Genomic DNA, 56,490 nt, shown 5'->3' on the forward strand with positions numbered 1-56,490 from the left:
CAGCATCGCGCGCTTGTCCAGCTTTGCGTATTCGCGCAGACGCGGCGGAACCAGAAAACGACCACTGCCGTCGAGCTCGAGGTCAACGGCATTACCAATCAATAAGCGCTGCAGACGACGGTTCTCTTCGCGGAGCGAAGGAAGCGCGCGCAACTTGGTTTCAATAATTTCCCACTCATCGAGCGGGTAGACACACAAACACGGATCAACGGCATCGATGGTCACGATCAACTGGCCGGAACTACGCGAAACGAGCTCGTCACGGTACCGGCTCGGCATGGCGAGACGGCCCTTTGCGTCGAGACTGATAGCGTTAGCTCCGCGAAACACGTCTGCGTTTCTCCAATTTTTATCGTTTTGAGCTCAAAAAACCCACTTCATGCCACTTTCCGCCACTTGCGCACACTATAGGAATGCGCCCACCACACCGTCAAGGCGCGGATTAAAGGAAAACCCTTACAGAACGGAGATTTAGGAGCATAAAAGGAGGCGCAACGAGAATCTGGCGGATGCTTTTATCCAATAACTTGATGCAGCACTGAAAGCTGCGCTCGAAAGTTAAAGTAATTTGTTAAGAGTAAGATTTTTTCGGTATTACAAAAGCGCTTCTGCTGTTGATTGAAGCAAGGTGGGAAATGGCTATTACTGCGGTTGCCGCTGCCGGATTTCCAGAGCAGGCCTGCTGATAATAAACAGCCCTGTCGCCTTTAATTCAAGCAGGGAAAAGAAAAAGGTGGAGAGTCGATCTGTAAGCCGGGTTCTGTCTTGAACAGTCATTCGTCTACGATGGCCATCACTGGACATCTTTAGCAACCTACCCGGTCCCAGCGCGGGCCACGCCTTGGGACCCTATTTGGTCTTGCTCCAAGTGGGGTTTACCTAGCCACGAACTGTTGCCAGACGTGCGGTGCGCTCTTACCGCACCTTTTCACCCTTACCGGCGCCGAAGCGCTTAGGCGGTTATTTTCTGTGGCACTTTCCGTAGGCTCACGCCTCCCAGGCATTACCTGGCACTTCGCCCTATGGAGCCCGGACTTTCCTCCCCCCCCTAATTTTCATAGAGGGCAGCGACTGTCCGATCGACTCTCCGCCGCGCAGGTTAACGGCAGAGCGCCCGAAGAACAAGCGCTAATAGCCCGCAAACCGGTCTGCGCGACGGGTTACGCGTCTTTTTGCTGATCCAGCGCGACTTGATACAGCACGTTTTTGCGCTCACCGGTGATTTGCGCCGCCAGAGCCGCGGCACGCTTGAGCGGCATCTCTTCGAGCAACAGATTGAGGATGCGCATCGCCTCGCTGCTGACGGCATCTTCGGATTCCGGCGCAGTCCAGCCAGCCACCACAACAACACATTCGCCACGCTGTTGATTGCTGTCCGCCTCGACGAATGCGCGCAACTCGGCCAGCGGCAGGCCCTTGAGCGTTTCAAAGGTCTTGGTGATTTCACGGGCGAGCAACGCCGGGCGATCAGCGCCAAACACGGCTTCCATATCCTGCAGACACTCAAGAATACGATGCGGCGCCTCGTAGAAAATCAGCGTGCGCGGCTCTTCCTTGATCGCCTCAAGACGCGCCTTGCGCCCCACCGCCTTGGCCGGCAGAAAGCCTTCAAAGATGAAACGATCGGACGGCAGACCGGCAGCCGACAGTGCCGCAATCAACGCGCAGGCACCCGGTACCGGCACCACATTGATCCCGGCGGCACGAGCCTGACGCACCAGGTGATAACCCGGATCGGAAATCAGCGGCGTACCGGCATCGGAAATCAGCGCCACGTTATCGCCAGCCAACAGACGGGTGATGAAGCGACTGCCTTCGTCACGCTCATTGTGTTCGTGACAGGCCGCCAGCGGTGTAGTGATGCCGAAGTGCTGCATCAGACGCTGGGAATGGCGCGTGTCTTCGGCAGCAATCAGCGCCACTTCGCGCAGGATTTTCAACGCCCGGGCGCTGATGTCATCCAGGTTGCCGATGGGCGTCGCCACCACATAAAGCGAGCCCATAGCGGAATTCAAAGCACCTGGAGCAGTCAAAGCGCACACCTCATGATCGGTAAAAACCGCCATTGTAGCGCGTCGAGCGACCGGCGATGCGGTCGCGGCAGACACGGTTTGTCGCACCATTGTGCGGTCGCGCAACATTTGTATCAGCTAAATTGACGGTTTCACGCCAGTAACATCGCGCCCCGGCCAGCGCTTGGGTACAATTCGACGCTAATTTGATCGAGTATCAGGAACACTTACATGATCGCTTGCCTGCGGCTGTTCACTGCCCTCTGCCTCGCTGCCTTGCTGGCGGCTTGCGCCAGCTCCCCTTCCTCCAGCCTTGGCGAACTTCCACGGACTCCGGATGCCAGCATCGAGCAACTGCTCGAACAGGCCGCCCAGGCCAAATCGCCGGACAAGGCTGCACTGCTGCGCCTGAGTGCGGCGGACATGGCTTACCGTCAAGGCAATGCCGGACAATCCGCGCAGATCCTGCAACAGGTGCCAATGGAGCAACTCCAGCCGGGCCAGCAGGCATTCGCCAGCACATTGGCCGCTGAACTGGCCATGACCCGCAATCAGCCAAAAGCCGCGCTGGCAGCCTTGAACCATCCAAGCCTGCAGCGCCTGAGCGAAATGTCGATTCCGCTGCAGGTTCGCGCCGGCACCGTTCATGCCCGTGCTCTTGAGGCCGATGGCCAGACACTGGCTGCCGCCCGCGAGCGCATCTTCATCGCACCGATGCTGGAAGGCGAAGCCGCCAGCAAGAACCACGAAGCGATCTGGACCCTGATTGCGTCGCTGCCGACCGATCAACTGCAACCGAACACGACCGACGATCTCGGCGGCTGGATGAGCCTGGCTCTGGCAGTGAAAACTGCCGGCACCCTCGAGCAACAGCAAGCCGCCATTGATGCCTGGCGCTCGCAGCACCCGAAACACCCGGCCGCGATCAACCTGCCGCTGCCACTGACCAAGCTCAAGGAACTGGCCAGCCAGCCGTTGAGCAAGATCGCCCTGCTGCTGCCGCAGGATGGCCAACTGGCCTCGGTCGGCAAGGCCCTGCGTGACGGCTTCATGGCCGCGCACTACCAGGCTCAGCAAGCGGGTCAGAAACCACCGGCCATCGTGTTCTACGACAGCTCGCACCTGACCAACATGGACGAGTTCTACCGCAAGGCCCAGGCCGACGGCGTGCAACTGGTTGTCGGGCCACTGGAAAAACCACTGGTCAAACAGCTGAGCACCCGCCCGCAACTGCCGATCACGACCCTCGCGCTGAACTACAGCGAAGGCGACCAGGGCCCGGCGCAACTGTTCCAGTTCGGCCTGGCTGCTGAAGACGAAGCCCGCGAAGTGTCCCGCCGCGCCCGTGCCGACGGTCTGCACCGCGCCGCGATCATGGTGCCGAAAGGCGAATGGGGCGACCGCGTCCTGCGTGCGTTCAGCCAGGACTGGCAAGCCAATGGCGGCAGCATCGTCGCCACCGAGCGCGTCGATCAGCCTGTGCAACTGGCCCAACAGATCGCCGACATGTTCCAGCTGCGCCAGAGCGAAGCCCGCGCCAAGAGCCTGCAGAATGCTGCCGGCACGAACGTCGCCGCCCAGCCTTCGCGTCGCCAGGACATCGAGTTCATCTTCCTCGCCGCGACCCCGCAACAGGCGCAGCAGATCAAGCCGACCCTGAACTTCCAGTACGCTGGCGACGTGCCGGTCTACGCGACCTCCCATGTGTTCAGCGCCAGCGGCGACGTGAACCAGTACAACGACATGAACGGTGTGCGCTTCTGCGAGACCCCATGGTTGCTGGATGCCAACGATCCGCTGCGCAAGCAGGTCACCGCACAGTGGCCACAAGCCTCCGGCAGCCTCGGCCGCCTGTATGCGATGGGTGTTGATGCCTACCGCCTGGCGCCACGCCTTGATCAACTCAAGGCGCTGCCGGACAGCCGCATCGACGGTCTGTCGGGTAGCCTGGGCATGACTCAGACACAACGCGTCGTGCGTCAACTGCCATGGGCTCAGTTCGTCAGCGGTCAGGTTCAGCGCCTGCCGGACACTCCGCGCTGATGCCCGACAGGTCAAACCTGCAAAGCGGCAAGGATGCCGAGCGCCAGGCGCTCGAGCATCTGCAACACCAGGGTCTGCGCCTGCTGGCGCAGAACTGGTTATGCAAACGCGGCGAGCTTGATCTGGTCATGCTTGATGGCGATACAGTAGTATTCGTCGAAGTACGTTACCGAAAGAACACTCAATGGGGTGGAGCGCTCGACAGTATCGACGGGCGCAAACGGCAGAAACTGATTTTCGCCGCACAGTATTTTCTTCAGCGCGAGTCGCGTTGGGCCAATTCCCCCTGCCGCTTCGACGTGGTGGCCATCGACAGCCACCAGGGTCAGCTGAACTGGTTGCAGAATGCGTTCGACAGTTGAGCGCCTGCGCCAACCTGGACATTTTCACTCAACACTTTTGCTCTTTGCTTTGCGGGCTGCACATTCACGTGCCGGACAGCCGCGCTAATTAAGGTCACACAGATGGACATGCAATCCCGAATTCGCCAGCTTTTTCAGGCCAGTATCGACACCAAGCAACAGGCGATGGACGTACTTGCACCGCACATCGAGCAAGCCAGCCAAGTGATGGTCAACGCCTTGCTCAACGAGGGGAAGATGCTCTCGTGCGGCAACGGCGGTTCGGCCGGCGACGCCCAGCACTTCTCCTCGGAACTGCTCAACCGCTTCGAGCGCGAGCGCCCGAGCCTGCCAGCAATCGCCCTGACCACCGACAGCTCGACCATCACCTCGATCGCCAACGACTACAGCTACAACGAAGTGTTCTCCAAGCAGATCCGCGCGCTCGGCCAGCCAGGCGATGTATTGCTGGCGATTTCGACCAGCGGTAACTCGGCGAACATTATTCAAGCGATCCAGGCCGCACATGATCGAGAAATGATTGTCGTAGCATTGACCGGCCGCGATGGCGGCGGCATGGCGTCGTTGCTGTTGCCCGAGGACGTCGAGATTCGCGTACCGGCCAACGTCACCGCACGTATTCAGGAAGTCCACTTGCTGGCGATCCATTGCCTTTGCGATCTGATCGACAGCCAACTGTTCGGGAGTGAAGAATGACCCCTAATCGCCTTGGCCTTCTGGCCTTGACCCTGTGCCTCGGAATTACTGGCTGCACCTCCGTGGTGAATGCCAGCCGCGAAGCACCGATCGAAGACGATCGCGGCACCCGCACCTTCGGCAGCAAGATCGACGACTCACTGATCGAAACCAAAGTCGGCGTCAATGTGTCCAAGGCCGATCCGAACATGGACAAAAAATCGCACATCGTCGTCACCAGCTTCAACGGCGTCGTGCTCTTGGCTGGCCAGACCGAGAACGCAGACCTCAAAGCCAAGGCCGAACAGGCTGCCGCCAACGTGCAACGAGTGAAGACGGTGCACAACGAGTTGCAATTGATTGCACCCTCAAGCTTCCTCGCCCGCCAGAATGACTCCTGGCTGACGACCAAGATCAAAACCCAGATGCTTGCCGACGCCAACATTCCCGGCTCGCGCATCAAAGTCGTGACCGAGAACGGTATCGTCTATCTGCTCGGCCTGCTGACCAAGCAGGAAGCGGCCCAGGCCACCAACCTGGTGCAGGGTGTTTCCGGCGTGCAGAAAATTGTGAAGCTGTTCGAATACATCGACTGATACGCAAAGCGCAGGCACAAAAAAGGCGATCCGGTTGGATCGCCTTTTTTATTACTTCACCACTTTCAGGCTTGGCCGACCGCTTGGGCGCGGCGGCTCGCTGTCCGGCGGCGGAATATCGTCATCCTGTTCGATCTCGTCTTCGTCATCCATCGGCGACTCCAGATCGAACACCATGCCCTGACCGTTCTCCCGGGCATAAATACCCAGGATCGCGGCAATCGGCACATACAGGCTGTGCGGAACGCCACCGAAGCGACCTTCGAAGGTCACGACGTCGTTGTCCATGTGCAGATGACGCACGGCACTCGGCGAAATGTTCAGGACAATCTGCCCGTCACTGGCAAAACCCTGCGGCACCTGCACTGCCGGGTATTCGGAATTGACCAGCATGTGCGGGGTGCAATCGTTATCCACAATCCACTCGTAGAGCGCGCGGACCAGATAAGGTCGACTGGAGTTCATAGCGGCTCCTTAAGCCTTAGCGCATGTCGCGTTCGACACCAGACAGACTCGCCTGGAAAGCCTCACGCGCAAACTGACGCTCCATATAATCAAGCAGCGGCTTGGCTGGCCGCGGCAGTTCTATACCCAGAATCGGCAAACGCCAGAGTATTGGCAATAGGCAGCAATCCACCAGACTTTGTTCCTCACTGAGGAAAAACGGCTTGTCGGCAAACAACGGCGACACGCCCGTCAGGCTTTCGCGCAATTCCTTGCGCGCCACGACACGCGCGGCTTCCTTGGTGCGTGAATCCAGAATCAGATCCACCAGACCACACCAGTCGCGCTGGATACGGTGTATCAACAGACGACTGTTGGCACGCGCCACCGGGTACACCGGCATCAATGGCGGATGCGGGTAACGCTCATCCAGATATTCCATCACCACGGTCGACTCCCACAACGCCAGGTCGCGATCGACCAGCGTCGGGAGACTCCCGTAAGGGTTCACCTCAATCAGTTTAGGCGGCTGACGACCAGCCTCCACATAAATGATTTCGGCGCTGACACCCTTCTCTGCAAGCACGATGCGCACTCGGTGGGAATAGTGGTCGGCGGGGTCGGAGTAACAGGCCAACCGATTGGTCACGCCCATGGCGATCCTCCTCGCTTGTTGAAATTGTCGGAGCCGGAAAAACGCGCGCGCCCAGAGGGCGCCTCCCGCAACACCTGACAGACCAGGCGTTGCGTTTTCAGAGGCGCCCTTGGGCGCGCGCGATTAACAGCAATTGCTTGAAGCGTTATCAGTGCACGTCTTTCCAGTATTCACGCTTGAGCAGGTAGGCGAACACAAAGAAGAACGCCAAGTACAGCAAGACGTAAGTACCGATGCGCTGATGTTGCAGCTTAACCGGGTTAGCCGAGTAAGCCAGGAAGGTTACCAGATTCTTGACCTTCTCATCGAACTGCTCTTCGTTCAGGGCTCCGGTTTTCGGCACGATGGTCAACTGATCGCACGCTTCATGAGTCAGAGGCGTACCGGTCAGCGGGTCATATTGCTTCTTGCCGTTTTCGACGATCTGCACCTGCTTGCAACCCACGACCTGACGACCTTGCAGGCCGACCAGCACGTTTGGCATGCCGACGTTCGGGAAGACCTTGTTGTTCACGCCCCATGGACGCGCAGGATCTTCGTAGAACGACTTGAGGTAACCGTAGAGCCAGTCAGTGCCACGAACACGAGCCACCAGAGTCAGGTCCGGCGGCGCGGCGCCGAACCAGGTCTTGGCGTCGGCCGGCTGCATGCCAATGGTCATGTGATCGCCAATCTTGGCGCCAGTGAACACCAGTTTCTGCAGCATCAGATCATGTGGTACGTCGAGGTCATCGGCAACACGCTCGTAACGCTGGAATTTGGCGCTGTGGCAACCCATGCAATAGTTGGCGAAGGTACGCGCACCATCCTGCAGGGCAGCCTTGTCGGAAACGTCGATGTCGACTTTTTCCAGCTCCGGACCACCGTGTTCGGCGGCGAAAGACAGCACTGGCAGCGCAGCAAAAATCAGAGCAAAAAATAACTTTTTCATCAGCCAGTCACCCTTTCCGGAACCGGTTTGGTCTTCTCGAGCCTGGTGTAGAACGGCATCAGAATGAAGTAGGCGAAGTACAGGAAGGTGCAGATCTGCGATACCAGCGTGCGCTCCGGCGTCGGCGCAAGAACACCCAGAATGCCGAGGATCACGAAGGAAATGCAGAACACCACCAGCCAGATTTTGCTCATCCAGCCTTTGTAGCGCATCGACTTGACCGGACTGCGGTCGAGCCATGGCAAGACAAACAGAAAGGCAATCGAGGCCCCCATGGCAATAACCCCCATGAGCTTGTCCGGTACCGCACGCAAGATCGCGTAGAACGGCGTGAAGTACCAGACCGGTGCAATGTGCTCTGGCGTCTTGAACGGGTTAGCCGGCTCGAAGTTTGGCTTTTCGAGGAAGTAACCGCCCATTTCCGGGAAGAAGAACACGATGAAGCAGAAGATGAACAGGAACACCACCACGCCGACAATGTCTTTCACGGTGTAGTACGGGTGGAAGGCGATGCCGTCCAGCGGGATACCGTTTTCGTCTTTGTGCTTCTTGATGTCCACGCCGTCCGGGTTGTTCGAACCGACTTCGTGCAACGCCAGGATGTGCAGCACCACCAGACCGAGAATCACGATCGGCAGGGCCACAACGTGCAGGGCGAAGAAGCGGTTCAGGGTGATTCCGGAAATCAGGTAGTCACCACGAATCCACTGGGTCAGGTCGTTGCCGATGACCGGAATCGCGCCGAACAGCGAGATGATCACCTGGGCGCCCCAGTAGGACATCTGGCCCCATGGCAGCAGATAACCCATGAAGGCCTCAGCCATCAGCGCCAGGTAGATCAGCATGCCAAACACCCAGACCAACTCACGCGGTTTCTGGTACGAACCGTAGAGCAGGCCACGGAACATGTGCAGATAGACCACGATAAAGAACATCGAAGCGCCGACGGCGTGCAACAGACGCAAGATCGAGCCGTAACTGACGTCACGCATAATGCCTTCAACGGAAGCGAACGCCTCTTCCGCCGACGGGGTGTAGCTCATGGTCAGCCAGACACCGGTGACGATCTGATTGACCAGAACGAGCAGTGCCAGCGAGCCGAAGAAGTAGAAGAAGTTGAAGTTTTTTGGAGCGTAATACTTGCTGAGATGGTCTTCCCACATCTTGGTGGCGGGGAAGCGCGCATCAACCCAATCCATGAACTTGCTCATCACGCTTTCTCCGTATCGACGCCAATGACAATCAGATCATCGGTCTCATAGGAATGCGGGGGTACTGGCAGGTTCAAAGGCGCAGGTTGCGACTTGTAGACGCGGCCAGCCAGATCGTAGTGGGAACCGTGGCAAGGGCAGAAATAGCCGCCTACCCAGTCTTTTCCCAGATCCGCGGGTGCCACTTCGGGACGGAAGGTCGGTGAGCAACCCAGGTGAGTGCAGATCCCGATCAGCAGCAGAATTTCCGGCTTGATCGAACGCACTTCAGGGTCGACATAGGTAGGTTGCGTGGAGTTTTTGGAGGTCGGATCGGAGAGCTGGCCCTCGATCTTCTTGAGATTCCCCAGGATTTCCGCAGTACGGCGAACAATGAATACCGGCTGGCCGCGCCATTCAGCAATCATCTGCTGTCCGGGCTCGATTTTGCTGACATTCACTTTCACCGGTGCACCGGCAGCTTTCGCCTTGGCACTGGGAAACCATGACCCCACGAACGGGACCGCAGCCCCCACCGCTCCTGCAGCACCCACCACGGATGTGGCTGCTACCAAGAAGCGACGCCGGCCTGCATTCACGCCGTCATTGCTCATTCAGTCCTCTCCCATCAGCTTTGTGGCCTGTTAAATCAGGCATCTACTAAATATGAATCTATGTACTTATAAAAATTTTGCCGAATGGTAATGAAAACCCCCAATTCTGACAAGGTAATTACCCGGAGGGGTGGCCCCCAAGCCTTGTAGTATAGGGGGTCTACGAATGTGGCAAGTTGTCACAGCGCAATTATTCGAGAAATCGCACGCATAAAAAAACGCCCGCTTCCGTGAGGAATCGGGCGTTCTTTTTGAACGTGGAAGCGAAATTAACGCTTCGAGTACTGCGGACGCTTACGCGCTTTACGCAGACCAACTTTCTTACGTTCAACTTCACGGGCATCGCGGGTAACGAAGCCAGCTTTGCGCAGAGCGCTACGCAGGGTTTCGTCGTAGTCCATCAGAGCGCGAGTGATGCCGTGGCGGATTGCGCCAGCTTGACCACTTACACCACCGCCGATCACGGTGACGTAGATGTCGAATTTCTCGACAGTCTCGGTCAGTTCCAGCGGCTGACGAACTACCATGCGGGCAGTTTCGCGGCCGAAGAACGAATCCAGCGAACGGTTGTTGATGGAGATGTTACCAGTACCCGGACGCAGGAAAACGCGTGCGGTTGCGGTCTTGCGACGGCCAGTGCCGTAATTTTGAGTCGCCGACATAATGAACTATTCCGTTAAATCTTCAGTTCTTGGGGCTGCTGAGCAGTATGAGGGTGTGCAGCGCCCGCATAGACTTTCAGCTTACGGTACATGTCGCGACCCAGTGGGTTCTTAGGCAGCATGCCTTTAACCGCGGTCTCGATCACGCGCTCAGGGGCTTTGGCGATCAGCTTTTCAAAGTTGATCGACTTGATGCCGCCCGGGAAACCGGAGTGGGAGTAGTACATTTTGTCAGTGGTTTTAGCACCGGTAACACGGATCTGCTCGGCGTTGATTACGACGATGTAGTCGCCGGTGTCAACGTGAGGAGTGTACTCAGGCTTGTGCTTGCCACGCAGACGGCTCGCGATTTCGGTGGCCAGACGACCCAGGGTCTGACCAGCAGCGTCGACGACAAACCAGTCGCGCTTTACTGTTTCCGGTTTAGCAGTAAAAGTTTTCATTCTTTATAGCCTCAGGGGCCGCCTGTAAATAAGACGGCGGATCTTACTGAATAGTGCGTACTTTGACAAGTCAAAGGCAGCCGGATACAGACGCTTTCGGGGGCTCGGGTCGGCGCGTCCGTTCAACGGCAAGATTCTTCGGCGGCGGCGCATCACTTCCACTGCAGAAAGAGGTCGGCAATTATGCAGATTGCGAAAAAAATTTCAACCTGCTTTTATGCTTGTTTTGCCCAAGGAGCACCCGATGGACTATCGCCAGCTAGGCCGTACCGACCTGAACGTGAGTGCAATCTGCCTCGGCACCATGACCTGGGGCGAGCAAAACACTGAGGCTGAAGCCTTCGCCCAGATCGAACGGGCCAAGGGCGCCGGGATCAATTTCATCGACACCGCCGAGATGTACCCGGTGCCGCCGAAAGCCGAAACCTATGCCACCACCGAGCGCTACATCGGCAATTACTTCAAGAGTCGCGGCGACCGCGCCGACTGGATCCTCGCCAGCAAAATCGCCGGCCCCGGCAACACCATCGACTACATCCGCGACAAGAACCTGCGCCACAACCGCCAGCACATCACCGAAGCCGTGGACGCCAGCCTCAAGCGCCTGCAGACCGACTACATCGACCTGTATCAATTGCACTGGCCGGAGCGCAGCACCAACTTTTTCGGACAGCTGGGCTACAAACACAAGATCGAAGCCAACCTCACCCCGCTCGAGGACACCCTTGAAGCGCTCGACGAGCAAGTGAAGGCCGGCAAGATCCGCCACATCGGCCTGTCCAACGAAACCCCGTGGGGCACCATGCGTTTCCTGGCTTTGGCCGAAGCCCGTGGCTGGCCGCGCGCGGTGTCGATCCAGAACCCGTACAACCTGCTCAACCGCAGCTTCGAAGTCGGTCTGGCGGAGATCGCCATTCGCGAACAGTGCGGCCTGCTCGCCTATTCGCCGCTGGCGTTCGGTTTCCTGTCGGGCAAGTACGAAGGTGGCGCCCGTCCGCCAAAAGGTCGCCTGAGCCTCTACAGCCGCTTCAGCCGCTATTTCAACCCGCAATCGGAAGCGGCGTGCAGCCGTTATGTGGCACTCGCCCGGGAACACGGCCTGGATCCGGCGCAAATGGCGTTGGCCTTCGTCAATCAGCAACCGTTCGTCACCAGCAACATCATCGGGGCGACGACGCTTGAGCAGCTGGACAGCAACATTGCCAGTTTCTATCTGAATCTTTCAGACGAAGTGCTTGAAGGGATTGAAGCGATTCACAAGGATCATCCGAACCCGGCGCCTTGATCCGGCGCTAAAAGCCGCGCTCCCACGCACAAGCGTGGGAGCGCCCAGGTCATAGCGACCGCGCAATGATCTCTTTCATGATTTCGTTGGTGCCGGCATAGATCCGCTGCACCCGCGCATCCGCCCACGCCCGGGCCACCGGGTACTCCCACATGAAACCGTAGCCGCCATGCAACTGCACGCACTCGTCGAGCACCTTGCATTGCAGGTCGGTGCCCCAGTACTTGGCCATCGCGGCGGTCGGCACGTCGAGCTTGCCTTGCAGGTGCAGCTCCAGGCAGCGATCAACGAACACCCTGCCGATCTGAATCTCGGTGGCCATTTCCGCCAGCTTGAAGCGCGTGTTCTGGAAATCGGCGATTGCCTTGCCGAACGCCTTGCGGTCACGGGTGTAATCCAGCGTCCATTGCAGCGCCGCCTCGGCCGAGGCCAGCCCGCCAATGGCCACGGTCAGACGCTCCTGCGGCAATTCCTGCATCAGATAAGCAAACCCGGCCCCAGCCTGACCCAACAGGTTTTCCTTCGGCACTCGCACGTCCTGGAAGAACAATTCCGACGTGTCCTGAGCCTTCATTCCAACCTTCTCCAGGCGCTTGCCCTTGTCGAAGCCCGGCGTGTTCGCCTCCACCAGAAACAGGCTGGTGCCCTTCGCTCCAGCCTTGGGATCGGTCTTGGCGACGACGATCACCAGATCCGCCAGGAAGCCATTGGTGATAAAGGTTTTCGAGCCGTTGATCACATACTCATCGCCGTCCAGCACGGCGGTGGTCTTGACCCCCTGCAAGTCGGAACCCGCGCCTGGCTCGGTCATGGCGATGGCCGTAACCATCTCGCCGGACACCAGTTTCGGCAGGTACTTGTGCTTCAACGCCTCGCTGCCGTAATGCAGGATGTACGGCGCGACGATGTCCGAATGCAGCGAGAAACCGATGCCGGTCAGCCCCAGCCGTCCGACTTCCTCGATCACTACGGCGCTGTACAGAAAGTCCGCCCCCAGCCCGCCGTACTCCTCCGGCAGGTGTGAGCAGAGCATCCCCGCCTCCCCTGCCTTGTTCCACAATTTGCGGTCGATGTAGCCTTGTTTTTCCCATTGCCCGTGGAACGGCACGGCCTCTTTTTCGAGGAATGTCCGCACGCTGTCGCGGAACAATTCGTGCTCGGAGCTGAACAGGGTTCTGGGGATCATGCGACACCTTTTCTTTATTGTTGAAGGGATCAGACCTTCAGAGACTAAGCCTCGCTTCCGATACAGGACACTGGACACATCCGACAAAAAATAAGACGATCCAGCCGTCTGGTGACCACTTTCCCTTATAAAAACAAAAGTTGAATTATGTCTAAGCAAGTCTCCACGCCCTTGCGGCGCGTCAGCATCCTGGCGATCGACCGGGTTTTCGCTTCCACCCTCATGCAAGCCAAGGATTTCTTCCATCTGGCCAGCCTGCGTTATGGCAAACAACTGGGCCACGGCCTGACTCCGGCGTTCGAAACCCGCCTGGTCAGCCCCGACGGCAAACCGGTGAACAGCTTCAGTGACGTGGTCATGCCGGTGGACGGCGGCCTGGAAAACGCCGACGTCATCATCCTTCCAGCGTTTTGGGATGACTTCGACACGCTCTGCCAACGTTATCCACAGGTGCTGCCGTGGCTGCGCGAACAACACGCCCGTGGCGCAGTACTCTGCGGCGAAGCCACCGGGGTGTTCTGGCTGGCCGAAGCCGGCCTGCTCAATGGCAAGGAAGCGACCACCTACTGGCGCTTCTTCAATGCCTTCGCCGAGCGTTTCCCGCAGGTCTATCTCAATCAGGACAAGCACCTGACCGACGCCGACAACCTGTACTGCGCCGGCGGCACCACCTCGGCCTGCGACCTTTACATCTATCTGATCGAACGCTTCTGCGGCGCCAATGTGGCGCAAGCTGTAGCCCGCGACATCCTCTACGAAGTGCAGCGCAGCTATTCGCCGGGCCGCATCGGTTTCGGCGGGCAGAAACTGCACCAGGACGTGATCATCTTGCAGATCCAGCACTGGCTCGAAGAGCATTTCGCCGACAAGTTCCGCTTCGAAGACGTGGCCCGCGAGCACGGCATGAGCATCCGCAACTTCATGCGCCGCTTCCAGACCGCCACCGGCGACAAGCCGCTGCACTACCTGCAACGGCTGCGCATCGAGACCGCCAAAGGCTTGCTCTCCGGCAGCCGCAAGAGCATCAAGACCATCAGCTACGAAGTCGGCTACGACGATGCGAGCTTCTTCGCACGTCTGTTCCGCCAGCACACCGAACTGTCGCCGAACCAGTATCGACAGCAGTTCCAGCAAGCTGCCTGACGATTCGACCAGACACAAAAAAGGGCCTGCATCTGCAGGCCCTTTTTGTTTGCCGAATCCGCTTAAGGCTTGTGTGCCCTGGACAGGAATTCGTGGGATTGCATTTCCAGCAGACGGCTGAGGGTCCGCTGGAATTCGAACGTCAGACGCCCGCCGGTGTACAGGTCTTTCAACTCGACTTCGGCAGAAATGATCAGCTTGACGTTACGGTCGTAGAACTCGTCGACCATGTTGATGAAGCGCCGGGCGATGTCATCGGTAGCGACGCTCATCTGTTCTACGCCACTGAGCAACACAGCGTGGAAAATCTTGCCCAGTTCAATGTAGTCGTTCTGGCTACGCGGGCCGTCGCACAGTTCGCGGAAGTCGAACCAGGCCACGTCATCGCAGGTGCGCAGCGCGCGGATTTCGCGGTTTTCGATGATCAGCACATCGTTTTCCACGGCAGCCGTGCATTCCGGCGTCAGCGCACGGAAGCTCTTGCGCAGGCTTTCATGAGCGGCTTCGTCGAGCGGGAAGTGGAACAGCTCCGCTTGTTCGAGGTGGCGCAGACGGTAGTCGACGCCGCTGTCGACGTTGACGATCTCGGTGTTCTGCTTGATCAGCGCGATGGCCGGCAGGAAGCGCGCGCGTTGCAGGCCGTCCTTGTACAAGCCGTCCGGCACGATGTTCGACGTGGCGACCAGGGTCACGCCGTTCTTGAACAGCTCTTCCATCAGCGTGCCGAGGATCATGGCGTCGGTGATGTCGGAAACGAAGAATTCATCGAAGCAGATGACCCGCGATTCAGTCGCGAAACGCTTGGCGATGATGGTCAGCGGGTTTTTCTCGCCGCCGAGGGTCTTCATCTCTTCGTGCACGCGCTTCATGAAGCGGTGGAAGTGGGTGCGGGTCTTTTCCTTGAATGGCAGCGCTTCGAAGAAGGTGTCCACCAGGTAAGTCTTGCCGCGACCCACGCCGCCCCAGAAGTACAGGCCCTTGACCGGGGTCTGATCCTTTTTGCCAAACAGTTTGCCCAGCAAACCCGGCTTGTTCTGCTCTGCCGCGATCAGATCGTCGTACAGGCGTTGCAAGTGACGCACGGCAGTTTCCTGCGCCGCGTCATGGAAGAAGTCCGGGCGTTTCAGATCAGCTTGATATCGTTCTAGGGGCGTCATAATTCGTTAGCAAGGCAACAAAAACGGGCCGTCACTGTAGCGATGGCCCGTGGGAATGGCAATCGGCCCTTGGTCGGGCCGGCCCGTTGATTATTCCTGAACCGGTGTCAGAGCGATCCGCAAAGCTTCGACGGCCGCATCCCGCGCAGCCACGTCGGCGAACGCCGGGCTGTCGCCGACGCACTCGCCTTCCAGCCAGACGCTGAAGCTCAGGTCTTCGCTGCGCACATCCAGCGCCTGACCCGATTGCAGCTGCTTGGTCACCTGGCCCGCGGTCTTGCCGTCGGCGAAGTTGCGCGAGAGCAGCAATTGCTCGCCATCGGCGGCCAGCAGACGGAAACGGAAGCTGCCGTCGTCTTCGCGGAAACTGACGAAACGCGCGGCTTTCGCAGCCTTCTTCTTGGTGGTCGCGGCAACCTGAACCTGATTGACGAACGAGCGCAGGCCAACCGCTTCACGCAATTCATTAAGGAACGGCGTCGCTACCGCACGGGCCTTCTTGGCGCCGTGTTGCAGGATGTCTTCCAGATCCGCCGGACGCTCGATCAACTGGTGATAACGCTCGCGGGACTCGCCCAACTCGTTGTCCAGCAGCTGGAACAGACGGTTCTTCGCCTCGCCCCAACCCAGACCGCCCAGCAGCTCGCTGCGGAACTCGTCGGCCTGCGTCGGCGTGGAGAACGCCTGGAACAGGGTGAACAGGTGCGAATTGTCAGGATCTTTCGCTTCTCCCGGCGCGCGGGAGTCGGTAACGATGCGCGAGATCGCGTCCTTCATTTCCTTGGCGCTGGAGAACAGTGGAATGGTGTTGTCGTAGCTCTTGGACATCTTGCGACCGTCCAGGCCAGGCAAGGTGGCGACGCTTTCCTCGATCAGCGCTTCGGGCATGGTGAAGAACTCCTTGCCCTGGCCGAACAGGTGGTTGAAGCGCTGGCCGATGTCACGCGCCATTTCCACGTGCTGGATCTGGTCGCGACCGACCGGCACCTTGTGTGCGTTGAACATCAGGATGTCCGCTGCCATCAGCACCGGATAGCTGTACAAGCCCATGGTGATGCCGGCATCCGGGTCTTCGCCGGTCTCGACGTTCTTGTCCACCGAGGCCTTGTAGGCGTGGGCGCGGTTCAGCAGGCCCTTGGCAGCGACGCAGGTCAGCAGCCAGGTCAGCTCGGGGATTTCCGGGATGTCGGACTGGCGGTAGAAGGTCACGCGGTCCACATCCAGGCCACCGGCCAGCCAGGTCGCGGCGATTTCCAGACGCGAGCGCTGGATGCGCAGCGGGTCATCGCACTTGATCAGGGCGTGATAGTCGGCCAGGAAGTAGAACGAGTCGGCATTGCTTTCGCGGCTGGCGAGAATCGCCGGGCGGATGGCGCCGGCGTAGTTGCCCAGGTGCGGGGTGCCGGTGGTGGTGATGCCGGTGAGGATGCGGGTACGGTTCGTCATGGGTAATCGCTTGTCAGACTGCAATCAATTCGAGAGACGCGGCAGGATCAGATCCTTGAGATCGGTCAGCTTGCCATGAAAAAAGTGTCCGCATTCTGCCACTTTCAGGAGCTCATGGGGGCGCTGGAGTTTGTCAGACCAGTCGTAGACCAGCTGCGGATCGATCACTTCGTCGGTTTCCGGCTGGATCACCGTGAGTTCGCCCTGCTGCGGCAACTGATCCTGATCGCCCAGGCGCATGACCGCTGGCGCGACCATGAACAGGTGCTTGAGCTGTACGCCCTGGGCTTCGAGTCGGCCGCCGAGACTTGCTGCAACAAACCCGCCGAAGGAGAAACCGAACAGGGTCAACGGCAGATCCGGGTGCTTTTCCAGCAGCCAGGCAGCGGCTGCCTGGGCGTCGTCGACTTCACCGCTGCCCATGTCATGGGAACCTTCGCTGGCACCGACGCCACGATAGTTGAAGCGCAAGGTGATCAGACCGGCATCGCGCGCGGTGCGCTGCAGGGTCGAGACGACCTTGTTGAGCATGGTGCCGCCCTGCACCGGGTTGGGGTGGCAGATCAGCGCGATGCCGCGCGGCTGCTCGTTGTCCAGGTACAGACTTTCAAGTTGACCCACCGGGCCATCAATCACTACAGGGGTTTCACGCATCAGCAAGGAAGGAACTCCGTGACCTCGAATCGGGTCGACTCGTCTAGCAAATTGTCTGTGCCAATCTATTGCGAGTGAATCGCGGTATACAGCGCAGGTTCGAGCCGTTAACGTAAAGCAAAGCCGTTTATAGAGGAAGGACTCGTGGAACACTCGCTCTTAGTTTGGTTGTTACCGACTCTTGCCCTGGTTGTGGGTGTCGCCATTGGTTTCCTGATCGCACGCGTTGCGCCGAACGCCGCGCCCAGCCGCACACAGCGTCAACTGGACGACATTCAGGAACGCTTCGACAGTTATCAGAACGAAGTGGTGACCCACTTCAACAGCACCGCCAATCTGGTCAAGAAGCTGACCCAGAGCTATCAGGAAGTGCAGGATCACCTCGCCGAGGGCGCCAATCGCCTGGCCCTGGACGAACAGACCCGTCAACGTCTGCTCGCCTCTCTGCACGCAGAGGCTGCGCAGGCCCCACGCGAACGCCTGACGCCACCGCGCAATCAGGAGCCGCCGCGCGACTACGCGCCGAAGACTCCGAACTCGCCGGGCATGCTCGATGAGCATTACGGCCTGAAGAAGTAATCAGTCTTCAGCGCAAATAAAAAGCCCCCGGACAATCACTTGTCCGGGGGCTTTTTTGTGTCTGACGGTTACGGATACTGCTGAACCGTACCCGGCTGCTGTTGCTGCTGACCACCGTACTGCTGGCCCGGGATCGCCTTCAGGTTGACTTCAACGCGGCGGTTCTGCGCCCGGCCGTTGACGTCACCGTTGCTGGCAATCGGATTATCCGGGCCGGCACCGCGGGCCGACAGGTTGGCACCGCTGACGCCTTGCGAGGTCAGGTAGGTCGCCACGCTCTGCGCACGACGCTGGGACAGGTCCATGTTGTGCTGACGGCTGCCGGTGCTGTCGGTGTAGCCGACGATCTCGATCTGGTTCTGGCTGAACTCCTTGAGCGAGCCGGCCAGGTTGTTCAGCGGCTGGTAGAAGCTTGGGGCGATGTTCGCCGAATCGGTGGCGAAGGTGATGTTGCCCGGCATGATCAGTTTGATCTGATCGCCCTGACGCTGCACCTCGACACCGGTGTTGGCCATGCTGGCGCGCAGTTTCTTCTCTTGCTGGTCGGCGTAGTAACCGTAACCGGCGGCCGAAGCACCGACGACGGCGGCGCCGATCAAGGCGCCCTTGCCGCGGTTGTTGTGGTCGATCGCAGCACCGGCCAACGCGCCGGCCAGTGCGCCGAGGCCACCGTACTTGGCGGTTTTGCTCATGCCCTGGGAGCCGCCGTCGGCCTGGCCCTGATTGTCATACGGGTTGGGCGAGGCGCAGCCGGACAGCACGGCGACGGCAGTAGCGACAATAATCAAACGACGCGTGGTGAACATGGAGAGCTCCTACTTTTTTGCATTCTGTGGTGCAACGGCCGTTTGGCAATGGACCATTGCGGGCGTTGGATCATGACAATGCACAAAAATTCCACCGCGCACTCGTGACAAAATGTTTAGGCGCGCACGAACGGATTTTCCCGCATTTCATCCCCCAGACGCGTGTCCGGGCCATGTCCAGCCACAACGATCGCGTCCTCGTCCAATGTATATAGCCGCTGCTTGATCGATCGCACGATGGTCGCCTGATCGCCGCCCCACAAATCCGTGCGCCCTACTCCGCGCCGGAACAACGTGTCGCCGGCAATCAACAGCTTAGCCTCGGAAAACCAAAAGCTCATGGAACCGGGCGTATGCCCCGGTGTGTGCAGCGCCACGCCGCAGCCGCAGGCCAGCTCTTCGTCGTCGCTCAGCCAGCGATCCGGTGACGGCACCGGGGTGTAAGGCACGCCGAACATCTGGCATTGCATCTCGAGGTTGTCCCACAGGAACTGATCTTCCTTATGCAAGTGCAGGGTTGCGCCGGTTTTCTCTTTCATCTGACCGGAGGCCAGAAAGTGATCGAGGTGCGCATGGGGGTGGATGATGCTCACCACTTTCAGACCCAGCGCATCAAGGCGCGCCATGATCAGATCGGGATTGCCGCCCGGGTCGACGACAATGGCTTTTTTCGTGACCGGATCACCGATGATCGTGCAGTTGCATTGCAGCGGGCCGACGGGAAAGGTTTCGCGAATCAGCATGGAATTGGGCGCACTCATGGGAATTCCTGGACGAACGGTAGTGAGGTTGGTTTCAGAATTCTACTGCACAGGCCGATACAGATCGCCCGGTCAGTTATTTGACGCCAGCGATCAGAAAAATGATGGCTTAATGATGTCAAACTTCCTGTTTCTGGTGCAAAATCGCATTTTTTGTAGCGGTCGCATTCAGGAAGGGCCGCAGCGCACTCAGGAAATCCCCGCATGCCTACGCCCAAGACTTACTCCTTCACCTTCCCCGCTTTTCTGACCGGCAATGCCACTGTCGACAGCCTCATTGCCGGCAGTTACTGGCTGGGGTCCAACTGGGGCAAAGGTGGAACCAGTTTGAGCTATAGCTTCATGGCTCCTGGCACCTCGTACTTCGTCACTGACTACAGCCCCGACAACGAATACAACGCGCTGTACGAGCTCACTCCGGGTCAGAAGGCGGCAGTGAACTACTCACTGGGGACTTGGGCAGCCGTCACCAATCTCAATTTCAGCCTGACCACAGACACGCTGACCAACGTGGGTGACCTGCGCTTCGGCGGCTATCGGCTGATGGACAACAAGACCGCTGCCTGGGCTTATTTCCCTGCCAACACCCCGGCCGGTGGCGATGTCTGGATTGGCCCGCAGACGGGCGAAGCCACCCCGCTGAAGGGGTCTTATGATGTCATGACCTTCATCCATGAGATCGGTCACGCACTGGGGCTCAAGCATCCGTTCGACGTCAGCTCGACCAACAAGACACTGCTGGATCCGTCACTGGACGACGTTCACTTCACGGTGATGAGTTACAGCAGCAATTACTCGTACCAGCCGACGACACCGATGGTTCTCGACATCCTCGCGATTCAGAGCCTGTATGGCGTCAACACGATGTGGCAGACCGGCGACAACGTCTACAAGTGGGCCCCTGACCAGTCGATTTTTGAAACCATCTGGGATGCCGGCGGTAACGACACCATTGATGGCAGCAATCAACTTGCCGCCGTGAAGATCAACCTGAATGAAGGTGCCTACAGCCAGATCGGCAAGGCCTTCACTGACCTGAACACCCAGGCTGCGATCAATGACGGCCTGGCGATTGCCTATGGCGCAAAAATCGAGAATGCCATCGGCTCGGCATTCGATGACGTCCTCATCGGCAACGCACTGAACAACACCCTCAACGGCATGGCAGGTGCAGACTCCATGACCGGGGGTGACGGTAACGACACCTACTACGTCGATAACGCCGGCGATACCGTGGTTGAGCTCGCGAACTTCGGCTCGGGAATCGATACCGTCATTTCCTCCATCAGCTACACCTTGGGCAACAACGTCGAAAACCTTACGCTGGTGGGCACCGACAATCTGACTGCCACCGGCAATGCGCTGAACAACGTGCTGGTCGGCAACAGTGGCAGCAACTTCATTGATGGCGGTGCCGGCGCGGACTTCATGGCGGGCGGCGCGGGCAACGACACCTACATCGTCGACAATGCCGGTGACGTGGTCAGCGAAACCAGTGCGGTCGTCGGTGAAATCGACAACGTGCTGGCCTCGGTCAGCTTCGCACTGGGCGCCAACATCGAGAATCTGACCCTCACCGGTACAGGCGATACGTTTGCTCTGGGCAACGCGCTGAACAACGTGCTGATCGGCAACGACGGCAACAACCAGCTCTCTGGTGGCGCAGGTCTGGACACCATGATCGGCGGCAAAGGCAATGACACCTACGGTCTCGATCAGGCCGGTGAGCTGGCCCTGATCCAGGAGCAGGCCGGCGAAGGTAACGACACTCTGCTGATCACCTACGCATCGACCCTGCAGACCAACGTCGTCGACCTGAACCTCAGCAACCTGCTCAACGTCGAGAACGCCACCCTGCTGGGCAGCGGTAACTTCCGTTTGAACGGCAACGCCCTGAACAACACCCTGATCGGCAACGCCGACAGCAACTACATCGACGGCGGCGCCGGTGCGGATGTCATGGTGGGTGGCGCTGGCAATGACATTTACATCGTCGACAATGTCGGCGACGTGGTCAGCGAAACCAGCACCCTGGCGAGCGAAATCGACACTGTTCAAGCCTCGATCAGTTACACCCTGGGCAACAACGTTGAGAACCTCACCCTCACCGGCACCGACAATCTCAATGGTACCGGCAATGCCCTGAACAACACCTTGATCGGCAACAGCGGCGACAACGTGCTCAACGGTGGCGCCGGCGCGGACATCATGATCGGCGGCGCGGGCAATGACACCTACATCGTCGACAATGCCGGTGACGTGGTCAGCGAAACCAGTACCGTAGTCGGTGAAATCGATACCGTACGGGCTTCGGTCAGCTTCGTTCTGGGCGCCAACCTCGAGAACCTGACCCTCACCGGCACTGCCGACATCTTTGCCTTGGGCAACTCGCAGGACAACGTGCTGATCGGCAACGACGGCAACAACCAGCTCGCCGGTGGCGCCGGTCTCGACACCATGATCGGTGGCAAGGGCAATGACACCTACGCACTGGATCAGGCCGGGGAACTGGCATTGGTTCAGGAACTGGCAAACGAGGGCATCGACACCCTTCAACTGACCTATTCCGCCACACCGCAGACCAGCACCGTCGACCTGAACCTCAGTAACCTGCGCAACATCGAGAACGTCACTCTGCTGGGCAGCGGCAACTTCACGCTGACCGGCAACAGCCTGAACAACACCCTCATCGGCAACGCCGACAGCAACATTATCGATGGTGGCGCCGGGGCGGACTTCATGGCGGGCGGAGCCGGCAATGACACCTACATCGTCGACAATATCGGCGACGTGGTCAGCGAAACCAGTACCCTGGCAAACGAGATCGACACCGTATTGTCCTCGGTCAATTTCGCCTTGGGCGCCAACGTCGAAAATCTGACCCTCACTGGCACTGCTGACATCTTTGCCCTGGGTAACGCACAGAACAACGTGCTGATCGGCAACGACGGCAACAACCAGCTGTCCGGTGGCGCAGGTCTGGACACCATGATCGGTGGCAAGGGTAACGACACCTATGGCCTCGATCAGTCCGGCGAACTGGCCCTGATCCAGGAACTGGCCAACGAAGGCACCGACACCCTGCTTCTGACCTATGCCGCCACCTCGCAGATTGTCGATCTGAGCATCAGCAACCTGCAGAACGTGGAAAACGTGACACTGCTGGGCAGCGGTAATTTCGCAGTGGTCGGCAACAGCCTGAACAACGTTCTGATCGGTAATGCCGACAACAACATTCTGAACGGCGGAGCTGGCGCGGACACCCTCAATGGCGGCGCAGGCAATGACACCTATGTAGTCGACAACGTCGGTGACGTGGTTATCGAAGAGGGCACCTCGGCGACGGAAATCGACCTGGTTTACTCCTATATCAATTACACCCTGGGCAACAACGTCGAAAACCTTACGCTGGTGGGCACTGACAACATCAACGCGACAGGCAACGCCCTGAACAACGTGTTGAACGGCAACAGTGGCAATAACATTCTCGACGGCGGTGTCGGCGCGGACTTCATGGCCGGCGGCACCGGCAATGACACCTACATCGTCGACAACGTCGGCGACGTGGTCAGCGAAACCAGCACCCTGGCGAACGAAATCGACACCGTGCAGGCCTCGATCAACTACGTTCTGGGCGCCAACCTCGAGAACCTGACCCTGACCGGCACAGGCGATACATTTGCTCTGGGCAACGCGCTGGATAACGTGCTGATCGGCAACGACGGCAACAACCAGCTTTCGGGTGGCGCAGGTCTGGACACCATGATCGGCGGCAAAGGCAATGACACCTACGGTCTCGACCAGGCCGGTGAGCTGGCCCTGATCCAGGAACAGGCCGGCGAAGGCAACGACACGCTGCTGATCACCTACGCATCGACTCTGCAGACCAATGTCGTCGACCTGAACCTCAGCAACTTGCGCAACGTCGAGAACGCCACCCTGCTGGGCAGCGGTAGTTTCCGCTTGAACGGCAACGCCCTGAACAACACCCTGATCGGCAACGCTGACAGCAACTACATCGACGGTGGCGCCGGTGCGGACTTCATGGCGGGCGGCGCCGGCAATGACATCTACATCGTCGACAATATCGGCGACGTGGTCAGCGAAACCAGCACCCTGGCGAACGAAATCGACACTGTTCAAGCCTCGATCAGTTACACCCTGGGCAACAACGTTGAAAACCTCACCCTCACCGGCACCGACAACCTCAACGGTACCGGCAATGCTCTGAACAACACCTTGATCGGCAACAGCGGCGACAACGTTCTCGACGGTGGTACCGGCGCAGACATCATGATCGGCGGCGCGGGTAACGACACGTACATCGTCGACAATGCCGGCGACGTGGTCAGCGAAACCAGTACGGTAGTCGGTGAAATCGATACCGTACGGGCTTCGGTCAGCTATGTCCTGGGCGCCAACCTCGAAAACCTGACCCTCACTGGCGCTGCCGACATCTTTGCCTTGGGTAACTCGCTGGATAACGTGCTGATCGGCAACGACGGTAATAACCAATTGTCCGGTGGCGCCGGTCTCGACACCATGATCGGTGGCAAGGGCAATGACACCTACGGTCTCGATCAGGCCGGTGAACTGGCCCTGATTCAGGAGCTGGCCAACGAAGGTACTGACACCCTGTTGATCACCTACGCCGCCACGGCACAGACCAACGTCGTCGACCTGAGCCTCAGCAACCTGCACAACGTCGAGAACGTCACCCTGATGGGCAGCGGCAACTTCACGCTGACCGGCAACAGCCTGAACAACACCCTCATCGGCAACGCCGACAGCAACATTATTGATGGTGGCGCCGGGGCAGACTTCATGGCGGGCGGTGCCGGCAATGACACCTACATCGTCGACAACGTCGGCGACGTGGTCAGCGAAACCAGCACCCTGGCAAACGAGATCGACACAGTGATGTCCTCGATCAACTATGTCCTGGGCAACAACCTGGAAAATCTGACCCTCACTGGCACTGCTGACATCTTTGCCCTGGGCAACGCACTGAACAACGTGTTGATCGGCAACGACGGCAACAACCAGCTGTCCGGTGGTGCAGGCCTGGACACCATGATCGGCGGCAAGGGCAACGACACCTACGGCCTCGATCAGTCCGGCGAACTGGCCCTGATTCAGGAACAGGCCAACGAAGGTAACGACACCCTGTTGATCACCTACGCCGCCACACCGCAATCGAGCCTTGTCGATCTGAGCATCAGTAACCTGGTGAATGTCGAAAACGCCACGTTGCTGGGCAGCGGCAAGTTCGCGCTGACCGGCAACAGCCTGAACAACACCCTGATCGGCAACGCCGACAACAACGTCCTCAATGGCGGAGCCGGGGCGGACACGCTCACCGGTGGCGCAGGCGCGGACACGTTTGTTTTCGGTGGCGTCAACGAAATGGGTACCGGCAGCAACCGCGATGTCATTACCGACTTCAACAGTGCGCAAGGCGACAAGATCGACCTGACGAAGTTTGACGCCAACCTGCTGACCGCCGGCTTCAATGGCTTCACCTTCATCGGTGCGGGCGACTTCACTGGCGCCGGCCAACTGCGCTTCGTCGACCACGTGCTTTCGGGCAACGTCAGCGGCAACGCCGGTGCGGACTTCGAAATCCAGCTGGTGGGTGTAAACAGCTTCAGCGCCACCGATCTGGTGGCCTGATACAACCCGACACCCGACCTGTTTTCACAGGTCGGATGCCAAAAAAACGCCCCGATGATTCGGGGCGTTTTTGTTGGCGTCGATCGAGCCAAAGACCTAGCTCAGAACCCCGAGCTCCTTGGCCCTCGCCACTGCCTGTGTGCGCCGCTCAACCCCCAGTTTGCTGTTGATATGACTGGCGTGGGTTTTCACGGTATGCAGCGAAATGAACAGTTGTTCGCTGATTTCCTGATTCGAGCATCCTTGGGCAATCAGACGCAGGACTGCCAGTTCGCGACTGCTCAACTGTTCAGTAATCGGAGAATCCTGCACCGTGCGCAACGCTGGCGGCGGGAAGTGCTCCAGCAGTTGCTGACCTACAAGACCCGGTGCGTTCAGCGACAGTTGCCCGCGCAACCAATCGGCGTGGTCTTTGACCAGGCACTCGAATGGCTGCAACACCCCGCCACTGGCTGCTTCCATTGCCTGTGCCAACGCTTTGCGGGCCTCGGGTTCGCGATTGTTCACCAGCAGCAGCGCCACCTTCTGCGTCAACGCCATCACACTCAACAACTGGCGCCCGGTCTGCTGGCCGTTTTCCAACAGTACATTCAACCGGCCTTCGGCCAGCATCGGTTGCCCCTGAATGACATCCAGCAGCGCCTGCTGCAATTCGACATGCAACGGCAACTGCGGGTGAAACTCCGGTGGTGCCGCGGCGCGTTCGCCGGTGTAGGTCTGCCCCAGACGCGCCAGCCACGCCTCGGCCAGGTCAATCCGCCCCTGCGCCAGCCACAGCTCGCATTTGACCAGCGTGATCATCGCCAGGTAGTAGATCGGCGGAACATCCCAGATGTGCATCAGACGCTCGGCTTCGGCCAGTTCGGCAAAAGCCCGGGCGTAATCACCGCGGCTGCCGTCGAGCCGGGCAATCACACAGTGACCAATCAACACGCTGATATCACGACAGGCGCGCGCTTCACTCAGGCCGGCCTGCAATCGCACTCGCGCCGCGTCGGGCTGCAAGCGCATGGCCAACAGAAACCCCTCATACAGCGTCAATCGCGCACGCACGGCATACAAACGCTGCGCCGACAATCCGCGCAGACGCTCGAGGCCCTGATGCACTTCATCGAGCGAGCGCACTATCTCCCCCCGCGCCTGCAATACCCGGGCACGGTCGTAGTGGGCCAGCGCTTCGAACAGTGGATTGCCGACCCGCTGCGCCAGCTCCAGGGATTCGCGGTTCAAGCCTCGGGCGCGCCACAGATCGCCGTCGGCAATCGCCAGGTTGGACAAGGTCGACAAACACATCAGGCGCTGGCCGTAGCGTTTGGCCGGCAGGCTTTCCAGCGCTTCGCTGCAATACTCGATGGTCTGCTCGCGATGCCCTCGGCCACGGGCGATGATGCCCTTGAGCGCCAGCCATTGGGCAAGCATGGATTTCTGCGCGGTGGCCGACGGCGCCGGCAGAAACCGGCTCAGGTGACTGGCGAGTTCTTCGGCCGCGTCGAGCTGACACGCCAGCCCCAGCGCCCAGCTGTACAACACGATCAGGCGTGGCGTGCTGATCAGCAGACTGTCAGGCAAGTCCATCTTCCAGCGCAGCAACATGCCGACGTTCTGCTCGGCGAGCAGTTGTTCCTCGGACAGGTTCTGCACCAGATTCGCCGCCACGTCCAGATGCCCTGCCCGCAACGCCTGCTCCACGGCCTCATCCAGCAGACCCTGGGCATTGAACCAGCGACAGGCGCGCAGGTGCAGTGTTGCCGCGGGGACGATCGCCCGGGCAATCGGCCTGCTGCGCAACAGATCGGAAAACAGATGGTGATAGCGATACCAGTGCCCGTGTTCATCCAGCGGCACCAGAAACACCTGATGCGCCAGCAGGAAGCGCAGAATCTCGGCACTGTCGTGGGATTCGCGCACCGCGTCGCATAACTCGCTGCAAAAGCGTTCCTGCGGTGCGGTGTCGTAGAGAAACGCCTGCACCTCGGCCGGCAGGCAGTCGATGACTTCTTCCAGCAGGTAATCACGGATCAGCCCTTCCCCGCTGTTCAAGGCCTGCGGCAACGCTGCGTCACTCCCGGCCTCGGACACCGCCAGCAACCAGAAGCGCAGCCCGGCCACCCAGCCTTCGCTGCGCTGGATCAGGTTTTCCAGGGCCTCGCCGCGCAGCGAGCTACTGTGACGGTCGAGCAACGCCAGGGCTTCGTCGTGGGTCAGGCGCAGATCCTGTTCATGCAGTTCCAGCAACTGTCGCGACAGGCGCAGACGGGCGAGATGCCAGTCCGGTCGCTGACGGCTGGTAACCATGACCAGCAGGCCGTCGGGTAAATGATTGAGGAAAAATTGCAGACAACGGTCAAGTACCGGCCCCTGAGCGAGGTGGTAATCGTCCAGCACCAGCAACAGGGGCGAGGTCGGTTGCAGGTGCAGGGCCAGCTCATCGAGCAGGCCGTCGAGCCATTCTTCAAAGGCGAACGGCTGATGACGCTGACGCATTTTCAACAGGCCGAGTGCGCGGCTGCCGAGTTCCGGGAAGTAGTCCTGCAAGCCTTCGAGCAAGCGCTCGAGAAAGCGCCCCGGGTCACTGTCCCGGGCGCTCAGTCCCAGCCACAGGCTTTGCCAATGTCCCGGCAGGCTTTGACAGAACTCCACGGCCAGCGAGCTTTTGCCGAACCCGGCCGGGGCGCAGACCAGCAACAGACGTCCACCGAGCCCGGCTTGCAGGCGCTCGCAGAGGCGGGGTCGCAGTACGTATCCGTCAGGCAGCGGAGGACGGAAAAAACGTCCGTCCAATGCCGCGACGGCAACGCTTGCGGGACCCGGAAGTGGGGACAGATCAGTCATGGCCGGCTCTTGTTTGAATGGCTGTTGGCGGCGTGGCAGATGTCCGCAGACTAGCCTTAAACGGCGTACATATGAAGTTGTTGCTACAAATGGCTACAAAATCACGACGCAAAAAAACGCCCCGAACCAGTCGGGGCGTTTTTTCGAGGATGCGGCCTCGGGTTACAGCTTAGCGGATACCGTCCTGGCCCAGGTTGCCTGGCTGGAATTCGCTTTTACTGGCAGAGAAGCCGAAGTCATACGCTGATTTCTCTTCGTTCTTCATGCCCAGTGCCAGGTAGCGACCCGATTGCAGGTCATACAGGGTTTCCAGCGCGTACCACGGCACTTGCTTGTCGTAGTAGTCCTCGGCATGGGCCTCGGCGACACGCCACAGCTGACCGCGACCGTCGTAATGGTCGATGACGGCTGCCTGCCAGGTATCTTCATCGATGAAGAAGTCACGTTTGGCGTAGATGTGACGCTGACCCGGTTTCAAGGTTGCCACCACGTGCCAGACGCGACGCAGCTCGTAACGAGCCAGGTCCTGATTGATGTGGCCGGCCTTGATGATGTCGGTGTACTTGAGTGTTGGTGAATCGATCTTGTAGCTGTTGTTGGCAATGTACATCTCTTTCTTGCCTTCAAGCTTCCAGTCATAACGATCCGGTGCACCGTTGTACATGTCCAGGTTGTCGGAGGTACGCAGACCGTCCGCCGCCGTGCCCGGACCGTCATAGGACACTTGTGGCGCCTGACGTACGCGACGCTGGCCGGTTGCATAAACCCAGGCCTTGCGCGGCTCCTTCACCTGGTCGAGGGTCTCGTGCACCAGCAGCACGGTACCTGCCAGACGAGCCGGCGCGGTCACTTTCTGCTTGAAGTAGAACAGCACGTTGCCCGGGTTGGCCGGATCGTAATCCTTCATCTTGTCGCGGAACACGAACTGGTCCTGGAAATACACCAGGCTGAACGAGCCGTTGGTCTGCGGCGTCGCCTGGGTCACCAGACGGGTCACGCTGCCACCGCGATAGCGAGTGATGTGGTTCCAGATGACTTCCAGACCGTCTTTCGGGATCGGGAACGGCACGGCGGTCTGGAAGTTTTCCAGACCGTTGCCACCGGCCACCAGCGTGGTGGTCGTGGCGTTTTTCCTGATGGCGGCGAACACGTCATCCGGCACGGTGGCACCGCGATGGGACGGGTAAACCGGCATCTTGAACGTGTCCGGGTAACGCTTGAACATCGCGTACTGGCCCGGCGCAAGCTTGTCCTTGTACTGGTCGACGTTCTGCGCGGTGATGGTGAACAGCGGTTTTTCACTGGCGTACGGATCGGACAGGAAGCCTTTGCTGTCGACGGTGCCGGCATTTTTCGCCAGCGGTTTCCAGGCCGGGATCGAACCGTCGGCGTTGCCCGCCATCTCGGCTCCCATCGGGGTCAGGCTCTTGCCCAATTTGTCGGCCTCGGCGGCAGGGACCGCCGCCATCACGCTGGTCGCCAGCAGCGAAAGCCCCAGAACACCGGCGTGGAACAGACTCTTTGTTATTTTCATATGGTTGTTCGTCCTGAAAAAACTGTGCTTAGAAGTTCACGCCAACACTGAGGGCAACGAAGTCGCGATCATCCACCGTGCTGTATTCGCCACCAAAGAAGTTGGTGTAGGCCAGGCTTGCGGTGTAAGTGTTCTGGTATTCGGCATCAAGCCCGAGGCTGATGGCCTTGCGGCCTTCCTCGAAGTTGCCGCCAGGGCCTGGGGAGTAACCCTTGACGTCGTGGGACCAGGCCACGTTCGGCTTCAGGTTCACGCCGGCGAACACGTCGCTGTAATCCCAGATGGCACGAGCGCGATAGCCCCAGGAAGTGGCGGTGGTGAAGCCGTTGTTGTCGCAATTGCTGGAGCGGTTGCTGGTCGAAGCGCCAGGGCCGGCACCGTTGATGGTCGAGGTGTTGAGGATCTGCGAGCAGGTATCCAGGCCGCCGGTCGCCGGCAGCTCACCCGGACCGAAGACCGGATCGCGGCCATAACGGGCCTCGGACTTGCTTTCCAGACCGCCAACGTGAGTCACACCGACTTCACCCACCAGGGTCAGACGGTTGGCACCCATGACCTGATCGAAGAAGTGCGTCAGGGTGGTCTGGAGCTGAGTGATTTCCTTGCGGTTGTAACCGTGCAGGTCCTGGCCCGGAACGCCATTGAGGATCGAGGCGTTGGTCAGCGCGCCGCCCAGCGGACGCACACCGGCGAACAGGATGTCGGTGGAGTTCAGTTGCACCGGCGCGTTCGGCCGGTAGCTGATCTCACCGCTCCACGCCGTGCCGGTAGGCAGGGTGGTGGAGAAACTCAGACCGTAGAGACGAATGTCCTCTGGATACTCGATGAAATACTCGGAGTTACCCGCTACCACCAGAGGGCCCAATGCCTGGAACGGGCCCGGGAGCGCCTTGACGCCGTTGTAGATGGACTGTGGCGCACCGGTTGCGCTGAAGATCGGCGCACGGCTGTGATAGTTCATGAAGTAGGCACCGAACTCGGTGGCCAGCGGATCGAACATGTACTTGGCGGACACGCCCCACTGCCCGCTGTCCCGCGCATTGCGGTTCGGGGAGCGACGCACCAGCACGCCTTCTTCGTTGACGTCGACATTGGCGGCCGCCAGCGGGCCGAGGGCAACACCCGGAATGGTCGAGCGCTTGTTCAGCACGCGCAGGTTGTCGTCGCAACCGGTGGTGACGATGTCAGGCTGAGAGAAGAACGTGCCGCAGTTGTCGGTCACGGTCTTCTGCCAGTCGATCTGGTAGAAACCTTCGGCCGACAGGTTTTCGGTGATGCTCTGGGACAGGTAGAACATGTTGACCGGGATCAGGCCTTCCTTGATCTCGGCGCCCGGACGGCGGAAGGCGGAAACGTCGATCGGGTTGATCGAGTTGATGCCGCCACCGATGAAGGTACTTTCACCCCAGTTCACCACCTGTTTGCCCAGACGCACCGAACCCGGCTCATCGGCAATGGAGTAGTTGTGGTAAACGAAGGCGTCGAGGATCTGGCCACCCGAAGAGCGGGCTGCCACGTCGCGGTTATGGTTGCTGACGTCCTTGTATTCCAGATCCTGGTTCTGCAGCGCGAAGTCGTACCAGTATTTGCCCCGGACGAAGACACCGGTGTCGCCGTATTTCAATTCGAGGTCGTGGATGCCCTTGAAGATCTTCGAGAAGGCTTGCCCGCTCTTGAAGTTCAAGTGACCGTCGTCGGAGGTCTGGGACAGGCCCCGGCCGCCGTTGTTGACACCAATAAGATCCTTGTTCGGCTGCTGGGTCGAAATACTCATGCCCAGGGAGAGCGAGGAGTCGAACTGGCCTTCGATTTCACCGACGTTGAAGCTGACGCCGAATGCGGGCCCGGCGAGCGTGGAGGCAAGACTGACCGCCAGAGGCAGTTTCGCCCGGCGCCAGAACTGGTTTACTGAGGTCATCGACGCTACTCCATGTGCATTATTGTTATGGCAGTGAGTACTTTTAAAAACGCCTGAAGGACCGGGCGCCAGAGGCCTCCCGAAATCACTTCAATGTTGCATCGCCCCGTGTGTGCGTGTGCCCCGTTCTTAAAAATCCTTGAGCGGACTATAGCCAGCAGGTGGTACTGCTTGATCCCTCTAAAGTGTGATTTGCAGCTGCCGGCCACTCTGGAACAGTCCTTTCGCCAGTCCGACACATGTTGGCACGGCAAGGATGGCTGAAAATTCGGATTTAACAAGCCAAGCGCTTGCTTGGTGGGTCTGGCGCGCCGTTTTCGGCGCGCCAGGGGACACTCAGAGCGTCGAGAGGAAGGTGCTGTTATTGGCCTGCCATTCGGTGATGTCGAGGCGGATGCGCTTCTTGTCGAGCTTGCCGACACTGGTCTTGGGAATTTCAGTAACAAGGGCGATCTGACTCGGAATCGCCCACTTGCTCAGGTGCCCCAGTTCCACGAACGGCTTGAGATGTTCCTTGAGCTCACGGGCCCCGATGGCGTGCCCTTCGCGGATCACCAGCAAGGCAAACGGGCGCTCGCCCCACTGCGGATCGGCGATGCCCACCACTGCTACTTCACGTACCGCGACGTGGCGACTGATCAGGTCTTCGAGGTCCAGCGAGGAAATCCATTCGCCACCGGTCTTGATCACGTCCTTGATCCGGTCGCGGATGTCGATCACACCCATGCTGTCGAGCGTGGCGACGTCCCCGGTGTGCAGCCAGCCGCCGGCCCACAGCTCGGCGCCCTTCTGCGGTTCGTTGAAATAGCCTTCGGTCAGCCACGGTGCGCGCAGCACCAGTTCGCCCTGGGTTTCGCCATCGGCCGGCAGGAAGTTGCCGTCGCCGTCGACGATGGCCGCTTCGACCAACGGCCCCGGCACGCCGGCCTTGATCCGGTAGGTGGTGCGTTCGTCTTCGGTGCCGGCCATCAGCTCGTCGTTCAGATGCGCGCACGAGACCAATGGCCCGGTTTCCGACATGCCGTAGGCGGCCGTCAGTTGAATGCCCTTGCTCTTGGCCGTTTCGTACAGCGTGCGATTGAGCGCGCTGCCGCCGATGACGATTTTCCAGCCGCCGAAATCAGTGCCCTGCGCGGCCTTGGCGTTGAGCAGCATTTGCAGAATGGTCGGCACACAGTGGGAGAACGTGACCTTCTCCTTGCGCCACAGCTCGACGAGGAACTCCGGATCGTAACGCCCCGGGTAAACCTGCTTGAGCCCGAGCATGGTCGCCACGTAAGGCAGGCCCCAGGCATGCACGTGGAACATCGGGGTGATCGGCATGTACACGTCGTTGGTGCCCAACAGCCGCACGCTGTCGATGGCGCCCATGATGGTCGACACGCCCATGGTGTGCAGCACCAGTTGCCGATGGGTGAAGTACACGCCTTTCGGATTGCCGGTGGTGCCCGTGGTGTAGAACGTGGTGGCGACCGAGTTTTCGTCGAAGTCCTGGAAGTCGTACTGCGGGCTCGCGGCCGCCAGCAACTGTTCGTACTCGCCGACCAGATTCGGCAGATCCGCGGTTTTTTCCGGCAGATCGGTCAGCAGCAGGGTTTTCTCCACCGTCGTCAGGTGCGGCGCGATGGCCTGGTACAGCCCGACGAACTCGCTGTTGACCAGCACGAAGCGGTCCTCGGCGTGATTCATGGTGTAGAGAATCTGTTCCGGGGACAGGCGCACGTTGATGGTGTGGATCACCGCGCCGATCATCGGAATGGCAAACATGCACTCCAGGTAGCGATGGCTGTCCCAGTCCATCACCGCCACGGTATCGCCGGCCTTCACGCCGGCCGCCGTCAGTACGTTGGCCAGTCGCGCGACGCGTTCGATCAGCGTCGGGTAGCTGTAGCGCAACTGGTCACGGTAGATGATCTCGCGGGTTTTCTCGTAACGGGCGCCCGACATCAGCAGCCGTTTAATCAGCAGTGGATACTGGTAGGCCCCTTCGGCGGGCGGAATAACGCGAGTCTGCAACATAAGAATCCCTTTTCTGACTGCACGGTGTTGGCGTTGGAGTTTTGTACTCTAGAACCCTTATACGCCAGCCAAATCAGCCAAAGGAATGATTTGCAGAGCCGTACAAATGCTAGCTTTGCGCCAGCATTTGCCGGTATTCGTCACCGATCAGGCCGTTTGCCCTACCGCCGCTTCGGAAGGTGTGCGTGGGAAAACCACCGCCGCAAGGAAGGTCAAAGCGCCAAAACCGGCCAGAATCAGGTAAAGCCCCACAAAACCATGGCGCGGTTCGACATAGGCAATCAGCGGAATCGCCGTCGCACTGGCACCGAACGATAAACAGTAACGCAAGGCAAACACCCGTGACTGCCATTGCGGTGCGACGAAGTTGGCGACCATCGAATCGTTCACCGTCACCTGGCCGAACACCACGAACATGAACGCCGCCCCGACGGCGATCACCGCCCAGCCCTCGACATAAGCCAGCGCGAACAGTAACGGCGCCTGACACAACGTCAGCGCGATAAACGGCCACTTCAGGCTGACGCGGTGCAACACCCGACCGATGCTCAACTGCGCAATCGCGCCAAAGGCGTAAGCCAGACAGACCACCACACCAAGGGTTTGCGGTGAGGCGAACAGGTCATGCAACCGCTCCTGGAACAGTTTCGGATAGGTCATGGTGGTGGCGTTGAACACCACCCCGCCGGTGGCCGTGGCCAGCGCCAGCACACCAAACACCATGACCATCGAAATACGCTGGCCGCCGGCACCCTTGAGCGCGGTGTGCGGGCGCTTCGGAATCGGCTCCTCGCGCACCTGCAAGGCAAAACCGATCCCCAGCACGATCGCCACGGCACCCGGTAACAGAAATGCCGAGCGCCAGCCGAACTGCGCCACCAACAGCCCGGTGACCAGCGCCGAGAACGCCACGCCGAGGTTGCCCCACATGCCGTTGATACCGATCTCGCGCCCGCGATTCTGCGCGTAGGCCACCAGCATCGCCGTGCCGACCGGGTGATAGATCGCGGCAAAAATGCCGATCAGGGTCAGGCCGAGCACCAGCATCGTCGGGCTGTTACTGAGGCCAGTGAAGATTGCCGAGGCACCGATGCCAAAGAAAAACACCAGCATCATCCGCCGCCGGCTCCAGTGATCGCCCAGCCAGCCAGCCGGTAGCGAACATGCGCCGAACGCGATGAAGCCACCCAGCGACAAGCCGATCAACGCGGCGTAGTCGAGGGCGAAGGCCTGGGTCATACCAAGCACGGCGGCAGGGAAAATCAGCATGAACATGTGATCGATCACATGGGCTGCGTTGATGTAGCGAATGACGTTTCTGGACTGATTCATGACGGCACGCTTTACGTTGTAGTGAGCGCTCATGCTAAGTTGGCCGGAAAGCGCATTCCTGCCAACCAAGTCATCGAATCCGACATGTTGATCAGCCATTTCGAACACGGACCGGTCAGTGCCTATCCCCGGGACTATCTGGACGGCTCGCACCAGCCGCTGCACCTGCACCGCGAGGCGCAATTGCTCTATGCCGTGAGCGGGGTGATGCGCGTGGTCACGGCGCAAGGTGCCTGGGTGCTTCCGCCGAGTCGTGCGGTGTGGATTCCGCCGGAAGTCGCCCACGAGATTTTCATGTCCGGCGATGTGCAGATGCGTTCATTGTTCATCGCACCCGAGCTGTCGCCGGCCAGCCTGCAACATTGTTGCGTGCTGGCGGTGACACCGTTGCTGCGCGAACTGATCCTGCGCGCGGTGCAGGGCCCGCCCCACGCCGACAATCCGCTGATCCAGCAATTGATGCTGGAGGAGCTGGCCGGCCTCGAAAACCTGCCGCTGCACATACCGATGCCCGGCGACCGACGCCTGCAAAGCATTTGCCTGGCATTGCTGCGCACACCGGATCATCCCAACACTCTGGAAGACTGGGCGCAGCAGGTCGGCGCCAGCTCGCGCACCTTGGCGCGGCTGTTCCAGCAACAACTGAAGATGAATTTCAATGCCTGGCGCCAGCAACTGCGCCTGATGGAAGCCCTGCCCCGCCTGCTCGCCGGGGACAGCGTGCAGAGCGTGGCGCGGGATCTGGGTTACGGCAGCGCGCGGGCGTTCAGCGCGATGTTCCGCCGTTTGCTCGGGGACAATCCCCGGGAGTACCTCAACGCCCTGAATCAGCTCAGCTCGATCAATGCATCTCGGTGAACGCGAGTTTCACGCCGATGGCGATCAGCACGGCACCCATGGTGCGGTCGAACCAGTGGCCCATGCGGGCGAAACCGGCGCGCACGCGCTGTTGGCTGAACAACATCGCCACCAGACAGAACCAGGTGGCGGTCGCGGCAGCCAGGTAAAGCCCGTAACCGGCCTGTACCGCCAGCGGCGTGTGCGGGTTGATCACCACGGTGAACAGCGACAGGAAGAACAGCGTGGCTTTCGGGTTCAGTCCATTGGTCACGAAACCTGAGGTGAAGGCGCCACGGGCGGTGCGTTCACCAGCCTCCTTGTGCAAATCGTCGGTCACGGCCGGTGCCGGTTGCGCGCGCAAGGCCTTGAAGCCGATGTACAGCAGGTAAGCGGCGGCGGCCCATTTCAGGGCGTTGAACAACACGATCGATTGGGAAACGATCAGCCCGATGCCCAGCAGCGAATAACCAACGTGCAGGAAAATCGCCGTGCCCACGCCCAGTGCCGTCCAGGTACCGGCGCGACGACCGTGGGTCACGCTCTCGCGCACCACCACGGCAAAGTCCGGGCCGGGGCTGGCGACGGCCAGCAGGTGAATCAGTGCAACGGTCAAGAACTCGGTCCAGTACATGGGGGCTCCTTTCGGCCAAGCGTAACGTTTTGTTTCATCTGGTAGGCTCGGCAGATTACGCCTTCCCTTCAAAGCACAACAGGTACAGTTGATGACGAACGCCCACCGCGCCGTATTCCTCGATCACCCTTCCCTGGATCTGGGCGACCTTGACCTCGAGCCGTTGCGCGCCTGCTTCAGCGACCTGCAACTGTTCGCCCAGACACTGCCTGCGCAGGTTGCCGAACGCCTGCAAGGCGCAACCGTGGCCATCAGCAACAAGATCCTGATCGATGCCGCCGCCATGGCTGCCAACCCTCAACTGAAACTGATCCTGATCACGGCCACCGGCACCAACAATGTCGATCTGGCCGCCGCCCGCGCCCAGGGAATTACCGTGTGCAACTGCCAGGGTTACGGCACGCCATCGGTGGCGCAACACACGATCATGCTGTTGCTCAACCTCGCCACGCGCCTGGCCGATTATCAAAAAGCCGTCGGTGAAGGACGCTGGCAACAGGCGAAACAGTTCTGCCTGCTGGATTATCCGATCGTCGAACTGGAGGGAAAAACCCTGGGCCTGCTCGGGCATGGCGAACTCGGCGGCGCGGTCGCGCGTCTGGCCGAAGCCTTCGGCATGCGCGTCCTGCTCGGACAGATTCCGGGGCGCCCGGCCCGACCGGATCGCCTGCCGCTGGAAGAACTGCTGCCACAGATCGACGCCCTCACCCTGCACTGCCCGCTCAATGAACACACCCGGCACTTCATCGGTGCCCGCGAACTGGCGTCCATGAAACCCGGTGCCTTCGTGGTCAACACCGCCCGTGGTGGTCTGATCGACGAACAGGCCCTGGCCGATGCCTTGCGCAACGGTCATCTGGGCGGCGCGGCCACCGATGTGCTGAGCGTCGAGCCACCGACTAATGGCAATCCACTGCTGGCTGCCGACATCCCGCGCCTGATCGTCACTCCGCACAACGCTTGGGGCAGCCGCGAGGCCCGGCAGCGGATCGTGGGTCAATTGGTCGAAAACACCCACGCGTTCTTCAGCGGTAAGGCGCTGCGGGTCGTCAGTTGATAAACTGCGGCACTTTTTTCACAGGAGCAGTTATGGATCCGCGCAGTGAAGTACTGCTTCGTCAGGTCGAGTTATTCCAGGGTTCGCTGTTGTTGGCCGGTCTGCCCGCCGACGATCTGCTCGGGCGCCTGCCCAACGCCTTTGGCTGGTGCTGGCATGCCGGCGATCAGGCGGCGCTCGATGCGCGCTTTGAAGGCCGCAGCCATTTCGGTGTCAACGTGCCGGAGCGCGAGTTCGACAGCGCGGTGGTGTTCCTGCCCAAGTCCAAGGATTTGACCGACTACATCCTCAATGCCGTGGCTTCACGCCTGGCCGGGCGCGAAGTGTTTCTGGTCGGGGAAAAGCGCAGCGGCATCGAAGGTGCCTCCAAGCAACTCAACCCGTTCGGCAAGCCGCGCAAGCTCGACAGCGCGCGTCATTGCCAACTCTGGCAAGTGACGGTGGCCAACGCTCCAGAAGCCAAATCCCTGGAAAGCCTGGCGCAGACTTATGAGCTGCCACTGGCCGAAGGCCCGCTGAAAGTCATCAGCCTGCCGGGCGTCTTCAGCCATGGCCGACTGGATCGCGGCAGCGCCCTGCTGCTGGAGCATCTGGACAAACTGCCGAGCGGTCATCTGCTGGACTTCGGTTGCGGTGCCGGTGTGCTTGGCGCGGCGGTCAAACGTCGCTACCCGCACAATCAGGTCACTCTGCTGGACGTTGACGCCTTCGCTGCCGCCAGCAGTCGCCTGACACTGGCAGCCAACGGTCTGGAAGCCGACGTGTTGACCGGCGACGGAATCGACGCCGCACCGATGGGATTGAACGCAATTCTGAGCAACCCGCCGTTCCATGTCGGCGTACATACCGACTATTTCGCCACAGAAAACTTGCTGCGAAAAGCAGCCAAACATCTGAAAAACGGCGGCGAACTGCGCCTGGTAGCGAACAGCTTCCTGAAGTACCAGCCGCTGATCGAAGAGCATCTTGGCGTGTGTGCGATCAAGGCCGAAGGCAATGGTTTCCGGATTTACCGGGCCAAGCGCGGCTGAAAATTAGCACTTGCCGAATGGATTCTGCCTAGGCAGAATCCGCTCCGTCCTAGGGGAGTAGTCTCCCACGAGCGCCATGCTCGTCCGGCATACGTCAACATACTTGATCCTCAGATCATGGCGTATGCGACCCAAGCGTCCGCAGCAGACGGATCGCAGGGTTTGACAAGACCTATGACACGCACACCTTACCCGGGGCGGGAAGGCTGTACGTGTCATAGCCGTGTCGACCCGCCCCTTAGGAAATCCTGATGCTGGACTCGTTACTCGTTCCCACCGCAATCGTTGCCTTGGCCGAAATCGGCGACAAGACGCAACTGCTCGCGCTGATTCTCGCCGCTCGCTTTCGCAAACCCTGGCCGATCATTGCCGGTATCGTCGCTGCGACCCTGGCCAACCACGCGGCAGCCGGTGCGGTAGGCGCCTGGTTCGGCAGCTTCTTCTCCGATGCGGTCCTGCACTGGATTCTCGCCGCGAGCTTCACCGCCACCGCCCTGTGGACGCTGGTGCCGGACAAGATGGACGACGATGAAGCCAGCACCGCCCGCAAGTTCGGACCGTTCCTGACCACCCTGATCGCATTCTTCCTCGCGGAAATCGGCGACAAGACCCAGATCGCCACCGTGATGCTGGCCGCGCAATACCCGGAACTGTGGCTGGTGATCATCGGCACTACGCTCGGCATGTTGATTGCCAACGTACCGGTGGTTCTGGCGGGTAACTTTGCCGCAGACAAATTGCCATTGACCCTGATCCGTCGCCTCGCGGCTTCGGCGTTCATGATTCTGGCAATCGTCGCGGTGTACAAGGCGATGCAGAGCAGCGGCTGGGTCTGATCCGGCAGATCGCTCCCACACTCAGTGCGGGAGCGATCATTGCTTCAGGACTTTGGCGCTTTTTCGTAAAGCGGCATGACCTTCGGAATGGCCGCCTGCAACGAGGCGATCCGGCTGGAGGATGCCGGGTGAGTACTCATGAACTCTGGCGGCGCACCTTCGGACGCCTTGCTCATCTTGTTCCACAAGGTGATCGCGGCGTTCGGGTTGTAGCCGGCGCGAGCGGCCAGTTCCAGGCCGATCAGGTCGGCTTCGTTTTCGTTGGCACGGCTGTTGGGCAGCGTCATCCCGTAGTTGGCCACGGTGTCGGCCAGCGCCAGGCTGTCCTGACCCAGACCGAGCAACGCACCGGCGCCCTGCTTGGCCATCTCGATGCCATAGGCCTTGGACATTGCTTCACGACCGTGCTCGCGCAGGGCGTGGGCGATTTCATGACCCATGACCGCGGCGATTTCATCGTCGGTCAGTTTCAGGCTGTCGATCAGCCCGGTGTAGAAAATGATCTTGCCGCCAGGGCCGCAGTTGGCGTTGAGCTCGTCACTCTTGATCAGGTTCACTTCCCACTGCCATTGCGCGGCATCCGGACGGAAGTTCGGCGCCTGGGCGATCAGACGGTTGGCAATCGCCTGAACCCGCTTGGCTTCGTTGCTGGTCTTGTCCAGCACACCTTTGCTGGACGCCTCGCCAACGGTCTTCTGATAGGACTGGGCATACATCTGGTCGACCTCTTGCGAGGACAGCATGCTGAACATGTACTGCTTGCGCTCCACGCCCACGGCACCGCCGCTGGTGGTGTTGACCGACTGACAACCGGCCAGCAACAGCGCCGCGCTCAGTGCACTTACAACCAAAGTCTTGTTCATTCAAAAGCTCCCTGAAAACATGCCGCGTATCCTAGGCGGGTAATTGTATCGACGCCAGATACAACAGACGTGATGCACCTGTTTTCAGAAGACACTGCTCGTCCCTGTAGGAAAAAATTCACATCCGCCGACAAGCCCTCTACAACTGCGTCGCGCACTGATCCATTTGCGACATCCACCGTCAATTGCTCGCACTTCGCCTCATGGCGCAATAGTGGCTGCCGATACAGCAGCGCAGATGTCCTCTTGCGTGCGGAGCTTCCATGAAATTCAAGTCGATCCAGTTTTCCGTGGCGGCCCTGGCCGGCGCCATCGTTCTCAGCGTGGTGGCTGCGTTGGTGCTGTATGCGCTGTTTTCCGGCGCCCGCACCCAGGAGATGGTTCAACAACGAACCCAGGCCCAGTTCGAGCAAGTCATCGAACAACGCCTGACCTCGCTGGCACAGACCCAGGTCAGCCAGATCCAGCGCGAGCTGGAAGCGCCGCTGCTGATTGCCGGCGGACTGGTGCGGGTCAACGCCCTGCTCGGCACGCCCGGCGCCGATGGTCAGCCACGACTGACCGTCAGCCGCGAGCAACTGATCAGCCTGATCAAGGAAAACGTCGAGAAGAACCCGAAGATTCTCGGCACCTACATCGGCTGGGAAAAGAACGCACTGGACCACAATGACGCGGCTTACGTCGGCACCAGCGTGGTCGGCATCGACGCCGCCAACGGGCGCTTCCTGCCGTGGTGGTTCCGCAACGAAGACGGCACCCTCGGCCTGGACAAACTGGTGGACGTCGACGACCAGAAAGTCCTGTCCACCGGCGTGCGCGCCAGCGAGTACTACCTGTGCTCGAAAGAAACCAGGAAATCCTGCGTGATCGATCCGGCGCCCTACAAGGTCGGCGACAAGATCGTCATGCTCGCGTCCTTCATTGAACCGATCATGCTCAACGGCGCGTTCCAGGGCATCGTCGGCGCCGACCTGTCGGTGAACTTCATTCAGGAAATGCTCCTGGGCGCGAACCAGAAACTGTACAGCGGCGCCGGGCAAATGGCCCTGATCGGCGGCAACGGCCGGATCGTTGCCTACACCAAGGACCCGAGCAAATTCGGCGAGAAGGTCAGCGACATCCTCGACGCCCAACAGATTGCCAACATGGCCAATCTCAAGCGCGGCGAAGTGACCTACACCGTCAATAAGGATTCGGGCCGGATCGAACTGTACCTGCCATTCGGCATCGGCCAGACCGACGCACGCTGGACGCTGATGCTGCAACTGCCGCTCAACGCAGTGATGGCCGACCTGCAGAAACTCCAGGGTGACCTCGACGCCCAGCGCAAATCCGACACCTTCGGCATGGCCATGGTCGGCCTGATCATCGCCGGCCTCGGTTTGCTGGTGATCTGGCTGGTGGGCCACGGCATCGCCCGACCGCTGAAGCAAATGGTGACCATGCTCGATGACATCGCCCAGGGCGAAGGCGACCTGACCCGTCGCTTGAGCAGTGATCGCAAAGACGAACTTGGCTCAATCGCCAAAGGCTTCAATACCTTCCTCGCGAAGCTGCAGGCGATGATCACGCAGGTGGTGTCGTCGGTACAAAGTGTCAGCGATTCCTCGGAGCACACGGCGGACATCGCGATCCGCACCAATATCGGCATACAGAAGCAGATGGCCGAGATTGATCAGGTCGCCACCGCGGTGCAGGAAATGACCGCCACCGCCCAGGACGTGGCGCGCAACGCGACCCAGGCGGCGCAAGCCGCCAGCCATGCCGATCAGGCCGCCAGCCAAGGCATGCAGATCGTGCGCGACACGTCGAATTCGATTGGCGTGCTGGCTGTGGAAATCAGCAAGGCGGTGGACGTGGTGCAGACGCTGGCCAAGGACAGCGAAAACATCAACGCGATCCTCATCGCCATTCGCGGGATCGCCGAGCAGACCAACCTGCTGGCCCTCAACGCGGCCATCGAGGCCGCCCGTGCCGGTGAGCAGGGTCGCGGATTTGCCGTGGTGGCCGACGAGGTGCGCAACCTGGCGCAGAAGACCCAGAAAGCCACCGAAGAAATCCAGAGCATGATCCAGCAACTGCAACAAGGCACCCGCGACGTGGTGCGGGTCATGGAAGACAGCCAGAACCGCACCGACGAAAGCGTGCAGCACGCGGCCAAGGCAGCCGAAGCGCTGGAGACCATCACCCAGGCGGTGTCGGTGATCAACGACATGAACACCCAGATCGCCAGCGCCGCCGAGGAACAGAGCGCGGTGGCCGACGACATCAACCGCAACGTGATCAACATCGGTCAGGTGGCGAATGAAGTGGCGGGTGGTGCGGACGAGTCGAGTTCGGCGAGTGCGGACCTGACCAAACTGGCGGAGCAGCAGCGGCGGTTGATCAATCAGTTCAAGGTCTGATCAATCAGGCCGGAGTCAAACACTCCGGCCCGTTGAGCTTCGGATCATTGACCATGTTCGCCAGCACCCGCTCGCGCAAGGCGGCGGGTTCACTGGCGAGCAGGCCTTGCAGGACATGCAGCGGCGTCTCGGGATCGAGCCATGCCGCCTGCCCCGCCTCATCGAGAATCAACGGCCGGCGCTGACTGGCCGCCGGTTGAGTGATCACCGCAGTGCTGAGCCAGACCTGCTCCTGCACCGGATACGCCTCCCAGATCGCCGCAAAAAACAGTGAAGAACCTTCCCCTGGCGTCAGCCAGTACGGACGCTTGCGCGTGGTGCCGCGCCATTCGTAGAAACCGTTGGCCGGCAGCAGGCAACGGCGCAGGCGCAGGGCTTCGCGAAACATCGGTTGTTCGGCGACGGTTTCGGCCCGGGCATGGGCCGGGGTACGCGACAGATCGGTCAGCCACGGCGGCGTCAGCCCCCAACGGGCGCGGGCCAGCGTGCGCTGGCCATCGGCTTCGGCGCGCAGCATCAATACCGAATCGTTGGGGGAAATGTTCCACTGCGCCAACTGATCGGCGGGAAAACCTGGCAGCGCCGCGAAGTCGCGGTTCCAGCGAAACAGGGCATAACGTCCACACATGGGGCAGCACGACTCAAGAATAAAACGAACGTCAGCCTAACAGACCAGCGTACCGGGGAAGCTCTCCGGTTCATCGCCGGGTAGCGGCAGCGCGGCATTGTACGCGCTGATCAGTTCGCGGGCGTATTCGGCCTGATCGTTCTCGACCGACAGCCCGAGCAGCCCGAAGATCGGCAACTCGCCCGTGCCACCGAGCAAATCGCGCCCGACCAGATGCGCCTCGATGCCTTCGCTGGCGAGCATGCCCTTGAGCATCTCGCCTTCCATCAGGTTTTCCGGCTCGTAGATTCGCTGCATGGGCGCACCTCACTCGTTTTCGCTGAAGACTTCCAGAAACCAGTCCTGACCATCGACCTGCAGGACAAAGGTGATCGGCCGGCAACACACCTGACAGTCTTCGATATAGGTCTGATCGCCCCCCGACAGATCCACGGACGTCTCGACCTCTTCACCACAATACGGACATTCATATACTGCGCTTTCCAGCATCGCGGTCTCCCGGGTGACTTGTGCGTATAATCGCCGGTCTATTTGCAGGGCTATTTTTGTCTGGCTACTTTTTCAGACCGTGCCCCGTTGGTTTTCGATCAAAACCTTTACTTACCCTAGCCGTTTCCAACAAGAGAGCATGATGGGCGAATTCGATGCCATCCGACCTTACGACGACAGCGAAGTACCTGCGGTACTGGCAAGACTGCTCGGCGACAAGGCGTTTCTAGATATCCTCACCCACTTCCGCTTCCCGCGTTTCGCCGGTGCCTTCGGCTGGATGCTCAAACCACTTATAGCCCATCGGCTGCGTCGTGAGTTCGCCGACGTGACGTCGGTGGCCACTTTGCAGGACAAGGTCGAGTTCTACGTCGACCACACCATCGAGCGCGCCACCGACGGCGTGACCTACACCGGTGTCGAGCAATTCAAGTCCGGCAGCGCTTATCTGTTCATCGCCAACCACCGCGACATCGTGATGGATCCGGCTTTCGTCAACTATGCGGTGTACCACGCCGGCCTGCCGACCCCGCGCATCGCAATTGGCGACAACCTGCTGCAAAAACCTTTCGTCAGCGACCTGATGCGCCTGAACAAGAGCTTCATCGTTCACCGTTCGATCACCGGGCGCCGCGAGAAAATGGCCGCTTATCAACTGCTGTCGGCCTACATCAACCACTCGATCCGCAACGATTGCGCCTCGATCTGGATCGCCCAGGCCGAAGGCCGTGCGAAGGACGGCGACGACCGTACCGAGTCGGCGATCCTCAAGATGTTCCACATGAGCCGCAAGGACGAGCCGTTCGGCGAGGTTATCCAGTCGCTGAACCTGACCCCGGTGTCGATCAGCTACGAATACGATCCGTGCGACCAGGCCAAGGCCCGTGAGCTGTACATCCGCGCCACCACCGGCACCTACAGCAAGGCGCCGGGCGAAGATGACGTGAGCATCGCCAAGGGCATCACCGGCTACAAGGGTCGGGTGCACGTGAACTTTGCCGCGCCGATCACCGAGCTGTTCGAAGACACCAAGCAATTGGCAGTCGAGATGGACAAGCAGATTCTCGGCGGCTACCGGTTGTTCCCGGTGCATTACCTGGCGTACGCGCAGTGGGCGGATGCTGATCCGCAACTGAATGTGCCGAAGGCTGCCGAGGTGTTCGGTGCCGAGGAGCTGGCCAAGGCTCAGGAAGAATGGCAGAACCGGTTGGACACCTGCCCTGAGGAGCACCGTCCATATCTGGTGCTGCAATACGCGACGCCGGTGCGCAATCAGTACCGGGTCAAGGCTGGTTTGCCGCTGTAAGCGGTTTCGGCCGGATACAAAAACGGCGCCTTCGGGCGCCGTTTTTCGTTCAGTAGCGGGTACTGATCCAGGACACCAGTAACGCCAGGCCCAGACAGGCAAAGCCGAAGCGGTAGAAGAAGCGATTCATGCGCAGGGTCGCCCAATCCAGCACTGGCTCCTGATCGGGCCGGCTTTGACGCTGGGCCGCGATACTGGCCATCGCTCGTTGTTCACGGCGACGGGTCGCGTGCAGCAGCCAACTGCCCGGGAAAGCCAACAGCAGGGCCAGCAGGTTGATCAGTTTGGCGGGATGGGCGGTAAACAGCGTCATCAAGTGCAGCGACATCACAGACCTCAATCTAAACCGGAATGGCGAACGCCAGACCGACGACCGCGGCGCGGATTCTACCGAAACCCTCCCCCGCAGCCCTACCCTTTACGACAAATAACGCAGCAATCGACCGATGGCTGTCCTGTGTCACGGCATCGTCATTTGTTTCGGCCACCCTGCGCGCCTCGAAACGTAAACGGAATGCGACATGCTTCACGCTGAAAACCAGGATCGCCTGTACCTCATCTCCCCGTCCGACGAACAACAGACCCTCGTCGGCAGCCTGGCCTTCAATGTTCAGGACCGTCACTGGCTGGTGTATTGCGCCCTCGGCGGGCACCAGCATGCGGACTTGCCCGAGACCGACCTGCTGACCGGCGTCAGCGTTCTCGACTTCTATTCGCAAGCCGCTTGAACGAAAAAGCTTTAAATCAAAAGCACCCTCACCCTAGCCCTCTCCCGGAGGGAGAGGGGACCGACCGAGGTGAATATTTGAGCTACACCGACCTGAACTATCGAGTCGAACTCAAAATTTGAGTAGCCCCAATCTGCTCCCTTTCCCCCTCGCCCCCCTTGGGGGAGAGGGCTGGGGTGAGGGGGAGGCGATAGTTCAAACGACACAAATTCCAATCCTGACACCCACAAAAAAGCCCGAATCCATCACTGGCCCCGGGCTTTTTCACATCTGGCGAACGCCTTATTCAGCGAGGATCTGACCCACGGTCGGATCCTTGAACAGACGGGTCAGCGCATCGCTCAGCACATCGCTGACCAGTTTGGTGTTGGTTTCCTGATTCGGCGCCATGCCGAAACGCTGGTCCAGCGACGCGCCGTAACGGCCGCTGTAGCGACGGTTGCCGCTCTGCACGTCGGAACGGAAGGTCGCGCCGATAGTGGCCTCGGTCACGTACATGCCTTCTTTCGGCGACTGGTATTTCAGTTCAGTCAGGGTCACAGTCAGTTGTGGAGCATTCATCGCACCGTTGGACGGGGTGAAGCCCAGCAGACGCACGGCCGCTTCAGCCTGAGCCTGCAACTTCGGCAGGATCTGCTCGCGCTGTACGGTGATGGCGCTGGTTTCCGGGTACAGGCCACCGCGGGTGCCCAGGGTTGGCGACGGACGACCGTCGACCACGCGGACCACGACAGGCTGGCCGTGGCCGACCGGTGCCAGCTGAGTGGTCAGCTTCGGTTCCGGGCTCAGTTGTTGCGGGCTGTGGGCGCAGCCAACCAGGGTCAAACTGGTCACAGTGATCAAACCGAACAACAGGCGTTGCAACATGCTCTTCTCTCCAGAATCAGGCACAGACAGGCCCGCAGTATAGCGGTGGGCCACAGCGGGTCACCAGCACTGAAATCTCTGACAAACCCCGGCGCACGCGGTTCCTGTCACAGATTGTTCACCGCCCTTACATGTTCGCTTCACGGTCTTTTGACAATCTTCGTCACAGATCTCCAGAAGGAACACACACCATGCGCTATCTGATCTCGTTGTTCGCTCCACGTCCGCTGCACCGCAGCTTCGCCCTGCTCGACCACAACGGCCATTGCCAGGCTTTCAAACAGTGCAGCCTGCAGCCAATGGGTGACGGTTGGGTCGAAATCGAGGAAATCCGCCTCAACTGGCTGCACCAGCCTCTGCCTGCCAGCGCCCGGGTCGAACAGCACCGCCCTCGCGCACGCGCCCAGGCGATGTTGAGCATCTGACCGGATGCCTAATAAAAGTCATTAAACTCGACCAACTCCCCGCATTTCTTCGATACAATCTCCCCCCGATTATAAGGACGTCTCCTGATCGGGCCCCGCAACAGCGTCAATGCGCTTGCATTGGCATCAAAATCGCCCACAGAGAGCCGCCCACACAGATCGAGTGAAGCTGGCGTGCTTGCTGTTTCCCTGGCAAATCCCCGCTTTTCGCGAATCTGCAGAGCTGTCATGACGCTCGGTCACTGAGTTGTTTGCCCGTTTTGCCTGCCCATGTATCGCGTGGCGGCAATCCTTCCGGGCACGGTGCCAGGCCCGGACAGCCCTTTTTTGAGGTTCACGTCTTCAAAAGAGCGTGAAAAAAACGGGTTTTCACAACTTCACAAGAGTGTGGCGAGCAAATGAATAGTTTTGCGTCTGAACATGCACCATTAGCGTCTGAAACAGCCCAACGACACAGGAACGGGTACGCCTCGAATACCGGAGCCTGAAGCCTGTCCGCTACGGATTTGGTTGCACAAACGGATGTCTCGACCATAAGTCGAATTGCCAGCCCCGTGCTGAAATGAGTTCATGTGACTCTTGAAGCCAGGCCGCACGCATCCGTCGAAGTTGCGAAAAATTGCGAAGATTCGGACATGGCAAACCTGGCCATGGGTTCCTGGGGCGCAACTGACCTGCCCCGGATACCTGGCAGCCATGCCGACAATTTGGTGCTGCAGATTTTGGAGACGCGTTAAATGGCGCATAACGAAGCAGTCGACGTAGTTCTGGTTGGGGCCGGCATCATGAGTGCCACCCTTGCAGTCCTGCTCAAAGAGCTCGACCCGGCGATCAAGCTGGAAGTCGTCGAGCTGATGGATTCCGGTGCCGCGGAAAGTTCCAACCCGTGGAACAACGCCGGCACCGGCCACGCCGGCCTGTGCGAGCTGAACTACACGCCGCAGGCTGCCGACGGCACCGTCGACATCAAGAAAGCCGTGCACATCAACACCCAGTTCGAGGTGTCGAAGCAGTTCTGGTCGTACCTGACCAGGAAAGGCACGTTCGGCTCGTGCAAATCCTTCATCAGCCCGGTGCCGCACCTGAGCTACGTCGAAGGCGAAAAAGGCGTTTCATTCCTCAAGGAACGCTTCAACGTACTGCACAAGCACCACGCCTTCGCCGACATGGAATACACCGAAGACAAGGCGAAGATGGCCGAATGGATGCCATTGATGATGCCGGGGCGTCCGCAAGACCAGGTGCTCGCCGCCACCCGCGTGATCAACGGCACCGACGTCAATTTCGGCGCGCTGACCAATCAGTTGCTCAAGCACCTGACCAGCGCTCCGGATGCCCAGGTCAAATACTGCAAGCGCGTGACCGGTCTGAAGCGTAACGCCAACGGCTGGACCGTCAGCATCAAGGACGTCAACAGCGGCAGCAGCCGCGAAGTCGACGCCAAATTCGTGTTCCTTGGCGCCGGTGGCGCGGCCCTGCCGCTGCTGCAAGCCTCGGGCATCGAAGAAAGCAAAGGCTTCGGTGGCTTCCCGATCAGCGGCCAGTGGCTGCGTTGCGACAACCCGGAAGTGGTCAAGCATCACCAGGCCAAGGTCTACAGCCAGGCTGCGGTAGGTTCGCCACCGATGTCGGTGCCGCACCTGGACACCCGCGTGGTCGATGGCAAGAAGTCCCTGCTGTTCGGGCCATACGCCGGTTTCACCACCAAGTTCCTCAAGCACGGCTCCTTCATGGACCTGCCGCTGTCGGTTCGCGCCGGCAACATCGGCCCGATGCTGGCCGTGGCGAAGAACAACATGGACCTGACCAAGTACCTGGTCAGCGAAGTGATGCAGTCGATGGAACAGCGTCTGGAATCCCTGCGTCGTTTCTACCCCGAGGCGAAAGCCGAAGACTGGCGCCTGGAAGTGGCCGGCCAACGGGTGCAGATCATCAAGAAAGACCCGAAAAAAGGCGGCATCCTGCAGTTCGGTACCGAACTGGTGGCCGCGAAGGACGGCTCCCTCGCCGCCCTGCTCGGTGCTTCGCCAGGTGCTTCGGTGACCGTTTCGATCATGCTGGAACTGATCGAGAAATGCTTCCCGGCCAAGGCCAAGGGTGAGTGGGCTGCCAAACTGGCGGAAATCTTCCCGGCCCGTGAAAAGGTCCTGGAAACCGACGCTGCGCTGTATCGCAAGATCAACGCGCACAACAACGTCGCGCTGGAACTGGTTGCAGCCAGTAACGAGACCGAAAGCTACGCCTGATTCGGCTCCATGAAAAACGCCCCGCACTCAGTGAGTGCGGGGCGTTTTTTTATGCCTCGGAAAAACCGCGAGCGATCAGCCGCGGGCCTTCTCGATCAGCTCGATGTATTCCGGTGCGTTGCGTTGATTGCGGATCTGGTCGACGAAGGTCTTGCCGTGCTCGTCTTTACCGTCCACGTCATAACCGGCTGCAACGAAGAACGTCAGGAAGCGCTCGAAATCGTCGATGCGCAGGCCACGGTAGGCCTTGACCAGTTTGTGCAGCGACGGCGAGGTGGCGTCGACCGGCTCAAAATCGAGGAACAGCTTGATCTGCTCATCGCCGATCTCGTCACCAATCACTTGCTTCTTATCTTTACGCATTGCCGACTCCAGCTCGCAGACATTTCACGGGGCGGGCAGTTTACCCCCGCCCGGGCACAGGGCTCAACGCGCACGCGTGCTGCCGGTGTGCAGATCGGCCCAGATGTGGCCGTTGGCGTAGGTCAGGAACTGGCAGTACACCGTTTCGTTGCGCAACAGATCGATCACCACCCGGTACTGAGCCAACGGATAGAAGAGCGTCAGGGTCTTGCTCTTGTCGTCATACACCGGCTTTTTCAGGCTTTTGCTTTCGCCGTCAAAACTGACCAGTACCTGGTTGATCGTCGCGCCCTTGTTCAGCGACTTGCCCTTGAGGCGAATCATCAACGGCGACGTGACCGGAATCGGCTGCTGATTGGACTGACGCTGGGCACCGACCACCACGGAATAGTCGGTGACCTGCAACAGTTGCTGCTGCTCGGGTTCGGCATCGCGCAGGGTCAGGTCGTCGGGCGGCAGGAATTGGCTGTGCATCGGGGCGGCGGCCAGGGGCAGGCTGAGGGTCAGCAACAGGGCGGCGCAGCTGCGGATCAAGAGGCTCATGACAGGCTCCGGAAGGCGGGGCCGAGCACTTTAGCAGTCTTTAAAAGCAAAAGATCGCAGCCTTGGGCTGCGATCTTTCAGGGGATTCTTACATGCCTTTGACGGCGAAGATCCCGTTGGCGTTGCGCCAGTAGCCTTTGTAGTCCATGCCGTAACCGAAGATGTAACGGTCGACGCACGGCAGGCCGACGAAATCGGCTTTCAGGTCAGGACGGGCCTTGCGGTCGTGGTCCTTGTCGATCAGCACGGCGGTGTGCACTTTGCGCGCGCCAGCGTGTTTGCAGAAGTCGATGATCGCGCCCAGGGTGTGACCTTCGTCGAGGATGTCGTCGATGATCAGCACGTCGCGGTCGATGAACGAGACTTCCGGCTTGGCTTTCCAGAACAGGTCGCCGCCGCTGGTTTCGTTGCGATAGCGGGTGGCGTGCAGGTAGGACGCTTCCAGCGGGAACTGCAGATGGGTCAGCAGCTTGCCGGAGAAAATCAGCCCGCCGTTCATCACACAGAACACCACCGGGTTGCTCTCGGCCAGTTGTTCGTTGATTTGTGCACCGACGCGGGCAATGGCAGCCTCGACTTCAGCTTCGGTGTACAGGCAGTCAGCCTCTCGCATGATTTGACGGATATGCTCGAGATCAGCGGACATGGCGCTCTCCAAGGGGGGTCTGTTTCGGAAAAGCGGGCAAAGGTACGCATCCCGCACGGCCGAATCAAGCATTTGTGGACTAACGTACTGTATGTCCTATAGGACATCACCCTCGGATAGATTAATCTAGGCCGGTTTTTTTGCCCGCCGCCGGAGCCTTTCCCCATGTCCATCCAAGAGATCCGCCATCCGCTGATCCGTCACAAACTTGGCCTTATGCGCCGTGCAGACATCAGCACCAAGAATTTCCGCGAGCTCGCTCAGGAAGTCGGTGCCCTGTTGACCTATGAAGCTACCAAAGACCTGCCGCTGGAAACCTACGATATCGAAGGTTGGTGCGGCACTGTGTCGGTCGAGAAAATCGCCGGCAAGAAGATTACCGTCGTGCCGATCCTGCGTGCCGGCATCGGCATGCTCGAAGGCGTGCTGAGCCTGATCCCGGGCGCCAAGGTCAGCGCCGTCGGCGTTGCCCGTAACGAGGAAACCCTGCAGGCCCACACTTATCTGGAAAAACTGGTTCCGGAAATCGACGAACGCCTGGCCATGATCATCGACCCGATGCTCGCCACCGGCAGCTCCATGGTTGCGACCATCGACCTGCTGAAAAAGGCCGGTTGCAAGGACATCCGCGCGATGGTGCTGGTTGCCGCGCCGGAAGGCATTGCCGCTGTCGAAAAAGCTCACCCGGACGTGATCATCTACACCGCGTCCATCGATCAGAAACTCAACGAGCACGGTTACATCATTCCTGGGCTTGGCGATGCCGGTGACAAGATCTTCGGCACCAAGCAGAAGGACGCGTAACCATGCAGCAAGAGTTCAACGATCCGCTCTGGCGCACGGTGCTGTCCGGCGCACAGATGCTGTTCGTGGCTTTCGGCGCCCTGGTGCTGATGCCGCTGATCACGGGCCTTGACCCGAACGTGGCACTGTTTACCGCGGGTTTAGGGACAATTCTGTTCCAGATCGTCACCGGGCGTCAGGTGCCGGTGTTCCTGGCGTCGAGCTTCGCCTTCATCACCCCGATCATTCTCGCCAAGGGCCAGTTCGGCCTCGCCGCGACCATGGGCGGCGTGATGGCGGCCGGTTTCGTCTACACCTTCCTTGGCCTGGCCGTGAAGATCAAAGGCACCGGGTTCATCGACCGTCTGCTGCCGCCGGTGGTGATCGGTCCGGTGATCATCTCCATTGGACTGGCCATGGCGCCGATTGCCGCGAACATGGCGATGGGCAAGGCCGGTGACGGTTCGGAGCTGATCCATTACCAGACCGCGATGATGATCTCGATGCCGGCATTGCTGACCACGTTGATCGTGGCGGTGTTCGGCAAAGGCATTTTCCGTCTGGTGCCGATCATCTCCGGCGTGCTGGTGGGTTTCGCCATGTCCTTCTATTTCGGTGTCGTCGACACCGCGAAGATTGCGGCAGCCCCTTGGTTTGCGATCCCTCACTTCACCGCGCCCGAGTTCAACTGGCAGGCGATCCTGTTCATCGTCCCGGTGGCGCTGGCCCCGGCCATCGAGCACATCGGCGGCGTGATTGCAGTCGGCAGCGTGACCGGTCGCGACTACCTGAAGAAGCCGGGCCTGCATCGCACCCTGCTGGGTGACGGTATCGCCACCACGGCAGCCGGCCTGTTCGGCGGTCCGCCCAACACCACCTACGCCGAAGTGACTGGCGCGGTGATGCTGACCAAGAACTACAACCCGAAAATCATGACCTGGGCAGCGATCTTCGCTATCAGCCTGGCGTTCATCGGCAAGTTCGGTGCCCTGCTGCAAAGCATTCCGGTGCCGGTGATGGGCGGGATTCTGTGCCTGTTGTTCGGTTCGATCGCGGCGGTGGGGATGAACACCCTGATCCGTCACAAGATCGATCTGGGCGAGGCGCGCAATCTGGTGATCGTTTCCGTCACGCTGGTGTTCGGGATTGGCGGTGTGCTGGTCGGCACCGGCACCGGTCCGGATGACTTCGGCCTCAAAGGCATCGCGCTGTGCGCGGTGGTGGCGATTGCGCTGAACCTGATCCTGCCGGGCAACGACAGCTGGAAACACAAGAAGGCGGATGAGCCGCTGCTCTAAGCCTTGAGCGTTGGTCGTTCCCACGCTCCGCGTGGGAATGCAGCCCGTGACGCTCTGCGTCACTGGACGCGGAGCGTCCCTAGAGGCATTCCCACGCAGAGCGTGGGAACGATCATCAAAGAGCCAGTGGCGCCCGCTCACACAACGTCGCCAATGCCTTTGCCCATTGCGGGTCATCGTTCAGGCACGGCACCAGCACCAACTCCTCCCCTCCCGCCTCGCGGAACTGTTCCTTGCCGCGATCGCCGATCTCTTCCAGGGTTTCGATGCAATCGGCAACAAACGCCGGGCACATCACCAGAATCTTCTTCACGCCGCTCTTGGCCAACTCATCCAGCCGCGCTTCGGTGTAGGGTTCGATCCATTTCGCCCGGCCCAGCCGCGACTGAAACGACACCGACCATTTACCGTCCGGGATGCCCATGCGTTTGGCAAACTCGGCCGCTGTGCGCAGGCACTGACCGCGATAACAGGTCGCAACCACCTCCGGCGGTGCACCGGCGCAGCAATCGCCGCCGCCCTCGAAACTGTGTCCCGGATTGAGCTTTTTCAGGTGCCGCTCCGGCAAGCCATGGAAGCTCAGCAGCAGGTGATCGTAATCCTGCTGCAAGTGCGGTCGGGCACTCTCCACCAGCGCATCAAGGTATTCCGGCTGATCGTAGAACGGCTGCAATACCGACAGTTGCACATCGAGTTTCTTCTCGCGCACAACCCGCTTGGCTTCTTCGATCACGGTGGTCGTGGTGCTGTCGGCGAACTGTGGATAAAGCGGCGCGAGGGTGATGCGCTTGTGCCCCGCCGCGACCAGCTTCAACAGGCTTGTCTCAATGGACGGTTCGCCGTAACGCATGGCCAGTTCCACCGGGCCGTGGGTCCACTGCGCCTTCATCTGCTGTTGCAGGCGACGGCTGAGCACCACCAACGGCGAGCCTTCATCCCACCAGATCGAGGCGTAGGCATGGGCCGACTGCTCGGGGCGTTTGATCAGGATCAGCGACACCAACAGACGCCGCACCGGCCACGGCAGGTCGATCACGTACGGGTCCATCAGAAATTGATTGAGATAGCTGCGCACGTCGGCCACCGAAGTGGAGGCCGGCGAACCCAGGTTGACCAGAAGCAAGGCGTGATCGGTCATGCAACGTCCTATTTCAGAGGCGGCTGGAGAGATCGTCCAGGGCCGCGCGTAAATCCGTGAAGCGGAAACTGAATCCGGCTTCCAGCAAGCGTGCCGGCGTGGCCCGTTGGCCACCCAGCAACAGCAATGACATCTCGCCGAGCCCGACCTTCAAGGCGAGGGCCGGCATCGGCATGAACGCCGGGCGATGCAGCACGCTGCCCAGCGTCTTGGCGAATTCGCGATTGCGCACAGGTTTCGGTGCGCACGCATTATAAGGACCGCTGGCCTGATTGCGGTGCAGAAGAAAATCAATCAGGGCGATTTGATCGTCGATATGAATCCACGACATCCACTGCCGACCATTGCCCAAAGGCCCGCCCAGTCCGAGTTTGAACGGCAGCAACAGGCGCGACAAAAAACCGCCCTCGGCCGACAGCACCAGCCCGGTCCGCACCAGCACCACACGAATGTCCATCGCTTCGGCACGCTGCGCGGTTTCTTCCCAGGCAATGCACAACTGACTGGCGAAATCGTCGATCACCGGTGGCGAATCTTCGGTCAACTCGCGCTCGCCGCCGTCACCGTACCAACCCACCGCCGAGCCCGAGATCAGCAGTGACGGTTTCTGTCCGCGATTTTCCAGCCACGTCAGCAACGTTTCGGTGAGCGTGATGCGACTGCTCCACAACACGGCTTTTCGCCGATGGGTCCACGGCCGGTCGGCAATCGGCGCGCCGGCGAGGTTGACGATCACGTCGACCGGCTCGTCGCCAAAGTCCTCCAGACGCGCAATGCCACGCACTGGCGCTCCACAGATTTTCGCGACTTTTTCCGCGCGACGACTCAGCACGGTCAAGCGATGTCCCTGCCCCAGCCAGTGCCGGCAGAGCTGACGTCCGATCAATCCAGTACCGCCGGTCAGCAATATGTGCATGACATCTTCCTCGCGTGGCGTTTTACCCCGATCCCTAGTCTATTTTTATAAGCAGGGATCTTTTCTATCGGGCAGGCTCTATTGTTTAACAATAGGCCAAGCTGTCAGAACGAAAACGCTGGAAGTTATACCAAAAAACAAAATTGTACAGGTTTCATCCACGGCGTAGTCTGTACAGAAAGGTAAACGAGGCCCCTATGACTGTACCTATCGCAATCATTGGCACCGGCATCGCCGGACTCTCCGCCGCCCAGGCCCTGACAGAGGCCGGGCACAGCGTTCAGTTGTTCGATAAAAGCCGTGGCAGCGGCGGGCGCATGTCGAGCAAGCGCAGTGACGCCGGCTCGCTGGACATGGGCGCGCAGTATTTCACCGCCCGAGATCGACGCTTCGTCACCGAGGTCCAGCGCTGGCAAAGCCAGGGCTGGGTCGCCGAGTGGACGCCGCAGCTCTACACCTATCATGGCGGGCAACTGAACCTGTCGCCGGACGAGCAGACCCGCTGGGTCGGCACGCCACGCATGAGCGCCATTACCCGTGGCTTGCTCGACGGCCTGGAAGTGCACTTCGCCTGCCGGATCACCGAAGTCTATCGCGGCGAAGAACACTGGCACCTGCAAGATGCCGAAGGTTTCACCCACGGGCCGTTCAGCCATGTGGTGATCGCCACCCCGGCCCCACAGGCCACCGCGTTGCTGGCCGCTGCGCCGAAACTCGCCGGGGCCGCTGCAGGCGTGAAGATGGACCCGACCTGGGCCGTTGCCCTCGCCTTCGACACACCGTTGGATACACCCATCGAAGGCTGCTTCGTACAGGACAGCGCCCTGGACTGGCTGGCCCGCAACCGCAGCAAACCGGGGCGCGACAACACGCTCGACACTTGGGTCCTGCACGCCACCAGTGCCTGGAGCCGGCAGCATATCGATCTGCCCAAGGAAGCCGTGATCGAGCAATTGCACGGTGCCTTCGCCGAGTTGCTGCACAGCGCCATGCCCGCGCCCACCTTCAGCCTCGCCCACCGCTGGCTCTACGCCCGTCCATCCACCAGCCATGAATGGGGCACGCTGGCCGATGCCGATCTGGGGCTGTATGCATGCGGCGACTGGTGCCTGTCGGGCCGGGTCGAAGGCGCGTGGCTCAGCGGTCAGGAAGCTGCACGTCGCCTGCACGAACACCTGCAGTGAACCGCTTCAATCCACGCAAACTGCTGCTGTCGAAATGGACAGCAGCCCTCCCGCAAAACCGTGAAAAGCATTTTCTGATAACCAGACTATTCTGCGACGAGGATGGCACGGTGCTGGAGATTGAATTACAGGCTGTGTTGACCCGACACAGCACGCAGCTGGACTGGCACGCATTGCAGGACGATGCGCACTGGAAAATGGGCTGGCTCTAGTTCTCGCCAAAATCCTGTACAAATAAATTGACTTGTACACCCTTGAATCTATGCTGAAGGAATGTTGTACAGAATAGTTATTTTGTACAAATTCAGATTCGAG

General features: G+C 60.0%; 53 protein-coding genes, 1 other RNA gene and 1 riboswitch (1 of these 55 cut by a window edge). Of the genes, 21 read left to right on the forward strand and 33 right to left on the reverse strand.

Annotation, left to right across the window (positions count from 1 at the left end; genetic code table 11):
* From mraZ to rsmI, 3 genes are all read right to left on the reverse strand, one after another.
* Positions 1-330: the 5' portion of a division/cell wall cluster transcriptional repressor MraZ gene (gene mraZ / locus AC1RR7_RS28735; RefSeq protein ID WP_003205355.1), read on the reverse strand. It extends 126 nt beyond the left edge of the window; only the first 330 of its 456 coding nucleotides appear in the window; its start codon is at positions 328-330; its stop codon lies off the left edge, out of view.
* Between the two features lie 403 nt (positions 331-733).
* Positions 734-1,087: RNase P RNA component class A (gene rnpB, locus AC1RR7_RS28740), an RNA gene on the reverse strand.
* 73 nt (positions 1,088-1,160) lie between these two features.
* Positions 1,161-2,003, reverse strand: coding sequence for a 16S rRNA (cytidine(1402)-2'-O)-methyltransferase (gene rsmI / locus AC1RR7_RS28745; RefSeq protein ID WP_173861362.1), 843 nt, complete (start codon positions 2,001-2,003; stop codon positions 1,161-1,163).
* 240 nt (positions 2,004-2,243) lie between these two features.
* Here rsmI and AC1RR7_RS28750 point away from each other — a divergent pair, with 240 nt between their 5' ends.
* The 4 genes from AC1RR7_RS28750 (at position 2,244) to AC1RR7_RS28765 (ending at position 5,688) form a co-directional block, all read left to right on the forward strand.
* On the forward strand, positions 2,244-4,055 hold the full coding sequence (locus AC1RR7_RS28750) for a penicillin-binding protein activator (RefSeq protein WP_096822837.1): 1,812 nt from the start codon (positions 2,244-2,246) through the stop codon (positions 4,053-4,055).
* A complete protein-coding gene (locus AC1RR7_RS28755; RefSeq protein ID WP_102621243.1) occupies positions 4,055-4,417 on the forward strand; it encodes a YraN family protein in 363 nt (120 codons plus the stop codon). The genes AC1RR7_RS28750 and AC1RR7_RS28755 overlap by 1 nt, the downstream gene beginning before the upstream one ends.
* Positions 4,418-4,519: 102 nt before the next feature.
* A complete protein-coding gene (locus AC1RR7_RS28760) occupies positions 4,520-5,113 on the forward strand; it encodes a phosphoheptose isomerase (RefSeq protein ID WP_007928463.1) in 594 nt (197 codons plus the stop codon).
* Positions 5,110-5,688, forward strand: coding sequence for a BON domain-containing protein (locus tag AC1RR7_RS28765; protein WP_096822839.1), 579 nt, complete (start codon positions 5,110-5,112; stop codon positions 5,686-5,688). Before AC1RR7_RS28760 ends, AC1RR7_RS28765 begins: the two co-directional genes overlap by 4 nt.
* A 51-nt stretch (positions 5,689-5,739) precedes the next feature.
* On the opposite strand, the gene AC1RR7_RS28770 is transcribed toward AC1RR7_RS28765, so the two are convergent.
* From AC1RR7_RS28770 to rplM, 7 genes are all read right to left on the reverse strand, one after another.
* Positions 5,740-6,153, reverse strand: coding sequence for a ClpXP protease specificity-enhancing factor (locus tag AC1RR7_RS28770; RefSeq protein WP_065261496.1), 414 nt, complete (start codon positions 6,151-6,153; stop codon positions 5,740-5,742).
* Between the two features lie 16 nt (positions 6,154-6,169).
* Positions 6,170-6,787 carry a glutathione S-transferase N-terminal domain-containing protein gene (locus tag AC1RR7_RS28775; RefSeq protein WP_096822840.1) on the reverse strand — a complete coding sequence of 206 codons (618 nt, stop codon included), beginning with the start codon at positions 6,785-6,787 and terminating at the stop codon, positions 6,170-6,172.
* A gap of 148 nt (positions 6,788-6,935) precedes the next feature.
* The gene (locus AC1RR7_RS28780; protein WP_102621241.1) at positions 6,936-7,718 is read right to left on the reverse strand and encodes a cytochrome c1; all 783 of its coding nucleotides are present in this window, start codon (positions 7,716-7,718) and stop codon (positions 6,936-6,938) included.
* The gene (locus tag AC1RR7_RS28785; protein WP_102621240.1) at positions 7,718-8,929 is read right to left on the reverse strand and encodes a cytochrome b; all 1,212 of its coding nucleotides are present in this window, start codon (positions 8,927-8,929) and stop codon (positions 7,718-7,720) included. The genes AC1RR7_RS28780 and AC1RR7_RS28785 overlap by 1 nt, the downstream gene beginning before the upstream one ends.
* Positions 8,929-9,522: a ubiquinol-cytochrome c reductase iron-sulfur subunit gene (gene petA, locus AC1RR7_RS28790; RefSeq protein ID WP_003228055.1), complete on the reverse strand. Its 594-nt coding sequence runs from the start codon at positions 9,520-9,522 to the stop codon at positions 8,929-8,931. Before petA ends, AC1RR7_RS28785 begins: the two co-directional genes overlap by 1 nt.
* Before the next feature lie 269 nt (positions 9,523-9,791).
* Positions 9,792-10,184, reverse strand: coding sequence for a 30S ribosomal protein S9 (gene rpsI, locus AC1RR7_RS28795; protein ID WP_007961615.1), 393 nt, complete (start codon positions 10,182-10,184; stop codon positions 9,792-9,794).
* 14 nt (positions 10,185-10,198) lie between these two features.
* Positions 10,199-10,627, reverse strand: a complete 429-nt coding sequence (gene rplM, locus AC1RR7_RS28800; RefSeq protein WP_003228062.1) for a 50S ribosomal protein L13 — start codon at positions 10,625-10,627, stop codon at positions 10,199-10,201.
* 244 nt (positions 10,628-10,871) lie between these two features.
* On the opposite strand from rplM, the gene AC1RR7_RS28805 reads away from it, so the two are divergent.
* Complete coding sequence (locus AC1RR7_RS28805; protein WP_096822843.1) at positions 10,872-11,912, forward strand: NADP(H)-dependent aldo-keto reductase; 1,041 nt, start codon at positions 10,872-10,874, stop codon at positions 11,910-11,912.
* 49 nt (positions 11,913-11,961) lie between these two features.
* Here the strand turns inward: AC1RR7_RS28805 and AC1RR7_RS28810 are convergent, their stop codons facing one another.
* Positions 11,962-13,098 (reverse strand): acyl-CoA dehydrogenase family protein, encoded by a 1,137-nt coding sequence (locus AC1RR7_RS28810; RefSeq protein WP_273541234.1) that lies wholly within the window; start codon positions 13,096-13,098, stop codon positions 11,962-11,964.
* 246 nt (positions 13,099-13,344) lie between these two features.
* Between AC1RR7_RS28810 and AC1RR7_RS28815 the strand changes: the two genes are divergently transcribed.
* Positions 13,345-14,241 carry a GlxA family transcriptional regulator gene (locus AC1RR7_RS28815; RefSeq protein WP_173861364.1) on the forward strand — a complete coding sequence of 299 codons (897 nt, stop codon included), beginning with the start codon at positions 13,345-13,347 and terminating at the stop codon, positions 14,239-14,241.
* A 62-nt stretch (positions 14,242-14,303) separates the two neighbouring features.
* Here the strand turns inward: AC1RR7_RS28815 and zapE are convergent, their stop codons facing one another.
* From zapE to AC1RR7_RS28830, 3 genes are all read right to left on the reverse strand, one after another.
* Complete coding sequence (zapE, locus tag AC1RR7_RS28820) at positions 14,304-15,398, reverse strand: cell division protein ZapE (protein WP_045121816.1); 1,095 nt, start codon at positions 15,396-15,398, stop codon at positions 14,304-14,306.
* 90 nt (positions 15,399-15,488) lie between these two features.
* On the reverse strand, positions 15,489-16,844 hold the full coding sequence (locus AC1RR7_RS28825; RefSeq protein WP_493158863.1) for a tryptophan--tRNA ligase: 1,356 nt from the start codon (positions 16,842-16,844) through the stop codon (positions 15,489-15,491).
* Positions 16,845-16,868: 24 nt separating this feature from the next.
* Complete coding sequence (locus AC1RR7_RS28830; RefSeq protein WP_096822852.1) at positions 16,869-17,498, reverse strand: alpha/beta hydrolase; 630 nt, start codon at positions 17,496-17,498, stop codon at positions 16,869-16,871.
* Positions 17,499-17,642: 144 nt separating this feature from the next.
* Here AC1RR7_RS28830 and AC1RR7_RS28835 point away from each other — a divergent pair, with 144 nt between their 5' ends.
* On the forward strand, positions 17,643-18,077 hold the full coding sequence (locus AC1RR7_RS28835; protein ID WP_096822847.1) for a Z-ring associated ZapG family protein: 435 nt from the start codon (positions 17,643-17,645) through the stop codon (positions 18,075-18,077).
* Between the two features lie 68 nt (positions 18,078-18,145).
* On the opposite strand, the gene AC1RR7_RS28840 is transcribed toward AC1RR7_RS28835, so the two are convergent.
* Positions 18,146-18,883, reverse strand: a complete 738-nt coding sequence (locus AC1RR7_RS28840) for a YiaD family glycine zipper/OmpA-like lipoprotein (protein ID WP_096822848.1) — start codon at positions 18,881-18,883, stop codon at positions 18,146-18,148.
* Positions 18,884-18,999: 116 nt separating this feature from the next.
* Positions 19,000-19,644, reverse strand: a complete 645-nt coding sequence (locus AC1RR7_RS28845; protein ID WP_493158864.1) for an MBL fold metallo-hydrolase — start codon at positions 19,642-19,644, stop codon at positions 19,000-19,002.
* Between the two features lie 204 nt (positions 19,645-19,848).
* Between AC1RR7_RS28845 and AC1RR7_RS28850 the strand changes: the two genes are divergently transcribed.
* Complete coding sequence (locus tag AC1RR7_RS28850; RefSeq protein ID WP_493158865.1) at positions 19,849-25,317, forward strand: M10 family metallopeptidase C-terminal domain-containing protein; 5,469 nt, start codon at positions 19,849-19,851, stop codon at positions 25,315-25,317.
* A gap of 96 nt (positions 25,318-25,413) precedes the next feature.
* Here the strand turns inward: AC1RR7_RS28850 and AC1RR7_RS28855 are convergent, their stop codons facing one another.
* From AC1RR7_RS28855 to AC1RR7_RS28875, 5 genes are all read right to left on the reverse strand, one after another.
* On the reverse strand, positions 25,414-28,149 hold the full coding sequence (locus tag AC1RR7_RS28855) for a winged helix-turn-helix domain-containing protein (protein WP_102621237.1): 2,736 nt from the start codon (positions 28,147-28,149) through the stop codon (positions 25,414-25,416).
* 169 nt (positions 28,150-28,318) lie between these two features.
* On the reverse strand, positions 28,319-29,683 hold the full coding sequence (locus AC1RR7_RS28860) for a DUF1329 domain-containing protein (RefSeq protein ID WP_096822787.1): 1,365 nt from the start codon (positions 29,681-29,683) through the stop codon (positions 28,319-28,321).
* Positions 29,684-29,711: 28 nt separating this feature from the next.
* The gene (locus tag AC1RR7_RS28865; protein ID WP_096822786.1) at positions 29,712-31,601 is read right to left on the reverse strand and encodes a DUF1302 domain-containing protein; all 1,890 of its coding nucleotides are present in this window, start codon (positions 31,599-31,601) and stop codon (positions 29,712-29,714) included.
* Between the two features lie 336 nt (positions 31,602-31,937).
* Positions 31,938-33,620, reverse strand: a complete 1,683-nt coding sequence (locus AC1RR7_RS28870) for a fatty acid--CoA ligase (protein WP_493158866.1) — start codon at positions 33,618-33,620, stop codon at positions 31,938-31,940.
* 147 nt (positions 33,621-33,767) lie between these two features.
* Positions 33,768-34,952, reverse strand: a complete 1,185-nt coding sequence (locus AC1RR7_RS28875; protein WP_493158867.1) for an MFS transporter — start codon at positions 34,950-34,952, stop codon at positions 33,768-33,770.
* Positions 34,953-35,036: 84 nt separating this feature from the next.
* Here AC1RR7_RS28875 and AC1RR7_RS28880 point away from each other — a divergent pair, with 84 nt between their 5' ends.
* Positions 35,037-35,810, forward strand: coding sequence for an AraC family transcriptional regulator (locus AC1RR7_RS28880; protein ID WP_493158868.1), 774 nt, complete (start codon positions 35,037-35,039; stop codon positions 35,808-35,810).
* Here AC1RR7_RS28880 and AC1RR7_RS28885 read toward each other — a convergent pair.
* On the reverse strand, positions 35,794-36,423 hold the full coding sequence (locus tag AC1RR7_RS28885; protein WP_096822784.1) for a LysE family translocator: 630 nt from the start codon (positions 36,421-36,423) through the stop codon (positions 35,794-35,796). The genes AC1RR7_RS28880 and AC1RR7_RS28885 overlap by 17 nt on opposite strands.
* A gap of 91 nt (positions 36,424-36,514) precedes the next feature.
* On the opposite strand from AC1RR7_RS28885, the gene AC1RR7_RS28890 reads away from it, so the two are divergent.
* From AC1RR7_RS28890 to AC1RR7_RS28900, 3 genes are all read left to right on the forward strand, one after another.
* A complete protein-coding gene (locus AC1RR7_RS28890; protein ID WP_493158869.1) occupies positions 36,515-37,480 on the forward strand; it encodes a 2-hydroxyacid dehydrogenase in 966 nt (321 codons plus the stop codon).
* 32 nt (positions 37,481-37,512) lie between these two features.
* The gene (locus AC1RR7_RS28895; RefSeq protein ID WP_096822782.1) at positions 37,513-38,511 is read left to right on the forward strand and encodes a methyltransferase; all 999 of its coding nucleotides are present in this window, start codon (positions 37,513-37,515) and stop codon (positions 38,509-38,511) included.
* A 39-nt stretch (positions 38,512-38,550) separates the two neighbouring features.
* Positions 38,551-38,675: riboswitch (yybP-ykoY riboswitch) on the forward strand.
* Between the two features lie 87 nt (positions 38,676-38,762).
* Positions 38,763-39,347, forward strand: coding sequence for a TMEM165/GDT1 family protein (locus AC1RR7_RS28900; RefSeq protein WP_096822781.1), 585 nt, complete (start codon positions 38,763-38,765; stop codon positions 39,345-39,347).
* Between the two features lie 44 nt (positions 39,348-39,391).
* Here AC1RR7_RS28900 and AC1RR7_RS28905 read toward each other — a convergent pair whose 3' ends face one another.
* Positions 39,392-40,210 carry a M48 family metallopeptidase gene (locus AC1RR7_RS28905; protein ID WP_096822780.1) on the reverse strand — a complete coding sequence of 273 codons (819 nt, stop codon included), beginning with the start codon at positions 40,208-40,210 and terminating at the stop codon, positions 39,392-39,394.
* 263 nt (positions 40,211-40,473) lie between these two features.
* Between AC1RR7_RS28905 and AC1RR7_RS28910 the strand changes: the two genes are divergently transcribed.
* The gene (locus tag AC1RR7_RS28910; RefSeq protein WP_096822779.1) at positions 40,474-42,615 is read left to right on the forward strand and encodes a methyl-accepting chemotaxis protein; all 2,142 of its coding nucleotides are present in this window, start codon (positions 40,474-40,476) and stop codon (positions 42,613-42,615) included.
* Between the two features lie 4 nt (positions 42,616-42,619).
* Here AC1RR7_RS28910 and AC1RR7_RS28915 read toward each other — a convergent pair whose 3' ends face one another.
* From AC1RR7_RS28915 to AC1RR7_RS28925, 3 genes are read right to left on the reverse strand one after another with little or no spacing between them, the layout of a single operon-like run.
* Entirely contained in the window at positions 42,620-43,243 is a 624-nt protein-coding gene (locus AC1RR7_RS28915) for an SOS response-associated peptidase (RefSeq protein ID WP_096822778.1), read from the reverse strand.
* 36 nt (positions 43,244-43,279) lie between these two features.
* The gene (locus AC1RR7_RS28920) at positions 43,280-43,540 is read right to left on the reverse strand and encodes a putative signal transducing protein (protein WP_085709319.1); all 261 of its coding nucleotides are present in this window, start codon (positions 43,538-43,540) and stop codon (positions 43,280-43,282) included.
* Positions 43,541-43,549: 9 nt separating this feature from the next.
* Entirely contained in the window at positions 43,550-43,732 is a 183-nt protein-coding gene (locus AC1RR7_RS28925; protein WP_096822777.1) for a CPXCG motif-containing cysteine-rich protein, read from the reverse strand.
* A 142-nt stretch (positions 43,733-43,874) separates the two neighbouring features.
* Here AC1RR7_RS28925 and AC1RR7_RS28930 point away from each other — a divergent pair, with 142 nt between their 5' ends.
* The gene (locus tag AC1RR7_RS28930) at positions 43,875-45,038 is read left to right on the forward strand and encodes a 1-acyl-sn-glycerol-3-phosphate acyltransferase (RefSeq protein WP_493066600.1); all 1,164 of its coding nucleotides are present in this window, start codon (positions 43,875-43,877) and stop codon (positions 45,036-45,038) included.
* Between the two features lie 49 nt (positions 45,039-45,087).
* On the opposite strand, the gene AC1RR7_RS28935 is transcribed toward AC1RR7_RS28930, so the two are convergent.
* A complete protein-coding gene (locus tag AC1RR7_RS28935; RefSeq protein ID WP_096822775.1) occupies positions 45,088-45,366 on the reverse strand; it encodes a hypothetical protein in 279 nt (92 codons plus the stop codon).
* A 193-nt stretch (positions 45,367-45,559) separates the two neighbouring features.
* Here AC1RR7_RS28935 and AC1RR7_RS28940 point away from each other — a divergent pair, with 193 nt between their 5' ends.
* On the forward strand, positions 45,560-45,766 hold the full coding sequence (locus tag AC1RR7_RS28940; RefSeq protein WP_039766399.1) for a hypothetical protein: 207 nt from the start codon (positions 45,560-45,562) through the stop codon (positions 45,764-45,766).
* A 282-nt stretch (positions 45,767-46,048) separates the two neighbouring features.
* On the opposite strand, the gene AC1RR7_RS28945 is transcribed toward AC1RR7_RS28940, so the two are convergent.
* Positions 46,049-46,633: a YajG family lipoprotein gene (locus tag AC1RR7_RS28945; RefSeq protein WP_096822774.1), complete on the reverse strand. Its 585-nt coding sequence runs from the start codon at positions 46,631-46,633 to the stop codon at positions 46,049-46,051.
* A gap of 191 nt (positions 46,634-46,824) precedes the next feature.
* Between AC1RR7_RS28945 and AC1RR7_RS28950 the strand changes: the two genes are divergently transcribed.
* Positions 46,825-47,058 carry a hypothetical protein gene (locus tag AC1RR7_RS28950; protein WP_085733640.1) on the forward strand — a complete coding sequence of 78 codons (234 nt, stop codon included), beginning with the start codon at positions 46,825-46,827 and terminating at the stop codon, positions 47,056-47,058.
* 737 nt (positions 47,059-47,795) lie between these two features.
* Positions 47,796-49,304, forward strand: coding sequence for a malate dehydrogenase (quinone) (gene mqo / locus AC1RR7_RS28955; RefSeq protein WP_192558968.1), 1,509 nt, complete (start codon positions 47,796-47,798; stop codon positions 49,302-49,304).
* Positions 49,305-49,379: 75 nt separating this feature from the next.
* On the opposite strand, the gene AC1RR7_RS28960 is transcribed toward mqo, so the two are convergent.
* The 3 genes from AC1RR7_RS28960 to AC1RR7_RS28970 all read right to left on the reverse strand — a co-directional run bounded on the left by AC1RR7_RS28960 (position 49,380) and on the right by AC1RR7_RS28970 (position 50,856).
* The gene (locus AC1RR7_RS28960) at positions 49,380-49,667 is read right to left on the reverse strand and encodes a PA4642 family protein (protein ID WP_493158870.1); all 288 of its coding nucleotides are present in this window, start codon (positions 49,665-49,667) and stop codon (positions 49,380-49,382) included.
* Between the two features lie 63 nt (positions 49,668-49,730).
* The gene (locus AC1RR7_RS28965) at positions 49,731-50,210 is read right to left on the reverse strand and encodes a hypothetical protein (protein WP_102621231.1); all 480 of its coding nucleotides are present in this window, start codon (positions 50,208-50,210) and stop codon (positions 49,731-49,733) included.
* Between the two features lie 88 nt (positions 50,211-50,298).
* Positions 50,299-50,856 (reverse strand): hypoxanthine-guanine phosphoribosyltransferase, encoded by a 558-nt coding sequence (locus AC1RR7_RS28970; protein WP_096822770.1) that lies wholly within the window; start codon positions 50,854-50,856, stop codon positions 50,299-50,301.
* Positions 50,857-51,021: 165 nt separating this feature from the next.
* On the opposite strand from AC1RR7_RS28970, the gene upp reads away from it, so the two are divergent.
* Positions 51,022-51,660: a uracil phosphoribosyltransferase gene (gene upp / locus AC1RR7_RS28975; protein WP_007951682.1), complete on the forward strand. Its 639-nt coding sequence runs from the start codon at positions 51,022-51,024 to the stop codon at positions 51,658-51,660.
* Positions 51,661-51,662: 2 nt separating this feature from the next.
* Positions 51,663-52,937, forward strand: a complete 1,275-nt coding sequence (locus AC1RR7_RS28980; protein WP_096822768.1) for a uracil-xanthine permease family protein — start codon at positions 51,663-51,665, stop codon at positions 52,935-52,937.
* Positions 52,938-53,052: 115 nt separating this feature from the next.
* On the opposite strand, the gene hemH is transcribed toward AC1RR7_RS28980, so the two are convergent.
* Positions 53,053-54,075 (reverse strand): ferrochelatase, encoded by a 1,023-nt coding sequence (gene hemH, locus AC1RR7_RS28985; RefSeq protein WP_493158871.1) that lies wholly within the window; start codon positions 54,073-54,075, stop codon positions 53,053-53,055.
* A gap of 13 nt (positions 54,076-54,088) precedes the next feature.
* A complete protein-coding gene (locus tag AC1RR7_RS28990) occupies positions 54,089-54,991 on the reverse strand; it encodes a TIGR01777 family oxidoreductase (protein WP_096822765.1) in 903 nt (300 codons plus the stop codon).
* A 197-nt stretch (positions 54,992-55,188) separates the two neighbouring features.
* Here AC1RR7_RS28990 and AC1RR7_RS28995 point away from each other — a divergent pair, with 197 nt between their 5' ends.
* A complete protein-coding gene (locus AC1RR7_RS28995) occupies positions 55,189-56,175 on the forward strand; it encodes an NAD(P)/FAD-dependent oxidoreductase (RefSeq protein WP_096822763.1) in 987 nt (328 codons plus the stop codon).
* Positions 56,172-56,387: a TIGR02450 family Trp-rich protein gene (locus AC1RR7_RS29000; RefSeq protein WP_192558971.1), complete on the forward strand. Its 216-nt coding sequence runs from the start codon at positions 56,172-56,174 to the stop codon at positions 56,385-56,387. The genes AC1RR7_RS28995 and AC1RR7_RS29000 overlap by 4 nt, the downstream gene beginning before the upstream one ends.
* The last annotated feature ends 103 nt before the right edge of the window (positions 56,388-56,490 follow it).

It is taken from the genome of Pseudomonas sp. GW821-FHT11G12, from assembly GCF_058808055.1.

Coding starts and splice junctions, on each gene's coding strand:
- AC1RR7_RS28945 (WP_096822774.1), bottom strand. CDS start 46,633: ATGTTGCAACGCCTGTTGTTCGGTTTGATCACTGTGACCAGTTTGACC.
- petA (WP_003228055.1), bottom strand. CDS start 9,522: ATGAGCAATGACGGCGTGAATGCAGGCCGGCGTCGCTTCTTGGTAGCA.
- mqo (WP_192558968.1), top strand. CDS start 47,796: ATGGCGCATAACGAAGCAGTCGACGTAGTTCTGGTTGGGGCCGGCATC.
- AC1RR7_RS28960 (WP_493158870.1), bottom strand. CDS start 49,667: ATGCGTAAAGATAAGAAGCAAGTGATTGGTGACGAGATCGGCGATGAG.
- AC1RR7_RS28855 (WP_102621237.1), bottom strand. CDS start 28,149: ATGACTGATCTGTCCCCACTTCCGGGTCCCGCAAGCGTTGCCGTCGCG.
- AC1RR7_RS28785 (WP_102621240.1), bottom strand. CDS start 8,929: ATGAGCAAGTTCATGGATTGGGTTGATGCGCGCTTCCCCGCCACCAAG.
- AC1RR7_RS28970 (WP_096822770.1), bottom strand. CDS start 50,856: ATGTCCGCTGATCTCGAGCATATCCGTCAAATCATGCGAGAGGCTGAC.
- AC1RR7_RS28880 (WP_493158868.1), top strand. CDS start 35,037: ATGTTGATCAGCCATTTCGAACACGGACCGGTCAGTGCCTATCCCCGG.
- AC1RR7_RS28810 (WP_273541234.1), bottom strand. CDS start 13,098: ATGATCCCCAGAACCCTGTTCAGCTCCGAGCACGAATTGTTCCGCGAC.
- AC1RR7_RS28760 (WP_007928463.1), top strand. CDS start 4,520: ATGGACATGCAATCCCGAATTCGCCAGCTTTTTCAGGCCAGTATCGAC.
- AC1RR7_RS28885 (WP_096822784.1), bottom strand. CDS start 36,423: ATGTACTGGACCGAGTTCTTGACCGTTGCACTGATTCACCTGCTGGCC.
- hemH (WP_493158871.1), bottom strand. CDS start 54,075: ATGACCGATCACGCCTTGCTTCTGGTCAACCTGGGTTCGCCGGCCTCC.
- AC1RR7_RS28765 (WP_096822839.1), top strand. CDS start 5,110: ATGACCCCTAATCGCCTTGGCCTTCTGGCCTTGACCCTGTGCCTCGGA.
- AC1RR7_RS28805 (WP_096822843.1), top strand. CDS start 10,872: ATGGACTATCGCCAGCTAGGCCGTACCGACCTGAACGTGAGTGCAATC.
- AC1RR7_RS28910 (WP_096822779.1), top strand. CDS start 40,474: ATGAAATTCAAGTCGATCCAGTTTTCCGTGGCGGCCCTGGCCGGCGCC.
- rsmI (WP_173861362.1), bottom strand. CDS start 2,003: ATGGGCTCGCTTTATGTGGTGGCGACGCCCATCGGCAACCTGGATGAC.
- AC1RR7_RS28875 (WP_493158867.1), bottom strand. CDS start 34,952: ATGAATCAGTCCAGAAACGTCATTCGCTACATCAACGCAGCCCATGTG.
- AC1RR7_RS28940 (WP_039766399.1), top strand. CDS start 45,560: ATGCTTCACGCTGAAAACCAGGATCGCCTGTACCTCATCTCCCCGTCC.
- AC1RR7_RS28920 (WP_085709319.1), bottom strand. CDS start 43,540: ATGCAGCGAATCTACGAGCCGGAAAACCTGATGGAAGGCGAGATGCTC.
- AC1RR7_RS28825 (WP_493158863.1), bottom strand. CDS start 16,844: ATGACGAACCGTACCCGCATCCTCACCGGCATCACCACCACCGGCACC.
- AC1RR7_RS28845 (WP_493158864.1), bottom strand. CDS start 19,644: ATGAGTGCGCCCAATTCCATGCTGATTCGCGAAACCTTTCCCGTCGGC.
- AC1RR7_RS28935 (WP_096822775.1), bottom strand. CDS start 45,366: ATGTCGCTGCACTTGATGACGCTGTTTACCGCCCATCCCGCCAAACTG.
- AC1RR7_RS28930 (WP_493066600.1), top strand. CDS start 43,875: ATGGGCGAATTCGATGCCATCCGACCTTACGACGACAGCGAAGTACCT.
- AC1RR7_RS28965 (WP_102621231.1), bottom strand. CDS start 50,210: ATGAGCCTCTTGATCCGCAGCTGCGCCGCCCTGTTGCTGACCCTCAGC.
- AC1RR7_RS28925 (WP_096822777.1), bottom strand. CDS start 43,732: ATGCTGGAAAGCGCAGTATATGAATGTCCGTATTGTGGTGAAGAGGTC.
- AC1RR7_RS28840 (WP_096822848.1), bottom strand. CDS start 18,883: ATGTTCACCACGCGTCGTTTGATTATTGTCGCTACTGCCGTCGCCGTG.
- AC1RR7_RS28905 (WP_096822780.1), bottom strand. CDS start 40,210: ATGAACAAGACTTTGGTTGTAAGTGCACTGAGCGCGGCGCTGTTGCTG.
- rpsI (WP_007961615.1), bottom strand. CDS start 10,184: ATGTCGGCGACTCAAAATTACGGCACTGGCCGTCGCAAGACCGCAACC.
- AC1RR7_RS28865 (WP_096822786.1), bottom strand. CDS start 31,601: ATGACCTCAGTAAACCAGTTCTGGCGCCGGGCGAAACTGCCTCTGGCG.
- AC1RR7_RS28870 (WP_493158866.1), bottom strand. CDS start 33,620: ATGTTGCAGACTCGCGTTATTCCGCCCGCCGAAGGGGCCTACCAGTAT.
- AC1RR7_RS28895 (WP_096822782.1), top strand. CDS start 37,513: ATGGATCCGCGCAGTGAAGTACTGCTTCGTCAGGTCGAGTTATTCCAG.
- AC1RR7_RS28780 (WP_102621241.1), bottom strand. CDS start 7,718: ATGAAAAAGTTATTTTTTGCTCTGATTTTTGCTGCGCTGCCAGTGCTG.
- AC1RR7_RS28995 (WP_096822763.1), top strand. CDS start 55,189: ATGACTGTACCTATCGCAATCATTGGCACCGGCATCGCCGGACTCTCC.
- AC1RR7_RS28755 (WP_102621243.1), top strand. CDS start 4,055: ATGCCCGACAGGTCAAACCTGCAAAGCGGCAAGGATGCCGAGCGCCAG.
- AC1RR7_RS28915 (WP_096822778.1), bottom strand. CDS start 43,243: ATGTGTGGACGTTATGCCCTGTTTCGCTGGAACCGCGACTTCGCGGCG.
- AC1RR7_RS28775 (WP_096822840.1), bottom strand. CDS start 6,787: ATGGGCGTGACCAATCGGTTGGCCTGTTACTCCGACCCCGCCGACCAC.
- AC1RR7_RS28850 (WP_493158865.1), top strand. CDS start 19,849: ATGCCTACGCCCAAGACTTACTCCTTCACCTTCCCCGCTTTTCTGACC.
- AC1RR7_RS28830 (WP_096822852.1), bottom strand. CDS start 17,498: ATGCGTGAAACCCCTGTAGTGATTGATGGCCCGGTGGGTCAACTTGAA.
- AC1RR7_RS28750 (WP_096822837.1), top strand. CDS start 2,244: ATGATCGCTTGCCTGCGGCTGTTCACTGCCCTCTGCCTCGCTGCCTTG.
- zapE (WP_045121816.1), bottom strand. CDS start 15,398: ATGACGCCCCTAGAACGATATCAAGCTGATCTGAAACGCCCGGACTTC.
- AC1RR7_RS28860 (WP_096822787.1), bottom strand. CDS start 29,683: ATGAAAATAACAAAGAGTCTGTTCCACGCCGGTGTTCTGGGGCTTTCG.
- AC1RR7_RS28770 (WP_065261496.1), bottom strand. CDS start 6,153: ATGAACTCCAGTCGACCTTATCTGGTCCGCGCGCTCTACGAGTGGATT.
- AC1RR7_RS28890 (WP_493158869.1), top strand. CDS start 36,515: ATGACGAACGCCCACCGCGCCGTATTCCTCGATCACCCTTCCCTGGAT.
- AC1RR7_RS28950 (WP_085733640.1), top strand. CDS start 46,825: ATGCGCTATCTGATCTCGTTGTTCGCTCCACGTCCGCTGCACCGCAGC.
- AC1RR7_RS28900 (WP_096822781.1), top strand. CDS start 38,763: ATGCTGGACTCGTTACTCGTTCCCACCGCAATCGTTGCCTTGGCCGAA.
- rplM (WP_003228062.1), bottom strand. CDS start 10,627: ATGAAAACTTTTACTGCTAAACCGGAAACAGTAAAGCGCGACTGGTTT.
- upp (WP_007951682.1), top strand. CDS start 51,022: ATGTCCATCCAAGAGATCCGCCATCCGCTGATCCGTCACAAACTTGGC.
- AC1RR7_RS28990 (WP_096822765.1), bottom strand. CDS start 54,991: ATGCACATATTGCTGACCGGCGGTACTGGATTGATCGGACGTCAGCTC.
- AC1RR7_RS28980 (WP_096822768.1), top strand. CDS start 51,663: ATGCAGCAAGAGTTCAACGATCCGCTCTGGCGCACGGTGCTGTCCGGC.